This is a genomic window from Paenibacillus sp. FSL H8-0104, assembly GCF_038050215.1.
GTDB lineage: Bacteria > Bacillota > Bacilli > Paenibacillales > Paenibacillaceae > Paenibacillus > Paenibacillus amylolyticus.
Genome location: NZ_JBBOTC010000001.1, coordinates 5,824,828 through 5,882,498 on the forward strand (window position 1 = coordinate 5,824,828; position 57,671 = coordinate 5,882,498).

Below are 57,671 nucleotides of genomic sequence, written 5' to 3' on the forward strand. Positions count from 1 at the left end.
ACTCCAGCTGGCTATTTTTTATCCAATGAGAGTTGAGGAGGACAAATAATATGAGTAAAGTTACAATCAACGGTAATACTCCAATTACGGGAGGAACACCGGCACAGCAGTATGATACAAGCGAGCATCCTTTTGAATTGCGTCATGAGGTAAAGCGATTGAACACCCGTCTGGACCAGATTGCGGACAGTCTGGAGAGAGCACAGATCAAGGATATTATTGAGAATTACAGCAGTCCCAAAAAGCGGATTATTACCAATTTCACAGCGGGCATGGCACGAGGTCTCGGTCTGACTGTAGGTACCTTTGTTGTTCTCGGTTTGCTGGCATTCATTCTCAGCCAATTCGTGAATATGCCGATTGTAGGTCAATATATCGCTGACTTGCTTGGTTATATTGAAGATTACAAAAACTAAGAGGACTAACCAACCGTAGGCTATCCCTTACGTTTTTCCGTTGCTCCTTTTTTCTCTGTCTCTTCAGCTGAAGGCTGTGAGGATTTCACTTTGAGCAGATCTCCTGTCCAGCCTTTCATCATCAGCCATACATACATGCTGATCATGCTCAAGATAATGACAACAAGGACCAGTACAACTCCCCATGATTTGTCGATAAAGGGCAGGTTCTCAAAGTTCATCCCCCATATCGCGCCAGCTGCCGTGGCAGGTATGAACACAGCAGTAACAATGGTCAGCGTCTTCATGATCTCATTGCCACGTACACCTGAGATCGCATTATCAATGGAGATTAACGTATCGATCTCTTTCTCGTAGTGACTAAACAAACGTTCCATTCGCTCTACTCGATGTTGGAGCTGCTGGAAATATCGATTTTCGTTGATTTCACTGAGATAAGCCTCATGGGCAGCAGCCATCAGTTCCGAATAGGGGATAAACAGATTGCTCCAGTATAACAGTTCAAATCGGGCGGCCAGAATCTGGTCCATCAAAGTTCGGGCATTGCGGGATTCCATCTTCCGTTCCAGATCACGCAGGTTCATCTCAAAATGATCCATCCCCACATGGTAGTAATGCAGTATAGCTCGAAAAAGTACAAACATCCCGTCCCTGGCTTCACTACATTGCTGTAACATATGGGCACGTTCATCCGTCTTCATAATACCTCGTGTATTGTCATCCATATTCAAGGTAACCAGGTTATTGCGATCGACATAGAAAAACATCTGATTATCTTGACGTTTGTCATCTCTCTCATTCTTGACCGCATACAACAATGAACCAAATATGACTGGTTCTGTACCATTCACGAAACGGACGGACAAATAATTCGATTCCACTTCCGGAATCTTATGAAGCCAATACCGCATATCCGGAAACGCCTCTGTCAGCTCCCCCAACGCATCGTTCATGCTATCGGTGTCAGGTGCAACCCAATCCCACCATTGCCAATGGTCCGAGCAAGATAACTTGTCACGGCGAGCTTCCAACTTGATTTGGTTCACAATCACTTTATCCACTCCTGCACTCATGTTCTTCATTGCATCCCCAGATCTTTTTGATCCCAAAAAGGACACGTATGCATTTCAGCGCATTGACGTGTCCTTCTTTATGCCGTGCTCAACAACATTAGGGTTCCATTTGTCATAACATTGAAGCATTAGACATGATCTGTTTCAGTTTCTCTGTAGCTCGCTTCTGAATCCGAGAAACACTCATCTGTGAAACACCAAGCTTTTGGGCAATTGCCCGCTGAGATTGGCCATCCTGGAATGCTAGAATAAGTACCTGCTGTTCTTGTTCCTTCAATTGTCCCAATGCCTGTTGCAAGTCCATCCGTTTTTCGACCGAATCATAGTCATTCACATCTGCACTGATCAGTTCTCCCAATGTTGCTGCACTGTCATCCTGAGATAAAGGAGAATCCAGTGATACATAGTGGTAACATTCCCGACCAGCCAGAACTTCAATTGTCTCTTCTGCAGTCAGATCAAGGTATTCAGCAATTTCGTTCACACCGGGTGAGCGCTCCAGCTTAACGGTTAACTCATCGATGGCATGTTGCACAAGGGCTCCCTTTTCCTTAATCCTCCGGGGCACCTGAATATACCAGGATTTATCACGCAAGTAGTTCTTCATATGACCGATCATGCTCTTCATGGCATAAGGTTCAAACGGAATACCTAGGTTGATATCGTATTGCTTAAGCAAACGAATCAAAGCCATCTGCCCGGTCTGATACAAGTCTTCGTATAGATCGGGGCGATTCCGAGCGATTTTGCCTGCTGCCATCTTGACCATTGGTTCATATTTACGGATGAGAACTGTTGCAATTTCATTATCTAGGGTCTGCTGGTATTCCCAGATCAAACCTATAGCTTCAGACATGGACTCTGGGGGAGTCACTTTTTCATTCATACTTTCTCCTCACTTCTTGCAAGACGTTTTACGAGTACTACTTTCGTACCTTTGCCCGTCTCACTTTCCACACTGACATCATCCATCAAGGCTTGCATCAGGTAGAACCCAAGTCCACCAATCTGTGCTTCCGTCAGTTCTTTGTCGTGTAGACCGGCACGTGACACAGCAGGGTTCATGTTCTCGAAGCTGGCACCTTCGTCCTTGACAATAATGGACAATGTTTCGCCATCCACTTCGAATACAACTTCAACCATGCCGCCTTCGTGTGAGTAGGCATACAATACAGAGTTGTTACAGGCCTCGGATACAGCAACTTTCATATCCTCAATGTCTTCGTAGGAAAATCCCATTTTGGATGCTACTCCATAGAGATTGAGTCTTACAATATCAACGTAATCAGCTGTCGCAGGTAAATTAAGGGTGACTCTTTGAACTTCTGCATTCATTCCTTTTTCGATCCTTTCCTATTGGGAATTCTTCTGTGTGACAAAGAATTTGGCGATGCCCGTCATGTCAAAAAGTTTCTGAATCTGCGCAGGAACTTCCTGTACTTCAAAGCGAGCTTCCATTCCATGTCTGGCCTTCAGAACAGATAACAGGATACCAATCCCTGTACTATCGATATACTTCAATTCTTTCATGTTAATCACAAGATCCTGTTCCTTGTTATCCACGAGCGGCTCCATCACCAAGCGGAAGTCAGGAGCAACCGACAAATCCAGTTCGCCAGTCAGATACACCGTGCACACGCCGTCCTGAGTTTCAGTTCTTGCATTGAATTTTTCATTTTTATTTGTATTCATTAGACATCTCTCTCCTGATCAATGGTTTCCTTACCTAATAACCCAACTTCAGCACGAGTGAATCAGAAAGAAGTTTGGAAAATGTTTCAATTGGCCTGATTCATGGCTGAAGGGCCTGGGTCTAACATTTGTCGTTGTTTCTGAAACTGGGCTATTTTCTGTTTTACATTGCCCATTTTCACCGGTTTACTAATATAATCATCCATGCCGGCAGCAATACAGCGCTGCTGAATACCTTCCATCACGTTAGCAGTCATGGCTATAATGATTGGCTGATTAGACTGGGTCAGACTCTCTCGAATCCGCCGTGTACATTCCAAACCGTCCATCACAGGCATCTGCAGATCCATAAACACATAGTCATAGGGATAACGGCTACTGTTTACCATATCGAGTGCGCTCTGCCCATCTTCAGCAATGTCTGAGAGCAACCCCAGCTTACCGAGCATAATCGCCATCAACTTCTGGTTGATCGGATGATCATCCACAATTAATACCGTAGGATATTTATTCTCATTTTTCACATCCGTTGGTTTCTCTTCCCCGTTCCTCTGGACCAGTTCAGTTTCTACATAACGTTTCGCCTGAATTGTAAATACAAACGTCGCTCCCCGTTGCTCTGTTGTATCCAGATAGATCTGTCCACCCATCATTTCCACCAGAGTCTTGCATATTGCCAGTCCTAAGCCAGTTCCACCGTATTTACGTGTCATGGATGTATCCAACTGGGAAAAAGGCTGGAACAGGCGATCCACTTTGTCTGAAGCGATACCTATCCCGGTGTCTTTAACAGCAAACTCCAATGCCATTTGTCCGTCTTTTTCTTCATTCACTGACACAATCAAATATACGCCACCCTGGTCTGTAAATTTGATTGCATTGGCAATAAGATTCAAGAGAACCTGACGTAGCCTTGCCATATCTCCATAGATTAATTCAGGGACAGAATCTTCCAGGAAATAATCCAGTTCCAGATTCTTTTTGCCTGCTTCTGCAGCAAACAATCCCAACACTTCCCGAATACAGGAGACAAGTTCAAAAGGATGCTCTTCCAGTTCCATTTTGCCGGATTCCATCTTGGTAAAATCAAGAATGTCGTTGATGACCGTAACGAGTGCATCTGCACTGCGACGAACGATGTCTGCATATTCCTTCTGATCTTCCCTCAGTTCCGTTTCCATCAGCAGATCAACCATACCGATAACTCCGTTCATCGGTGTACGAATCTCATGACTCATCATTGCCAGGAACTCAGTCTTTGCATTGGCTGCAATTTCTGCTTCTTCCTTGGCCTGAATGAGTTGTTGGTTCATCTTCTCCAGTTCCTGTGTCTTCTGGTGAAGAAGCATGGTCTGTGTCTTCAAACGTTTATTGGTGATAAACATCTCCACAAAGCCCTCGATTTTGGATTTCAAAATCTGAGGAATAAATGGTTTAACCATGTAATCAATGGCCCCGGCTGAATATCCGGCAAACAAGTGCTCCGCTTCTCTGCTATTCGCAGAGATGAATATAATCGGCACATCCTTGGACTTGTCCCGTGCCTTAATTAACTTTGCTGTCTCAATTCCGTCCATTCCAGGCATCTGCACATCGAGAACGATAACCGCAAATTCGTCTTTTAGCAGACAGCGGAGTGCCTCTTCTCCGGAAGTTGCCTTAACGAGTTTATATTGTTCCGATTCCAGAACTGCTTCAAGAGCAAGCAAGTTCTCAGGGCGGTCATCTACCAATAATATGTGGATTGGTTCATTGAGCCCCATGGCTAACCCTAACCCCCTATTTGATCTTCCGGTATATTTTTTCGGTCCGGTCTAACGGCTCATAGGTATCACTGAACTCTGTAAAATGTATCGATTCTTTCGACCCCAGAACCAGAATACCAAAGTGGCTCAAGCTCTCATGAAACAGCCCATGCACATGGTTCCGCAGTTCATCATTAAAATAAATCATGACATTACGGCAAAAGATAACATTAAACTCGTTAAATGACCGGTCTGTTGCCAGGTTGTGCTCGGCGAAAATGATGTTCTTCCTTAGAAAAGGATGAAATATCACCGAATTGTATTTCGCTGTATAGTACTCGGAGAAGGCTCTGGTACCCCCTGCCTCCAAATAATTTGTAGTAAATAGTTTCATTTTCTCAATACCATATACGCCTTCTTTGGCCTGTTGCAAAGAGCGATCATTCATATCCGTTGCGTAGATTCTTGCCTTGTCATACAGTCCTTCCTCATGCAACATGATGGCCATGGAATAAACTTCCTCTCCTGTAGAACATCCCGCATGCCATATTCGGATATACGGGTAGGTTCTCAGGATAGGAATAATCTGTTCCCGAAACATTCGGAAAAGCGAAGGATCTCGAAACATTTCCGTTACAGGGATGGATAAGTTCTGTACAAAACGTTCAAACGCGGAACGGTCATGAAGAACACGCTCCTGCAAGCCGGATATGCTCTTAACACCTTCAGCATGTGCATGATGCCAGATTCTTCGTTTGAGGGATGGCAGTGCATAGTTTCTAAAATCATATCCATATAAACGGTGCATGCCTTCCAACAGCAACTCAATCTCAATCAGCTCGCGTTCTTCATCTTGCGGCATACGGACCAAATCTGCCCCCGTCTCGGTAGGTTCCCACGGTGTCATAAGTTCTCTCCACTTCTTCATTTGTTACTTGCGTATTCGTCGTATTGTCTTTCATTACCCAAACAATGAACATACGAATAATGAACTTACGAATACAGCCATACGCGCATTAAGGATAACAATTGATCTGTCTGGATCGGTTTTTTCACATAATCAGATGCTCCGGCCTCAATACATTTGCCGCGATCCTCTTTCATGGCTTTGGCCGTAAGCGCAATAATCGGCAACTTTTCAAACTGCGGGATCTGTCTGATTCGTGTCATCGCTTCATAACCGTCCATCTCTGGCATCATCATATCCATCAGTACCAGATCAAATTCCGGATTTTTGTCCAAAATCTCCAAAGCCTCTCGGCCGTTCTCAGCAAACGTCACATCCATCCGATAGCCTTCAAGAACACTTGAAAGGGCAAATACGTTACGAATATCGTCATCTACAAGTAATATTTTCTTGCCTTCAAACAACGTTTCTTTGTTGTGTAGTTTCTGTAAGATTCGACGCTTGTCTTCCGGCAAATTGGCTTCTACCCGATGCAGGAACAAAGTGGTCTCATCCAGCAGACGTTCCGGTGACTTCACATCTTTGATAATGATGGATTCCGCATATTTGCGCAGCTTCATTTCTTCCTTGGAATCCAGTTCTTTGCCTGTATAAATTATAATCGGCAGATCGTTCAGATATTCATCATCACGAATCTGGTCGAGCAACTCAAAACCGGTCATATCCGTTAACATCAGATCCAGTACCATGCAGTCATAACGCTGGCTGTGTAATTCATTTAACGCCTCACTACCTGTCGACACAGCAGTGATTGCAACATCATCATGACCAATCAATTCAATAATGGCTTTACGCTGAATTTCGTCATCTTCGACGATCAACAGTCGTTTCAATTGATTCTCAGTATATGATTTGATATGCGAGAATGCTTTATCCAGTGAATCCTTGCTCGAAGGTTTTTTCAGATACGCAATGGCACCCATCATCAGACCTTGCTTCATATCATCAATGACTGAAATCACATGAACCGGAATGTGGCGTGTTGCCGAACTGCTCTTCAGCTCGCCCAGAATGGTCCAACCATCCATCACCGGCAATTGAATATCCAGGATAATGGCATCCGGCAAATATTGACGTGCCATTTCAAGTCCTTTATCACCTTGAAGGGCAACAAGAGCTTTGAATCCTCTTCCTCTCGCCATATCCATCAAAATATGTGCAAAGTTCACGTCATCCTCAATGATGAGGAGGATTTTGTCACCTTCCATCAGATTCTCCCGATCATCTTCGATCTGCGTGACATCTGGAGTATGGGAAGGAGAAAGATCTGTACCCACGCTACGCTCCGGATCAGGAGAGAGAATGGACTGATGACTTGAAAGCATGGTCCGTGCTTCGATGGACTTTTCATAAAGATCCTCTGAGGAAACAGCCGCTTCTCTTGAAGCACCTTCCTCCGCCAAGGCTTCCTCTTCATGATTATCCGGCAGGTATAAGGTAAAGCAGCTACCTTCTCCCTCGGATGATTCCACCTGTATTGCACCACCAAGCAAACGTGCCAGTTCCCTGCTAATGGACAATCCCAGACCAGTTCCACCGTATTTCCGACTTGTGGTCCCGTCTACTTGCTGGAACGCTTCAAAGATCAGATCCGTCTTGTCCGATGGAATACCAATGCCGGTGTCTTTTACACTGAATCCGAGATATTCCTGATTGGTGTTCATATAACCCGGCAGTTCTTCCGGTTTCATCCGTCGTCCAATTAGACTAACCGAACCTCGATTGGTGAACTTAAATGCGTTCGACAACAAATTCCGTAAAATCTGTTTGACGCGATGGCTGTCGGTGTACACCCATTCCGGTAGATCGCTGTCGAAATCAATATTCAAGTTCAGTTCCTTTTTGTTCGCCATCGGTCCAAAGTTCTGCTGAACAAAGCTGGTCAGCTCTTCCATTCGTACGGTCTCATAATTGATATCCATCTTACCTGCGTCCACCTTGGACAGATCCAGAATCTCATCAATCATCTTCAGCAGATCCGCGCCCGACATGTAGATGGTTTGCGCATATTCCTGCTGTTTGTCAGTCAGATTTCCACCTTTGTTCTCCGACAATAACTGGGACAATATGAGCAGACTGTTCAATGGTGTACGGAGTTCATGTGACATATTCGCTAAAAATTCGGACTTGTACTTGCTTGTCATCGACAGCTGTGTAGCTTGCTGTTCCAACTGTGTCTTCGTTTTCTCAATTTCGTCATTTTTCTCTTCAACTTCACGCACCTGCTCTTCAAGCGCCCGCGTCTTGGCAATGAGTTCCGTATTAAAATGTTCCAGTTCTTCCTGCTGACGCTGTAGCAACTCCTCAGATCGTTTAAGCGCCTCTGTCTGCTCCTCCAGATTCTCATTGGAACGACGAAGTTCTTCTTGCTGTGTCTGCAATTCTTCCGATTGAACCTGCAGTTCCTCAGTCAGTGCCTGGGATTCACGTAGCAGCTCCTCCACACGCAAACGACGTCGAACGTTGTTCAAAATTACGCCCAGGTTCATAATCAGTTGTGTGAATAACTGCTTGTGCAGTTCATTGAAACCTTCAAAGGAAGCCACTTCAACTACACCAATCAGTTCATCTTCAAACACGACAGGATAGATCATGATACCCGCAGCACGTGTTGAGCCTGAAGCTGAACCAATATGCACGTAATCTTCGGGCGTATTTTCCAGAATAATCGGTGTCATATCCAGCGCGGCTTGACCAATCAGGCCTTCCCCGATGCGATACATTTCCTTACCAACATCTTCGTTCTCTTCAAATGCGTATGCACCGTAACGTCTCAGTTCGTCGGGATGTTTCTCCTCATCGATCAGATAGACGACACCCAACTGAGCACCAAGCACAGGTGTGAACTCACTGATAAACATCTGTGAAATTTGGCGAATGGAGCCAATCCCCCGAAGCAGCTCCGGGACTCTTGCGATGTTCGAACTCATCCAGTTTTGATCCTGCTGAGCCTGCACATAAGCCCTCTCGATCTCCAGTTTTTCTTCCAGATCACTGGATACATCCTTGAACACACTGGCAATCTGACCAATCTCATCGGTTGATTTGACCTGTATGCGCCGAATGGTTCGGTAACGCCCTTTACCAAAGCTGGTAATCATCATAGATACAGTGTTCAGACCCCGTGTAATACTCGGCAGCACCCACAGAATGACACCCAATGCAAGCAACAACCCGGCAATCATGATACTTATCGTGATCTGTACTGCTCTCGTATACGCTTCGTTAGCGTTCTTGATCTCAGCATCAATCTCTTGGTCCTGATAACGTGAAAGAGCATTCAAACTATCCACAGTTTCTTTTTGCACCGCGAGTCCTGTTGAATTGCGGTAGTTATTCGCATCTTCTACCCGGTTTTGGGACATCAGGTTGATCTGTCTCGTTGCATAAGATGTATAAGCGGTCCACGCCGTATTCACACGATCCACCAGTTGATGTTCAGGTGCACTGTCTGCCCGGTTTCTCACTTCTGCGAGGTAACCATCCCCCCGATCCTTCATCTCCTTCAGGTCACCCTCAGCAGCATTAATCGAATTGTTCGGATTCAATAACAAGTTAGCCAGCACTTTGGCTATATCATTGACCTCTCCACGTGCAGCAGAAGTGAACCTTACTTTGAGATAACGTTCCTGATACATCTGATCAATCTGTTGATTACTGCTGTTTAACCGTTCATAACTCACAAACGTGAGCACGATCAAAATGGCCATCAGAGCGGTAAAACCAATCAGCAGTTTATTCCTGATCTTCATTCAGCCCCCGCCCCTTTATTCAAAGTAATCCAGACCAGACATTTATCATCATCCCGCTCCTGGGGAATTTCGTCGTCAAAAAACATGGCCTGCATAGCAGCTTCATTCCACTGATGTGAGCCGGTCAGTTTTTCGATCAGGAATTCATGTTGTTCTTCCTGCCCGCCCTGAACAGCTTCCAATAATCCATCCGTATAGAGTGCAATATGCCCGTCACCCTCATAATGGATCGTTTGTGGTTCAATATCCATCTTGTCAAATAAACCAACAGGACAGCAGACGCTGTCAAATGTGGTGACACTCCCGTCGTTTCGGAAAAATAAAGCAGGTGGATGCCCCGCATTAACATAATCAATACGTTTCATCCGTGTATCAACGACCAGATAAATTGCCGTGAAATAATACTGCACCAATTGTTTTTCCAGATGGAGCTGGTTAAAACGACGGTTCAACTCTTGAATGACCTTCTCTGGATCCACATAAGTGGTAACCGTATCTTTCAACACAGAAGCGATAAACATGGTAAACAGGGATGAAGATATCCCGTGTCCCATCATGTCGAGCAGCAGTACTCCGTAACGGCCTTCCCCAAGGGGGTACCAAGAATACAGATCACCCGCAAGCTCAAAGGATGGTTTATAGATGGCATGCACTTGGAACAACGGGTCCCTAATTGCCGGACTTAATACAGCATTTTGGACCATCGCTGCCAACTTGAGCTCATCCTGAATACGTTGATCACGCTCTTTATGCCAATCCTTCTCCTGTTTCAAACGAAGTGCGAGTCGAATTCTGGCCATCAGTTCGACTTTATTAATCGGTTTGGTCACATAGTCAGATGCACCTGCATCCAATGCTTCGGCAAGTTTCTTGGAGTCTCCGATGGCAGTCACCATAATAATCGGTATATCCTTCAGATTCTCAAATTTCTGCACAATACTGCAGGCTTCGATACCGTCCATCTCGGGCATCATCATATCTAGCAAAATCAGGTCAATATCCGACGGTCTTGGACGAAGTTCGTTGCTTTCCTCCCCAATTCCCAACACTTCAAACATTTCCATGGCGGAACTCGCCGTTACAATGTCACGATAGTTTTCTTTTTTCAGAATTTCTCGAATGATAATGACATTCGTCGGATTGTCGTCAACAATAAGTATTCTCATTGATATCTCCTTATCTGTGGCGTCCGGGTTTGTCGATTCTTATTAGGTTAAAACAAACGTTGATTATACAAATTTTGCATACAAAACGGCAGTAGACATAATAATTCCTAGTATAACTATAATCGTAAAAACAAAAAACTTCTATCAGTAAATGGCACCATCGTAGGGGAATATCCCCGCGACTCACCCTGTTTTTGCAGCGTCCTGATCCCGCTTCCAAACTTGCAAAAACATAGATAAGGAATGGGAAAAGCCCCATTCCTTATCTATGTTTTTGATTAAGCATTTTACATAAATGATTCAGAAGCTTGTCCATGTTCAGCAAACTTCAACTTATCGGGTTAATCTTTCTTTTTAGCAATAACGAGTACTTTACCTTTGTCGAGTTCACTCTCGTAGAAGTCCGCTTCGGCTTCGGTAAACCCCATCGAAACAATTTTGGCCCGGAGTTCATCACCACGTGAGCGGAACAGATTCGCCAAGGAATCAAATACGCCTTCTTCCTTTATGCCAATTTCTTTGGCATCTGCTGTATCGGCAATTCGATCTGTACGATCCTTCTCATGGGCGAGAACAAAGATTTGATCAGCAAGGTATCCGGTAATCTGCAATTCTTTCACCGCTTCTACCGCCTGGACTCCGTTTTCTACCACTTTTGCATAAGCTTGCTCATTGGTTGAATTCATCGTTTCCACTCTCCTCTGATTTAATCTTCTGTATCAAGCTACTTAGTATATAACCATACTATATGGGTTTGAAACGATTTGGTAATAACCAATCCTAGGAAACTGTGTCATCAAAAAGATCAATGCCTTCAATCTGATGAGATCCTGACTTCATATATACCTTCAGAGCCTGGTCTCCACGGAGAAACACTTCTCCGTCCTCTGCCACATAATAAGGTTTCCCGAGAGCATGATGGATCGCTTCAATATTCATCTCAATTCTCTTTCCGTTTAACATGATGTGATTCTCAGATGCATCGATATGCACATATTGAATGACATCCGTATCTTCACACAAGCCAACCTTCACATCATGAAAGTGATATTCAGGACATCCCAGATAAGGATCTTCCTGCTTATGCCCCGGCTGGCCCTTATTGGCCAACAAATCATCCATGGTGTCATCCAGAGAAATGCCATTCAGAGTCCGAAAATGCTGGAAAGTCTCGGATCGATCAACAGCCAGAGTTACCTCTGACGCCTTCTCTTCCATTGCCGTCCATTGCATATCGTGAGCAGCGGGTACCGCTACCGGTTGAACGGAAAAGGGAGAAATTACGCTAAACATCACAAGCAGTAGTTTCATCATGATTCTCACCCTTTCATCAGGTTCATCACCGCTCTGAAGGCCTCTTCATGGTTATAAAGCGGTCATGTTACTTGCGCATCCGTTGCCATACATTCGCTGCAACATCAACATACTTCATCCAGTTTTTCCCGCCCTTAGCTTCACCATTATATGTAGCTTCATAGGATTGCAGGGTACGATCCGTTGATGTAGCAGGCGGTGCAGTTACATGAACCGCTTCAGCATGCTTGGTCTGTTCAGCGTTGTTACGTTTGGTCTGAAATTTCGCCATCAGCGTTGTGGAAACTTGTTTGGCTGCTGCCGTCACTTCATTCAACACTTCTCCCAGATTCTCAACAGATTCCATAACAGGATCAATTTTTTTCATTTTGTGTTGTACATCCACCGTAATATCATTGGCATGTCTTACCGTCTGCTTCACTTCATAACTAAGTTCGTCAATGGTTTTCTGTACCTCCTGCAATGTCTGTGAGACATTGTCCAAAGAACCCTGAGCGGATTTCAAGGTACGAATTAAAAAGAATACCAGTACTGCAAATGCCACTGCAATCAGGGCCACGCTAATTTGATAGATCATAGAAGAACCTCTCTTTCCATATGTGCATCAGTTTGTTATTGCTATAGTTACCCGGCGATTTCCCGGACGAAACAATATTATATATCCCTTCATATATGCCTTCGCTTGGAAAAAAAACCAATGTTTCAAGCGGTTAGCACTCGGTTAAAGTTAGACTACACAAGGCGGTGAGGTGAACACAACTCACTCCACAATCAATTATACGAAAGGATGAATACTTATGTTGAAATGGTCTGTATTATTTCTAATTATTGCACTGGTAGCAGGTATTTTTGGATTCTTCGGTATTGTTGAAGCAGCTGCTTCAATCGCGAAAGTACTCTTCTTCATCTTTGTTGTACTGTTCGTAATCTCCCTGATTACGGGACGTAGCCGAATGCGATAACCTCAGGCTCTGATATGTCTGAGTGTTTACTAAACGATTACATACAAAAGCCGATCGTGCTCCCAAGCCGATTGGCTTTTGTGCGTTCAGGCATAGGTCAACTTTTCTATATTATGTATTGCACTCCCTTCTGCTTTATTCCAATCCGCTCTCGTATGAATCCCAAAAAAAACAGGACCTTTTTGAGATAGCCAACCCGGTTTTATCCCACTGAAGTATGATATTTACAGGCTTTCTATATACCCACATATGAGCCAGTTGACACTGGAGAATGCAAGAAAATATTGTTATAATTTGTGATTCATAAGGGTGCTTGCTTGGTTACTTGTAATCAGGACAACATTTTACATACCTACCGAGGAGGAAAAACAAAATGAAAAAAATCGTAAGTTTTGCCGCTGCTTTAACGTTGATGGGTTCGATGGCTGCCGCTGCGGGTGCGGAGGAAGCGGTTACTGGAACGGTAAATCCGGAAACAGGAACTGAGGCTACAACAACGACAACGACCACAACAACTCCAGCTGTTGAAGTCAACAAACCTGCTGTAGAAACAGTAGAGGGTACTGCTGAGACGGTAACTGGGGCAACCTACGGCACAGATGACAAAATGTTTGAAGAGCCACTCGTAAAACCAGGTGATGAAGTACTGACACCAACGATGTTGCTGAACCTTCTGGAGCGCACTTGGTTCTATGATGCACCTAACGGTAAACCAATCGGTGCATTAGGTTCCCAAGTCATCGATACAACAGGTGAAGTGGTTGATGGATTCGATGGCGGCGAGTGGGTACAAGTATACACTTGGAAAGGCAAAGCGTGGATCCACGTTGCCATTCAATAACATCGTATAATCGTTCTAACGATAAGTAAAGAGGACAGCACGCACAATCGCGGCTGTCCTCTTTTCATTTTCCAAGATGTTCACTCCCTGTTCAAGGGTTCCTTGTGACTTCTTCCGTCTTTGGTTCCACATGTACATGTACATGCATGATGTTATGCGATCGCTTCAACCGCTCTTCAACACGGTCACAGATCTGATGGCCTTCAATCAAGCTTAGGCCTCCGTCCACTTCAATGACTACATCCACAAGTACATGACTGCCGTGCACACGTGCCTTCACGTCCTTGATCATCTCAACACCGGGAACGCGTGCTACGGAGGATCTGAGATCCGTCAGTTCCTTCTGGTCAAATCCGTCGGTAAGACGATGTGTAGAATCCCGAAAAATCTCCCAAGCCGTTTTGCAGATCAACAGACCTACAGCAATGGCAGCTACTTTATCCAGCCATGGAAGTCCAAACTGCGCACCTATAATTCCAATTGCAGCGCCTATGCTGACCCAGGCATCGGAACGATTATCTTTCGCCGCAGCCATCAGAGCCTGACTATTAATTTGTTTTGCCAGACGGTGATTGTAACGGTACACGCCTAACATCACCACAGCACAGACTACAGCCACCGCTGCCGCCCACAGGTTTGGAGCAACAAAGGCTCCTTCATACCAGGAGCGAACGGCTTCAACCAATACTTGCAGCCCAACCATAGCCATAATAAATGAAGCTACCAAAGCAGCAACCGTCTCCGCTCTAAAATGACCATAGGCATGATCCGAATCAGGTGGTTTCTGGGAGATCCGAAGCCCAATCAATACAGCAATGGATGCTACAATATCTGTAAGGTTATTAAAACCATCGGCCAGCAAGGCGCTGGAAGCAAATAAATATCCACAGATCAGCTTAAAAGCGGACAAGACGAGATAGGCTACGATACTAACCCAAGCCCCTCGCTCCCCTTTTCGAATTTCTTCATAAGCGTTCAAACCGGGCGACACCCCTTTAACGTTTCGTATTACGGTTTTTCCATGTTACCAAATGCGGAGCGTGTGGGTCTACAGAAACAGTGTTGCCAGGTTGCATTGCTGTAGGCAAGCCGAAACAAAGTTGCCAGACGGCAGGGCTGTAGTTATTGAGAAAAAATGTTGGCCTGGGTAAAACCAAAGGTTTTGAGCATTTTATCAGGTTGCCCTTGTGGGGCTTTTATAAAACGTATAAAATAGGTACATCCCGTCCAATCTGGACGGCTCACTGTAAGACCGGGAGGGAAATAACGATGAGCGAAAATAACGAACCGAAAAAGGTCAGTTTGCAGGATGCTATACGCCAAAAACTGGCGCAAAAGAAAGAACAAGCAAATTCTGGTAACCAATCCAGCGCCTACTTTGAAGGCGGACCTAAAGCGATGAAGAGTCAAAACAACAAAAAGCCTAACAACCAACGTCGCCGTACTGGTGGATCTTAGGTCTTAAAGCCGCCGAGAAACCATTGAATTACAAAAAGAACCGCAAGCCCTCTTCACAGAGGCTTGCGGTTCTTTGGTGTTCCTATAATCATGTGCCGCAGATGATGCTTAGATTAAGCTTCTACCGGATACATTTTATTGCGCAGTTCTTTAATTTCATCACTTTCCAGATATTCGTCATAGCTCATTTGGCGATCGATGATGCCTGTTGGCGTAATTTCGATAATCCGGTTAGCAATCGTTTGGATGAACTGATGGTCATGGGATGTAAACAGCATTGTGCCGTCAAAGTCAATCATACCGTTATTCAGTGCTGTGATGGATTCAAGATCCAAGTGGTTCGTTGGCTCATCCAGAATCAGTGCGTTTGCACCTGTCTGCATCATTTTCGCCAGCATACAACGAACCTTCTCCCCCCCGGAGAGTACGCTAGCCTTCTTCTGGGACTCCTCACCGGAGAACAGCATACGGCCCAAGAATCCACGCAGATACGTTTCATCCTGATCTTTCGAATACTGACGGAGCCAATCCACGAGAGTGATGTCTACACCGTCAAAATACTGAGAGTTGTCTTTCGGGAAATAAGCCTGAGTCGTAGTTATACCCCAAGTATATTCGCCGCTATCTGCTTCGGTTTCACCCATGAGAATATCAAATAACAGTGATTTGGCATTTCCGTTCGGGCCAACAAATGCAATTTTGTCACCTTTGTTCACCACAAAGCTCACATCATTCAACATTTTCACACCATCGATGGATTTGTCAATACGATCTACCGTCAGCAATTGTTTACCTGCTTCACGTTCAGGCTTGAAGTTGATAAACGGGTATTTACGGTTGGATGGACGAAGGTCATCCAATGTGATTTTGTCGAGTGTTTTCTTCCGGGAAGTCGCCTGTTTGGACTTCGAAGCGTTCGCAGAGAAACGTTGAATAAAGGCTTGCAGCTCTTTAATCTTCTCTTCTTTTTTCTTGTTGGCATCCCGCTGCAGAGCAAGTGCCAATTGGCTGGACTCATACCAGAAGTCATAGTTACCTACGTACATCTGGATTTTACCGAAGTCAATATCTGCGATATGCGTACATACCTTGTTCAGGAAGTGACGGTCATGGGATACCACAATAACGGTACCTTCATAATCCATCAGGAAGTTCTCCAGCCATTGAATGGATTCGAGATCCAAGTGGTTGGTAGGCTCATCGAGCAACAGGTTGTTTGGACGGCCAAACAACGCTTGTGCCAGCAATACACGGACTTTTTCGTTTCCGCTCAGCTCTATCATTTTTTTGTCATGCATGTCACGAACAATGCCAAGACCGATCAGGAGCGCCGCTGCATCTGGTTCAGCATCCCAGCCGTTTTGCTCAGCGAATTCCCCTTCAAGCTCACCTGCACGCAAACCGTCTTCTTCTGTGAAGTCTGCCTTCGCATACAAAGCATCCTTCTCTTTCATGATGGAATACAGACGACTATGACCCATAATTACCGTTTCGAGAACCGGATACTCATCATATTCAAAGTGGTTTTGCTTCAAAACGGCCATACGTTCGCCCGGGGTGATGTGCACCTCTCCCGAGTTGGCTTCAATCTCACCAGACAAAATTTTCAAGAATGTTGATTTGCCGGCTCCGTTGGCGCCGATCAGGCCGTAACAGTTCCCTGGCGTGAATTTGATATTTACATCTTCAAAAAGTGCACGTTTTCCGTAGCGGAGCGTGATGCCGCTTGTACTGATCATTAAGCATACCATCCTTTATTGGTTAATCTGCATACTGCATGAATAGCAAGTTGCGTAAATCATGGATTCAATATCCCGATGCCTATTCTGGCACCATATTATAACACAAAAAAGCGGCAAATTCGAAAATTGGCCGCTTTTTACTTATTAAAGATTTGGTAAATGTACTGTTCATGCAGGCATACCCCTACATTAACATATTTGGCTCACTTTTGTTAGCCCTGTTTACCTTCCTCGTGGTGAATGCGGAGTGTTTCGCCATGACCAAGCACCCGAATCCGCTCTTTACCAATGCCTAAACGTTCACGTTCAACTTCCAGCCGATCCAGCGCTTCCTTGGGCGTATCATCCGCCAGCTTGAATGTGCCGTAATGCATTGGCACCATGAGCTGTGAGCCGGATTCAACGAACCCCTGCAGCGCTTCTTCGGGTGTCACATGCTGAGAAGTCATGAACCATTCCGGATCGTAGGCACCGATGGGCATCAGGGTAACACCAATGTCAAAGCGTTCTCCAATCGTTTTGAAACCCTGGAAGTAACCTGTATCACCCACAAAATACAACACAGGCGGACCGCCTGATGTTTTGAATGTTTCGTTCTTCCCTGATTCCGTGGATGATTCATCCTGATTGCTCGTTGTTGCAACACTTTCCGTTGCTGAAGTCGTTGCCGAATGATTCGATTCCAATACATAACCGCCCCAATGGGACGTATTGGTGTCAAACAACGTTCGGCGCGTCCAGTGCTGTGCAGGAACAAAAGTTATTTTGACTCCGCCAAGTGTCATATGATCCCACCATTTCATCTCCTGGCATCGATGAAATCCTTTGCGAATCATCTTGCGCTTCAGACCATCGGGTACGATGAGCAACGTCTTGGCTGTAATCAGCTTACGCAAGGAAGCCAGATGCAGATGATCATAGTGGGAATGGGATATCAGAATCACATCCAACGGTGGAATATCCTGAATCGGAATGCCGGGGGCACCGAGCCTGCGTTGAAATCCCATTTTTTCGGCCCACACCGGGTCAGTCACGATGTTTAATCCATAATATTGAATGAAAAACGTGGAGTGACCAATCCAGGTAATACTTGTGTCATCCCGGTTGGCATGCAGATAATCCAGTTCAGGCGGGTGTTTGGGCACGGTGTAGGAGTAGTCCTTCACTTTGCTCCGCCGTTGCTCCCTCCATTGTTTGAATTCCTTCAGCGTTTTGTCCGTACTTACATTATCGATATTGTTATAACGGATTTTCGGCATGAAAGGGCCCTCCTCCCTTCCTCATTTCTTAACAACAGATTACCCCAAACGGGAATGGACGTACCAACCAATCAATCCTTTGGGTTCTTATATACGGCCAGATATACAAACAGAAAGACAATAGCAGCCGCAATGATCAGTGGAGGGGCGTACATAATGGTGAATGTCTCAAAAAAGCTCAATCCGGTTATACCGGGTATCCCCGTGACTCCCTCAGTAGTGACCATGAACAGACTCATCCTTTCTTTTTACCAGAATTACCGCGCACATAATTGGCATCAAACAGGAACAGCTTCATAATCAGCACAAGCGAAGGAATGAGCACGAGTAACCCCAGACTAAACGCTGTAATGAGCGCAATCCCCATCGTGCGATTCGTAAAGCCGTCGTAAATATTGATGTAAGGATACAGAATGTACGGAAGGTGGGATCGCCCGTAACCATACCAGGCAAAGGCAAACTGAAGCATGACAGCAACAAAACACCAACCCAGATATTTACTTTTCCACACCAGCGACACGGCAATGACAAAACAAATAAACGAAGCGATGAACATCCACGAAATATTCACCATCTGCTCAAAGTGTGCGGGATTCTGTTTGTTAATCTGCAGAAAAGCCAGAAAGCTTGCAAAAATGGTAGGCAAACTCCAGAGCAGCGCGTACTCTCGAAGCACCTCATATGCTGGCTCATCCCCCGCCCGTTTTGCATAATAGGAAAGAAACATCGCCGAGATGTACAGCACACTAACCAGTGCAAGCAAAACAACCGACCAGGTATAGGGATTCGTCAAAAATTCACGCCAGCGAAAAAACACCTGATCGCCCACCTCTTCAATGATCCCGCCTTCGGATATTGCCAAAATGGTGGAGAACACGGCTGGAATCAGCAATCCCGTCGCCCCGTACAATGCCATATAGATCCGGCTGTTCTGCCCATGATTGCCATAGGTATTGTAGGCGTAATACACGCCCCGGATCGCAAGCAGTACAATGGCCAGGGAACCCGGAACCAGCAAAGCCGTCCCGTAATAAAAGGCGCTGTCCGGATAAAACCCGACCAGTCCGACCACAAAAAAGATCAAAAACACATTCGTCACTTCCCACACGGGAGACAGGTAGCGCTGAATGATGTTATGAATTTTGTTCTCATGCCCGGTCAAAATGCTATAAAAGCTGAAGAACCCGGCGCCAAAATCAATCGACGCAACGATCAAGTAACCGAACAAAAACGTCCACAATATTGCGATGCCTGCAATTTCGAAACTCAATGCACGATCCCTCCTTCAAGCCCCAGAGACTCTAGTTCCTTCTCTGCTTCCTTGTTGCGGAACAGCTTGCTGAGTACCCGAATGCACGAGAAACACAGGATCAGATACAGCAAGATGAACAACACTAACATCCATCCTACCGAAGTTGACGTCGTGGCCGCTTCCGCCACCTTCATATATCCGCGTAAGATCCAAGGCTGCCTGCCCACTTCAGCGAACATCCACCCCAACTCGATCGCAATCATGGCCAGAGGCCCCAGCAAGACGATGCCAAGCAACAGCCATTTGGGGTATGGCTTACGCCCTGGCAACCAGCGCCGCAATACATATAACACAGGAATCATCAGGATGATTACTCCCGTTGTGACCTTCAGGTCGAACATATAATGAATGGACAGTGGTGGCCTCAGATCCGCCGGAAATTCTTCGAGACCTTTCACTTCCGTATCGGGACGATTCCCCGCCAAAATGCTAAGTGCATAGGGAATCTCAATCGCGTATTTCACTTCATTGTTCTCATCCAAAATCCCCCCATAAACGAGCGGTGCCTCTTTCATCGTCTTGAAATGCCATTCTGCGGCAGCCAACTTCTCCGGCTGATATTTCGCAAGAAATTTACCGGAGGAATCGCCGATCATGACGGTACTAATGGCAAATACGAGCGCAGATACCGTCGTGAGTTTCAGTGCTTTTTTGTAATACACATGATCCCGTCCCCGAAGCAAACTGAAGGCGGCTATCCCCGCCAGGATACCTGCACTCAAGGTGTAGGATGAGGCGAGTACATGGGACACTTTGGTTGGCGTTGCCGGATTCAACATGGCAGCAATCGGATGAATGTCTTTCATGATGCCATTAATCAGGGTAAATCCCTGAGGCTGGTTCATGAAGGAGTTCACCGTTGTAATAAAAATCGCAGATGCAGATGAGCCGAGAGCTACCGGAATCAACAGCAGCATATGCGTATATTTCTTTTTGAAACGATCCCACGTATAGAGGTAAATTCCAAGAAAGATCGCCTCTATAAAAAAGGCAAACGTCTCCATGAACAGCGGCAGGGCGATTGCCTGCCCCGCTACCCGCATAAACATCGGCCACAGCAGACTGAGCTGTAATCCGATCGAGGTGCCTGTAACAACGCCCACGGCAACGGTGATGACAAAACCTCGTGCCCACCGGCGTGCCAGCAAGGTGTAATGCATATCATTGGTTCGGAGTCCTCGCCACTCGGCCAAGGCAATCATAAGTGGAACACCTACACCAATAGAGGCAAAAATAATGTGTACAAACAGGGTAAGGCCGGTTAGTATCCGGCTGAGCAAAACAGGGTCCAGGGATGACATGGTTACACTCCTCTTTCACATAATCGTTATGTACGACAGCAGTTACTCTGCTTGAACGTGTATCTCAATAACTCATGATTCGGATGATGCTCTTCACAACGGCATACAGCACAACCACAGCTGCAACCAGACAGACGATAATGAGTGTTTTCTCTTGTTTACGGAACATATACCTGCCGTCCTCCTTTTGCATGGGATGCAAATTATGGCTCTATAGACAGTTTGCAAAAGAAGTTGTTTTTTTATCCGGGGAAATTGAAAAACAAAAAAAGCCTTTCCCCTTATCACGCTCACGCGCTGAAGGGCAAAGGCTCTATTCGTAGGTCTCGTACATAAACTTGGTTCATAAAAAAAGTGAAATACATTTCTTCATCCAATCTTAAATTCACACCAATACGTCCTGCTTGGGCAGTCTGACCTTGAACGTACTTCCTTTGTCCGGTGCAGATATAAAAGTCAGCGTACCCTTGTGATCCTCTACAATTTTACGGGAAATGTACAACCCAATTCCTGTTCCACCAATCTGCCGATGATCCGAATTATCGACCCGATAGAATTTATTAAACAGCATGTCCTTCTCTTGCTCCGCAATACCTATTCCGTAATCACGCACATCAAGACATAACCATTCCTCTTCTTCCCATAACGTAATATCAATACGATCGGCTCCCGGAGAATACTTAACTGCATTGCCCACCAGATTATGCAGAACCTGAACCATCCTGTTCTGGTCCGCATAAGCAAAGAAGTCTCCATTAAACGTATGCACGTAGATACGTTGGGCAGACTTCATATTCCACTGTTCGGCAACCCCTTCTACCAACTCCACCAGCGGTACATACGTCATGTGATAAGTCATACCTTCGTTGTCGAGGCGCTGAATATCGAGTACATCATCGAGCAAACTGCTCAGCCGCTTGCCCTCCGAAGAGATGGTCTGCATGAATTCCCGCTGTTGAGCTGCCGGAAGGTCATACATCATCATAAGTTCCACATATCCCATAATGGTGGCTACAGGCGTTCGAAGCTCATGAGATACCACACTGATCAGCTCATTTTTCATCCGATCCAGCCGTTCTTCTCCTGTTCGGTCACGGAACACCAGCAGAAACCCATGGTTTTTACCGGGGACATCCATCTGCTTCATGTACAAGGAAAATACACTTTTATCCACATTATTGAATATAAATTCGGTCTCGATAAACGCCGTTTCTCCATTCAGGAATGCTCTCGTCTGTTCCATCAGATTGAAGTTGTCCGTTAATACCATCGTATCAATCGCCTGCGCCAAATCCTCAATGGATCTGCCCATAAAATCACCCAAACCAAACATCTCTTCTATCCTTCGATTGACGATGGTTATGGTACCTGATCGATCAGACATCACGAGCCCTTCTCGTACGGATTCAATAAATTGCTCACTGATATCTCGCTGTTCCTGGATGGCAATCTTCTCATTGAACAACTCCGAGTTCAGCTTCTCCAGCGCAAGGGCATGACGTACACGATCTTCTTCTGCTCTGGTCCGCTCCGTAATATCCTTAATAAACAGGTTATATAATGTCTCATTTTTGCCCAACTGGATCTCAACAATTTTGTACTCAATCGGAAATACGGAACCATCCCGTCGGATACCTGAAATTTCTTCAACGATGGTGTATCTTTTACCTTCAACATATTCAAATCGCTCCAGCAAATTCTTGATCTCCTTGCAGCTGGCCCCTTGAAAAAGAGATGGCGCTTCCTTGTGCAGGATCACTTCTTCCCGACGCAATCCAAACATTCTTTCAGCCTCCGGATTAAACTCAACGATCAGCCCATTGGAGTCCACAGCGATAATCGCATCAATAGAGGATTCAATAATGGCACGTTTGACCTCTTCACTATTCTTGAGTTCCTTGGTACGCTCGATAACCCTGTCCTCCAGCGTTAACTTGTCGTGACGAATCTGTTCGAATTGTTCCAGCAGCACATCGGCCATTTTGCGCAAATTACCAATCAGGATCTGTACTTCGGTTACATGGCTGGTTGGCCACTCCATCTTCCCATTTCGAAACAGCAGTCTCGGAAGAGAGCCTGTCATTCGGGTCAGTCTTAACAGCGGGCTAACAACCTTACTGCTGAGAGGAGCCGCTACGATCATGGAAGCCACGATGATGATGAACAGGGATTGCAGCGTGGTCAGATAAATGGATTCGATTCGGGGGTAATACTCGGACGAGTCAGTCACAATGAATACCCGATAAGGTGTTAACCTTGTCATTTCTGCTTCATAGATAAAAGAGGCTTGTTTCCAATGATTCAATACATCGCTGTAATGGATATTTGCGGAACTTAACAGAATGAGGTTATCCCTCGACTTCAGAAGACGGAATCTGTCCATGTCCAGATACTCGCCCACCTGTAGTGTATTCAAACCAGAAGCGACGACTGTATCATTGCGATTCAGCAGAATCACATTCACACCCAGTAGATGATGATAACGCGCCATATTCTGATCCATATTCTCAGAGGTAACGTACTCTTCATCAAGATCCTGAACAACCGCAGTTGCTGCATATTTCATATCACGTAATATGGCATCATTCATTTGCCCCAATTGTCTGCGGCTATCTGCGGATAACAGTACGAGAGAAACAAATACCACAAAGGCGACTACGTATTTAAACGCAATTCTTGTTAGTGGAATGGTTCCCATGCGTTTTGATTTGTGTTCACCCGTGGTGATCCAAAAATCAACTACAATTCCCGCAATCAGCGCATTCACCATACCAATCACAGCAATATACATATACTCATACTTCAAATCGTCTATATTTAGACCCAACATAAAATGCCCGCCATAGATAACAGGAAGTAACATCACTACCCAAAAGACAGCATCAGCCTTGATTAAGCTGCCATTCTTCCAGCGGATCTGCCAACCGAGCATCCAAATTAATTCCATGAAGTGGGCAAGCATGACAGTTAAATTGTGCGGCACAAAGCCGACAAAGACGGTATTCAGGAGATAGATAACTGTAAGGGTGACAAATCCATAGATGGCCCCATGCAAACGAAGAGCAATGAGTGCTGCCGCGCTACCAATCATAAACTGTACACCATAGAATAAAGTAAACGGAAAAATAGTGCTTAATGAGCCCAGAATGATCAGAATGCTGGTCCCAATCCAGGGTATTCTCAGCTTCAACACGACCCAATCTAGCATAAGTCTTACCTTTATACGATCCATAAGCAATTGCCCTCATGGACCATTTTTTCTTCTGTTTTCAACAACAACGTTGGTTCCCCCTATAAACTTAAGCGGATACAATATTACTTTTTTCCCCTTAACTCGTTCTGATCCATTATACTGTAATTAGTACTTGGTGTAGCTTTGGGAAATTCTGATTGATCGGCAACCAAACTACATTCATGCTAGAATATTGAAGTTCATTCAAAAAGCGTATTCTTTCTCTACATATACATCCTATATTTTGGGATAGAAACATTAAAAAATTTGCGGTATTTATTCGCAATTCACCTTGTTTTTTTAGCATTTTCTTAACATATTATTTTCACCAGGAGTGTGACCCTATGACTATCAAAGTACTTCTTATAGAAGATGAGAAAAATCTGGCCGACATGATTGCTTTCTTTCTTGAGGAGGAAGGATACATCACTGAACGGGTTCATCATGCCCGCGAGGCACTTCAACTGTTTCCACAATTCCAGCCGGATATTGTTGTAACGGATCTCATGCTTCCTGAAATGGATGGAAATGATCTCGTAGAAGCCTTTCGCCAGCACTCCACTGTGCCCATTCTGATGATCTCGGCAAGCACCATGCTGAATGATCGACTTCGTGCATTGCATAACGGTGCGGATGACTTTCTGTGCAAACCATTTAGTTTGAAAGAGTTGGATGCCCGGATTAAAGCACTCCTGCGAAGATCAATCATTTCCTATAAGGATAAACCGGTAAAAGAAGATAAGCAGGCAGAGGTTACTGGACATGTGAATGTGAATGAATACAGGAGAACTCTGTTTGTGGATGGCGTTGAAATCGAGGTCACTCATATTGAATTTGAGATTATGAAGGAATTGTACCGAAATCCGGGCAAAGTGTTCACCCGCAATGAATTGATGGATCGGATCAAAGGCTCCGAACGCGCCTATCTGGATCGTACTATTGATGTTCATATCTCAAGTCTGCGTAAAAAAATTGAGCCTGACCCCAAGAACCCACGTTATATTAAGACGGTTTGGGGAACAGGCTATAAATATGTGATCTAATACGATCGTAACGATTAAACAGTTAAACACTTTTGGCCATATCCCTCTTTTATCTCATGGATAAGATGGGTGGTATGGCTATTTTTGAGTTATGGATAGACGAAGAATGAAACCAATTTTCCATATCCTTGATTAGTTGATTCGGGTCTTGCTCATTCCAGAGAACCATCTTCATCTCACCCGTACCTGTAATTTCTTGCAGGTGACGCTTACGAATAAGGGATTGGAAATCCGTAATGACTAGTAACGGAAGTTGTGGCATAAAAGCCCGAATGGCATTTGCTGCTGACACCGCTTCTTCGGCAACCTGATAATCAACAATACAATAACGGGCATTTTCCCAACTTCCCCGATGTGTTTCTATCGCAGAACCAGATGTTGAGTCCTCAATCCAGTTCGTGAACAATTGAATAATATTCTCATATGCAATACGACGTTTTCCATCCGAGAGCACGGTAATGGGTTCCATAGGTATACCTCCAGTTGATTCTTATCTTTATTGTGCCAATTTTCGTTTAAAAATGTTTGTGCGTGAACATGAAAGAAGTGTTAACAAATTTCGCACTTCTTCACATTAAGTGTTAGACACGTCCACTTCACTTCTGGATGATTTCGCAGATTCCACACATTGATGTAAAATAGAGAAATACCCGTGTGATTTAATTTACGGGAAGTTAAAGATGAATCTGGTACTATAGGAGGTTACATTGATGAATATTGTTTCCATTGAACCAACACCGAGTCCAAATACGATGATGTTACATCTCGATGAACGTCTGGAGGACGGAATTCGCAAAACATATACACTGGACAACGAACGATCTGCTCCGGCGTTCATTCGCCAGATGCTTCATATTCCCGGTGTAAAGAGTGTGTTCCACACAACAGACTTTGTCGCACTTGATCGTAAAGGGAATGCCGACTGGTCCGTTATCTTGGGTGAAGTCCAAAATCGCCTTGGACAGCACGGCATCGATCTGGACTGGATTGAATCCGAAGATGGTTCAGGCGAGCACTTCGGAGAAGCACAGGTATTTGTACAATTCTTCCGAGGTGTACCGATGCAAATTAGGGTCAAGGCCGGGGTCAAGGAAGAACGAATTTCGTTGTCAGACCGCTTTGTCAAAGCCGTAACAGAAGTCGCCAGTGCAACGATGATCAAAGAACGTAAACTGAGTGATTACGGTGTTCGATATGGTGAATTGCCTGATATTGCACGTGAAGTCGAGCAGGAATTGGAAGCAGCTTACCCGCCGGAACGGCTGGAGCAAGTCATTAAACAGGCCATTGAACATGGTACCAAATCCGAAGAGTTCGTCGAGCGCCGCCGTGAATTGGATGGAGCCGAACTTGAAGAGGCTCTGCGAAACGAAGACTGGAATGTTCGCTATGCGGCATTTGACAGCATGGAGCCTACGGCAGAAAGACTGTCTCTCGTAGCCCATGCCTTGCATGACAACAAAATGCAGATACGTCGCTTGGCTGTCGTATACCTGGGTGACATTCGTACACCGGAAGCGATGGAATTGCTGTATGAAGCACTTCAGGACAGTTCTCCTGCGGTACGCCGGACTGCCGGGGATACCTTGTCGGATATCGGTGATCCTGCCGCCACTCCAGCCATGACAGCTACGTTATCCGATAAAAGTAAACTTGTACGCTGGCGTGCAGCACGTTTTCTCTATGAGGTCGGAACTGAAGAAGCAGAGCAAGCGTTGCGCGTTGCAGCCGATGATCCTGAATTTGAAGTCAGCCTGCAGGCCAAGATGGCTCTGGAGCGGATCGAATCGGGCGAACAGGCTGCTGGAACGGTATGGCAGCAGATGGCTGGCCGTAACAAAAAAGAGGAATAGTCGTCTCTCAGACCTCACATCCAACAATTGTTATTGCACTGGAAAACCATGCGCGTTATACTGATTGTCTGTTTACTAAACAGGACACACGGTGTTAAGTTGTGTTGTTCATAATTTCATAGACAATAGATACACCTCATCCATTGATGGTGAGGTAGAGGTCGCGGGTGCGATCAGTACGCTGATGGAGGCGCTAAGGAGCCGCTTATGAGATCAGCCGAAAGGTGTACCCGCCGAAGCTCGCTGGACGTTCCTTATACGGTCCAGCGAGCTGGGGCTGCTGTCGAAAGGCGCAGAACTGTCACGGAAGTACATTTCCTTTATATAAAGGTATGAATTCTTCTGTGTTGAGCTATCTTAATCATCTGGGACATGGTGCGGACATTGAAATATTAAAGACCGCAGGCTGATGCCTGTGGTCTTTTTGTTTATGAATTCAGGTATCGCAAACATCAGTATATCGAATGAAGGAGTGTTTCCATGCAAGACCGCAGTAACCCAACAACAACTGGACCTTCCCTGAAAAAAGGATTACGCGCACGCCATATGACGATGATCGCCCTCGGTGGCTCAATTGGTACCGGGCTGTTTCTCGCAAGTGGTACCGCCATCTCAACCGCAGGCCCTGGTGGAGCATTAATTGCCTATGTGGCCGTTGGCATCATGGTTTATTTCCTAATGACCAGCCTTGGTGAGCTTGCTACCTTTATGCCGGACTCCGGTTCATTTAATACGTATGCCGCACGTTTTGTCGATCCTGCTCTCGGGTTCGCCATGGGCTGGAACTTTTGGTACAACTGGGCGGTAACCATTGCAGCAGAGCTTGCTGCCGCTACTGTACTCATTAAATACTGGTTCCCCGACAGTTCATCCATGTTATGGAGCTTATTGTTCCTCGTGCTGATCTTTTCCTTGAACGTGTTGTCTGTTAAAGGCTATGGAGAGTCCGAGTACTGGTTCGCCATTATCAAAGTCGCTACTGTGATCATCTTCCTGGCCGTTGGTGTGCTCATGATCTTTGGTATTATGGGCGGAGAAGCGGTTGGTTTCAGTAACTTCACCATCGGTGATGCGCCCATCCATGGCGGATTCTTCGCTGTACTTGGTGTGTTCATGGCTGCTGGATTCTCATTCCAAGGTACCGAGCTTATCGGGGTAGCCGCCGGTGAAAGTGAAAACCCGCGCGAAAATGTACCTCGTGCAATTCGTCAGGTATTCTGGCGCATTCTGATTTTTTACATCTTGGCGATTACCGTGATCAGTCTGATCATCCCGTATACGCATCCGAATCTGCTCAAAGGTAACCTGGAAAATATCGGTGTCAGCCCGTTCACACTGGTGTTTGAGAAAGCTGGCCTCGCCATTGCGGCTTCCGTCATGAATGCCGTTATTTTAACCTCTGTACTCTCTGCCGGTAACTCAGGCATGTACGCTTCGAGCCGTGTTCTCTATGCCCTTGCCCGTGACGGTAAAGCCCCTCGTTTCCTCGGCAAGCTGAATAAAAAAGGAATTCCAATGAATGCACTTTTGCTTACAACAGCCGTTGGTATGTTGGCATTCCTTGCCTCCCTGTTCGGTGATGGGATTGTGTACACCTGGTTGCTGAATGCATCCGGGATGTGCGGATTTATCACTTGGCTGGGTATCGCTATCAGTCATTATCGCTTCCGTCGTGCATACGTTGCACAAGGCAGGGATCTGAGCGATCTGCCATACCGTGCACGCTGGTTCCCGTTTGGGCCGATCTTTGCTTTTGTCCTGTGTATCATCGTGATCATCGGACAGAACTACCAGGCATTCACGGGTGATCAGATCGACTGGAGTGGAGCCATCGTTGCCTACTTGAGCGTACCCCTGTTCCTGGTGTTGTGGCTCGGTTACAAATGGATCAAAAAGACCAAAGTGGTGCCGCTGCAGGAATGTGATTTCACACCTACCGATTCACCAACTGGTAAGCACTAACGAAGCAATATTTACACTTGCCACTTCGATGACAGAATAACCTTCCGATCGCTGTTATCCCCAGATTTTTTGATTCACTTTTACAAAGGTGAAAATCTGGTGATAAAGGCGCAGCGTATGCTTACGAAGTAGCTTTCTTGCAGAAAGCTTTTAGCTTCGCTTCTTCACGTTATTTCTGTCCTCTACGTTCTCATGTAAATGGTTAGTTCAGCTTATACAGCTGATACGATTTAACTTCATATTAAAAAAACCTCCCCTTGGCGTTGCAGTTTTCCTACTGTAGTGAAACGGGGAGGTTTTGTTTTGGGTCTACTCTTTCCCTGATCAATTCCTGTACGTCCTTTCGTCCTGTCCATATTTTGTATAGGTCGGTAAGTAAAATAGAGAAAGGTATACTATTTTTCTTGGACAATGGGAGTTGGTGTATAATGAAAAAATTCTCTATTCTGCTCGTTCTATTGGGCATCCTGATCATCAGCTTTCCTTTCCTGCGGGAAACGTATTATGACTGGCAGCAAACCCGTGTCATGAACGATCTGGAGCAATTGCAAAACGGCTTGTCTAAGCTTAATCACTCCTTCGAACAAGGCATACAGGATGCAGTTTCTGCCGAGCCGACTACTGACAATACAGGTACAGTGCAAGAGGTCTCATCGGATACGTTGGGGGTGTTATCGATTGACAAGATTGATGTCCGCTTACCGATTCTAGAGGGTGCAACGGAAGCCAACATGAAGGTAGCTGCAACCCATCTTGTTGAAACCACCCGTATCGGGAACAAAGGTAATGCTGCCATAGCGGCTCATCGCGCCTACAAAAAAGGACGGCTGTTCAATCGTCTGGGAGAACTCCAGATTGGTGATTCTATGGAAGTCACCCTGGCAGATCGAACGATTATCCAATACAAGGTAGATCAGATATCCGTTGTGGAGCCAACTGACTTATCTGTGCTGGAGGATCCCGGGCTTGGACAGGTCCTTACCTTGATTACCTGTGATCCACTCGTCAATCCAACACATCGCCTAATTGTAAGAGCTATTGCAGTGTAACCAAATGTTACGGGGACCTGATCCTCCCTAAAAATCACCAAAAAATACCCTCTAGCATATTCACACGTCGACGCTAAGTCTTCGTAGTGATTGCTAGAGGGTATTTCTATCTACACACGATGAATTTTAGATACTGCGTGTTTCGATCTAGCGATGAAGCTGTTGTCTGCGGCGGAAGTACATGAATCCCGCGCTACCTAGCGCCATCAGCATCATGCCCACAGCAGTGTAAGCCATTGTGCTCTCTTCACCTGTTTGTGGCAGCATTCCCTGAGATCCAGAATTTCCGTTTGGCTGTGATGCGGAATTTCCATTGCCCTGTGATCCATCTGTATCCGTTCCAGCAGGAGGTGCAAGTGCACCATCCCCATCAGGTGCATCTGTATCCCCAACTGGAGGTGCAGTATCGTCACCGTTGGAATCGCCTGGTGTCGGTGTCACTACCCCGGAATCTTCATCTGTCGGACTTTCGCTTCCTCCCCCAGACTCTGTAGGTTCAGTTACAACCGTGCCTGGAACCGACGGATTTGGTTTTCCTGGTTCCGGAGTTACTGGTTTCTCTGGATCTGGTGTTACACCCGTAGTAGGTGTTCCCGGATTATAAGGTCCACTAGACCCACCACCCGATACCGGGATAGCCTGATTCGTTTTTTCCACAACTACAGCTTCGGTTTGTATGTTCGTAATTTCGAATGGTACTGGTGTTGTTTCCAACATGTACCCGTTAGGCGCTTTTATTTCAACCAACTGATATTTATTGATATCCAAGCCTTCAAGTACAATTTCACCTTGTTGATTGGTTGTCAGTGAAGCTTCATCTAGACCTGTTACCTTGTGGAATTCCCAATTCCCATTTGCATCCATCAATGCAGTTTGAGCTCGTAATTCAAATACAGCTCCTTGAAGGTGCTGAGTTCGGCCCGCATTGGTTTTAATCAATTTAACAGAACGATCATTTTTTTTATTTTCAATGGTTATTTGAGTTTCCGGTTTGATAATAGATACAAGGGTCTCCGGCTGTTCAATAACAAAGCCTTCTGCCTTGGTCTCTACCAATGTATATGAACCATAGTCCAAACCATCGAATTCAATGACCCCATTTAGGTCGGTTACTTTTGTATCGATGACAATGTTGGAACGATCACGCAATTCGAATTCAATTCCGCTTAATACGGACTTATCCTTGGCATTTACTTTGGTAACGACAAGTTTACCACCTGCACCCATTGCATTAGACTTCGTCAATGTAATACTCTCCGTCTGATTCTCTACAATCGTAAACGGAATTGGTGTAGCATCCAATTGATAAAACTCAGGTGCCACGACTTCTACCAGCTCATAATCCCCTGGCGACAGTCCACCTTTGGCGATCTTTCCATCTTCCCCTGTCGTTAACTCATCGATTTTCTCTCGCGTTGCGCCGTCCTTGGAGTACAATTCGAAAGTTGCACCCTTAAGTGTCTTGGAGGAGTCCACCGCATCTACCTTGGTTAATTCAAACCCTTGACGAATCTTTTTATTTTCAATTTCAAAAGCGATATCCGCATCCTTGAATTCAATCGTTTTACCTGAGGCAGAGCCATATTCAGGATCAACCAAATATCCTGCCGGTGCAGATAATTCTTTTAACTTATAAGGTACACCGTTGGTTAGATTGTTTAATCGATAGTTTCTGGAGCTTTCAACCACACCATTCTCGTCCGTTGGTTTCAATGTTTCCAGAAGCGTAGTTCCAGAAGCATTATAGATTGCAAATATTGCCCCCTCCAGCGGAACTCCTGTATCACTGACTTTGTGAATTCTGATTTTGCCCAGACCTGTAGAGGCTCCTCCACCAGCTCCAGCTAAGGAAACTTTGATTCCCGACTGATTACCTTCTCCGATTACCGAGGAAGATTGGCCTGCAAATTCAACCTTATTCTCAATTCGGGCGCCATGATCGGCATTAATATAAGACTGATATTCCAAAATGAATGCGGTATGGATATCTTTCTTGAAGGTGAAGGTAAATGTATTGCCCTCTGCATTCAATTCATAATCAGCCGGATCAACAAGTCCAGCTTTGGTGGATACATTGCCTGAATTGTTGGCAGGTAAATTGGTTGCATATAATTTCAATGAATCAGCCAATAAAATCTGGTTCTCTGACAAGGTATCTGTTAATTGATTACCCGCAGGAATGAAAGATTGACTTGGATTGATATTTACCGTCCATGATGCTTTATCCGTTGTACCTTCTTGCTTGCCTGCTTTGCGCACGTATACACCACCGTTGGCAGGTGTAACACTGGCTGATCTATTAAATCGTATTGCACCACCCTCACCATCCGTCAGAACAGCCTGGTTGGCATATGCGCCTGCGACAGAATATGGTCCATCCAGACTTGTTTGGTACTGAATGCGATAAGCCATTTTGCCCATGTTACCCAGATCCAACACAAAACTTTTACCGTCCGGGTTCAGCTGGAATTGACCAGGTGTGAGCGGAACCTCGCTACCTACAGCAGTAACATTATTGGCTCCCTGCAACTCTAACTCATGAACTTTCAATGAGCTGTCTACGAAAGATTGGTCTCCAGTGTAAGCATCCTTAAGGATTGCGTCCTGAATATCAAACAAATTGTAGTTTACATCGATTGTCCAGGTGATCTTTTTATCTTTGGCGCTATATTCACCCTTTTTGTTACCATTTTGAATCGTGTAGTCCTGCGGTTTGACCGCAGCAGATTTTGTAATCGAAGTCTGTTTTACATCAGACTCTTCCCAATCGATCTTGGCTGAGTTGCGATATTCATCATTCGTTGGCATACCCGCTGTGGGATCAAAGCTTGTCTTATAAGTAATAACATGCTCCGTACTGAGCGTTACGCCGTCTTTCAAGCGAAGTGAGAATCCTTTTTCATACGTTGGATCAGCCGGGTCTGGAGTCAGTTCAAAGTCCTCTTTGTTAACACCACTCACTTGAAGACTACCCGGAATCAGTTTCATATGTCTGCCTTCGTAATTGTCGGTGATGACGATATCCGTCATGTCCTGCAAATCACGGTTCAAAACAATCTGCCATTCGATTTCTTTTGTGTTGAAGTTTTCACTTTTTACACTCTTTGCAAAAATGACTTCCTGAATATCTCTTCGGCCTGTTTTGGAAGTACCATCATACATGTTCACTGTGTTCGTAATGGTGTCGTTTGTATACACACGATGAATAGATTGAGTATCATATTCGATCTCATAGGCCTTTGTAATATCATTCTTAAAATGTAATTTGAAGCCATTATCGAACCCTGTACCCATCGCTTCGAGTGTGTATTCATTTGGATTGATCAGTGTTCTGTTGGAAGCCGCTCCACTTGCATTAATGTCCACTTGATACACTTTGACGGAATTGTTGATCAGTTGCTGTTTTGCCGTATCAAAGCGGTCTTCAATCCATGCATTCGTTTGCATAATTTCTTGCTGATTGTAGTTATATTGTACTTTCCATGTGACCGTCTGTGTCACCGGATCATACGCACTATCTTGCCCTGATTTGTTCAAAGGCTCATTAAAACTCACACGAACTCGGCCAATATCTGTTTCGTTGTGCTCGCTCTGATCTGTTGTAAGCGCAACCTGGTTTTGATACTCCACGTTAGTGAACGGAGCAGTGGTTGGTGCTTTAACACTTGTCGTATAGGTTACACGATAGGCCTTATCTGTATCTCCCAATTGAATTGGAAACTGAGGTTCCGTTTGAACTACTGGGCCTTCTTTAACAGATCCATTCAATTGCACTTCCAATTCGCGAATTTCGATATCGCCCTTGAGCTCTAGCCCTGTTGGGAACGTGTCTGCAAGAACAGCATTTTTCATAGCCTTCTCACCTTGGTTAAAATCTACAGTCCATTTAATTTCATCCGAGTTGAAGTTCTCTTTGTTTGCGCTTCCCGATTTCTTCAACTTATCTACGGCTGTGTTGGCAAAATGTACATCAATGATGCCCTGCCCTACGGAACTAAAGTCTATCTGTTGTTTCAAGCCATCTTCCATCTTGCTCTCATCGAACTTGATCCACACGTAGAAGTTACCTTCCAGCTTCGCATGCTCGATCAGTTCATTAAAGGTAAAGATGATTGTGCCATCTGGATTCACCACATACTCTCCAACACCGCCATCCAGATTACCCTTAAGCTGCGATCCGATGATGAATTTATCGGGCAAGTTAAAGGTGAACGTAGAGCCATCGCTGTAGTTGTGGTTGTCATCTGCAAGTCCCCATGTAAAGACTACAGCCACCTCATCCTGAATGCGTGGTCGAATATCCCCGATTTTATCTCCTTTGACTTCAATCGTGCCATTCCCGTTGTCTTCTGGTGCCTGATTGTACATCTGCACACTGGTAATCAATTGATCTGTAATTACCGGACCTGCAGCTGCCATTGCTAAACTGCTCTGGTTGAGGTTTCCCTCCCCCTCTTCTTCCGGAGTGGCAGCAACGTCAACGTTGTCCACCTCTTCCGAATCTGCCAAACCTTCTTCTGACGCTGTATCGCTGATTGCACTGGCTGGCAAATTAGTTAATTCATCCTGAGCATGCATTGTTGGTGTAAATATCCAACCCTGCATCATTTGCGTGACCAGTAACAGAGCAATGATCACTATGCTCACTTTTTTCCTCATTGTTTGCATATCCTCCTCGTACATAGTGTTGGCATACGCCGAAGATTAGAATAGCAAAGCGACATATACAAAAAATAGACAACACTAAAATCCTCGTTTTTGAACACAAAATTGAACACAAAAAAGGATACTCCTCAATCGGAGCATCCTGTTCAAATGGTTGTTATAGTGTCCAGTTAATTTTGACGCGCAGATCCGTAGTACCTTCCATTTTGGATACATAATAAGATATCGATTTCATGCCAAGTTGGTACAAATCCTGCAAATCTTCAATCAGCCCAGCCTCCGTACCCTTGTACCTGAACGTCAGCGAGGTTCCGCCTTCCTTCAGCTTACTCTGAACCTTGGTCTTCAGCGCAGCATGGCCTTTAACCGCATCCTGTTCATCATACAGGGAATAGTCCAGAGCGTGGTACAGCTTCTGATAAGCGGCTTTTTTGCTATCTCCAGCCTTCACCAGCTTTAATAAAGCTTCTCGATATGGGGCTGGCGCAGCGGGGTACTTGCTTTTGCCTGTCCAGATATGGTCACGTGCCATCTCATCATCACTCAGCAAATAGTAGCTGTGGCTAACCTTACCTTTGCGGTCAGGGGTAGGATCATCCCAGGTGGTGTCCATGTGATACCACTTGCCGTCCAGGCTCACGATATTCCAGGCATGAAGCTGCCCGCCCGCTGTACCTTCCACAATCCGGTTATCGATACCTACTCGCTCCAGCATCCGATATGCCAACAGTGAATATCCCTGACAGACGGTACTGCCTGTAACAAGCCCGTCGTAGGCCGTATATTTCTTCAACGAAGTATCGTAGGAAAGGTTAAGTACAATCCAGTCATGGATGACCTTGACCTTCTCATGATCCGTCATGCTTGGTTTGACGATCTCTTTCAACACGTTTGTGACTTTACGATTCACATAATCGGTCTGCTCCTTGGTCTCCCGGTAGGAGAGAGTCACATGCACCTCGGCCGACACATTGGAGCCTTTATAATTAAATGCATAACTTTTAACGGTGTATTGGATATAGGGGTCACTCTTCATTGCCTCATCGATGGAGGTTTGTAATTGTTTTTTGAGGCCTTTCACATTGCCTTTGTATGTAAAAACAAGTTCCTCCGTTCGCTGTGACATTGCGGTAAGCAAGGTCTGGCGCAAATCTGTTGCCGTGGATATATCTGATGTCCCTGATGCAGCATACAGTTGATCCAGATCAACCGTACGTGGTAATGCTACAGCAATCAGACAGCCTGCCAGCAGTATGGTGATAATTCGTTTCCCGTTCTTACCCATGAAAGGAACCCACCCTTCTTTGCAAAGTTCTCACGCCCTATTGTATCACAAAAGGCTCTGTCGTCATTGTAGTTTTGTCAAAGCAAATCAAAAGAGACCTTCTATGGAAGGTCCCTTTGATCTTTAGTTCATTGAATCACGATTACCCGTTATCTTCATCCTATGTTTCGTTTGGTCACGATATGAGTGATTCCTCGTCTAATACAGGCGATTACCACTCATAAACGTATCTGTCTTACCTTGAAGCTTCGCCAGCCGTTCCAATACCTGTGACGCTTCAGCTACCGTCACTTTACGTGCAGGCATGAATCGTCCTTCAATCGAAGGAAGCAATCCCAGCTTCAGACTCAGGGAGACCGCTCCCTTACTCGTAATGGCACTTGCATCCGCAATGTTGGGAAGATCCGATGGCAACGAATAGAATCCGGCCAGCTTCTCATAGCGTAAAATACGTACGAGCAGCACTGCCAATTCTTCACGTGTCATCTCTTCCTGCGGATTCAAATTCTGTTCAGGGTCCGCTCCGGCAAGCCAGCGCTGATCGATTAATGCCCGAACTGCCTTATAATACGGGCTGTCAGGTGTCACATCAGCGTATAACTTGTCATCTCCGTCCCCACTGTAGTACAGATCCATATTTGGATTAATCGCTCTTGCCAGATAGTTAAACCAATCTCCTCGGGTGATCACACGATCCGGGAATACGCGTCCCTGTTCATCAGCAAGCAATACGCCATGCTGGGTCATATTGCGTAGAGCTGCTTCGGCCACATGACCCAAGATATCCGTAGGTTCAGCCTTGGTTGCAGAGCTTGTGTCCCCGTATAAAAGCTTCCACTCCCCTGTGTTCGCATCCAGCGCTTCATAGTTGCCATAGATCGAATTCTCATCACGTGTAGGCATATAAGCAAGGTTCACCCCCGCTGGGATGACTTGACCACCGTTCATACCATATCCGCCATAACGGGAATATGCGAGGATCAGCTTGAATTCCTCCAGATAGAGTGCCTTGGCCTCTTCATAACTGATGGCTGGCTTAACATCTGCTGGCAGTTGTTCAGGCGTTGCCGCAATACGTGTATAGAACTCGTTAATCGTCCCGTTGTTTAACACCTGTACTTGTGCCGTATCTTCCTTAACCGGAATTCCGTTCAGATAACGCTGGAACAAAAATGTGCGAGCATCATCCACCTCAATCACGTTAGCCAGTCGGAACTGCTCCGTTGCGTCTGGAACTAGCGCAATCACCGTGTCCATCGCCAGTTTCTCAGCCTGCTTCCGGGTTACCAATTTGCCTGCCTTCTCCTCAGCCGGCTTCTCCTGTTCCATCTCCGGTCCCATTCGTTGCATCATCGTATAACTGTAGATCTGCCCGGTAACTGCATCTACCTGTGCTGAGATATCCCGCATGAACATATAGGACATATTGGCACTTCGATCGCTCCAGCTCAGACTCCACACCTGATTGTTCGGACTTGAGTAATATCCCTTGCCCAGCTGGTTATGCTCCAGCTTATATCCCTTGGGAATATCAAAGTTTGTTGCGACGCGATTGGCGGCCTGCTGAACATTTAACCTCGTACCATTGGCCGGGACAAAAGGCGTTACATCACCTTTTAACTTCGTATCCTGCTGCAAAGAATCTTCATCTACAGCTTTACCTGTTAATGTATTAATCCGTTCCAACGTATTGGCTTCAATCGGAATGATACTGATATTTTTTGGTGTATATGCAAGGTAATACTGCTGACCCTGTTTGGAAGATAGACGATCTTTGGCGATATAAGCCAGCTCCACATCGAACTGTTCTTCAAACTGCTGTCTGGCCTTCTCTTCTGAAGCTGCCGGTTTCGATGAGGGATACTTGGCTTCAATAGTACCCCGTGAGTAACCTGTCACCAAACCACTTTCATCCACATTAATGTAGACTGTCTCTGCGTCAGATAACAATCCATCATGTTTTAACTGGTACCCGTATCGATACTCTGTTCTGCCAAACAATGACTCTTGTTCGATGGAAGAATACAGATCTCCAAGCGGAGCATATTCATTGTCCTTAAGACCCGGAATCGCTTGGTACAACAGTGTCACGGCCTTTTCTTCAGCTTGAGCTTTGGTTAACTTCACATCTGATTCCGAGACATGTTTATCCAGGATATCCGACGGCAAATGTACACTTAACACTTCCCCTGTGCCTGCATGTACAGTTCCACTGAATCCCGACGTATGATTACCTTGTGTAATCTGGAACCCGATCTCCCACGCCTTGTAGTCTGGCGGTGGATAGGAATTAGGTGAATCGAATCGTGCAGATGAGATCGTTGCTTTTTTTAATAATGGAAATAATTTCAGTATATTTTCACTGGCTTGCCTGGATGAGATTTTCGCTCCCTCAGGCACGTCATTGCTCGTTGCGTCTAGTTGTTCATTTTCCCCCGTTGTCGCTGCGGTCAACTGCTCTGCTTGCGCGGCTGATGCACTGCCTGCAAAACCTGGTGTTTGCGAAGCAAGCAGCAGTGTTGCCATCGCTGCGGTTGTTGCTTTGGTTGCGAACATTTTCAAACGTAGATTAAACTTCCAATTCAAACTCAAATCTGGACCTCTCCCTTCAATTTCATACAAAGAAGCATAACAAATAACCTCGCATGAATATTGCCAGTCTATTCTATGATACCATAAGCTTCCTTTTTAATCGTCGTTTTCCGGGCAATTTTACAAATGTGAATTTCTGCATATTGCTAGTAACAGCAAAAAAAACGCCAATTACGTTGGCGTTTTATCTGTTAGCCTGCACTCTTATGTAGGCTGAATCTACCTTGTCAACTACTCGCTTTAGACGAATCGTTCAACTTCGCCTGACCTTGGACATGGGTTTTCAAAAATGGAATAACGGTGTCCCAGAAGGTGGGATCTTCCTCAGAACAACTGTGTCCTCCGCTGTTGACCCATAGATGTTCAACAGGCGGATCGGCTTTGGACATAAAATATTCAAGCTCACTCGGGGGAATGAAATTATCTCCCTTGGAGTGCACCATAAGCATCGGCAGTTGCATCCCCCTGCGCCGTTCATTCAGCATCATCACCGGATCACGCTGACGATAAGATTTCAGAGATTCACCCAGTCGCCAGAACCAGATTCTCGGAATTAACTGGGCCAGTGGAAACAAGGGCAGACGCCGGCGTCTCAGCTCTGCACTGACGATTACTTCAAATTGCGATGGCATCGAGTCCGTAATCACTGCTGATACAGGAATTCCCTCCGTCACTGCAAGAATCGTACCCAATCCCCCCAAAGAATGACCAAGCACTCCGATGGCATCCGCATCAATCTCTGGTCGTGCAGTCGTATACTGCAATGCCGCGAGCAGATCATCCCGGAACAGGTAGGCAGATGCAGCACGAACCGGATCACTGGCCCCATGACTACGCACATCATACATAAATAAGGCATATCCAGCTTCCCAGATCGGACGTGCGTAACGAAGAACACGGGAGCGATTGGAGCCCCAGCCATGTGCAATAATAACGAGCGGCCATGGTTTCGGAATGTCGGCACTGGCCGGGATGAACCAGCCATGCACCCGACCTCCCCCACTGTCAAAGGTCACATCCTCAAATGGCATTGGGGGTGTGAGTGTGATTGGAATCTTCTTGGGGGTTTGGCTCTTTACCGCTGCCTTCCATAATCCACCTGCCGTTACTGCGGCCACGGCGAGCATGCCGCCTATCATTGTTTTAGCTTTCACAGGGCATCTCTCCTCTCCGAATTCTGGCATACATCCATCATAAAACAATAGAATGAACGGCACGTTAAGCGACATGGGTTTTTATGATAAAGATTAATCCAACAATTAATCTAAAGGCACCTTCATATATATACCCAAATATACATATCCCTCATCTGACGTTGGAAACCTAGGCTTCAGCTGCTTCCACAAATCTCCGTGCACATGCTGCAATCTGCTCATGATCTCCTGCCACAAGAGCTTCTCGTGGTAAAAGTGCACTTCCCAGACCCACTGCAGCAGCGCCTGCTGCGTAATAATCAGCAATATTCTCCAGTGTGGCACCACCTGTTGCCAGCAGTGGAATATGATTCAGTGGAGCTTTGATCTCCCGCAGATACGGTATACCCAGACTCGCCATCGGAAACAACTTCACAACTCGAGCTCCCGCTTCATGGGCAGCGACAATCTCCGTAGGTGTCATGGCTCCAGGCCAGATCTCGACACCATGTTCTACAGCATATTCAATGACAGACAGATCGACATTGGGAGATACCAGAAATTGTGCTCCTGCAGCGACTGCTTCCTTCGCCATCTGCACATTCAGTACCGTACCCGCTCCAACATAAGCCTTTCCTTCATGCCGCTCACGCCAGTCTGCAATAATATCATGTGCTCCAGGTGTGTTCAGTGTGACTTCCATTAGTCGGATGCCGCCACCTGTCATACCTTGTCCAGCTGTTACTGCCGCTTCGCGGCTTATACCGCGCACAATCGCAACTAGCCTTGACTCCAATAGTACTTCCGTCAAATTCATATCCAGTTCCCCTTGCTTCATCAATTCGGCAGCCGAAGACAGGCAATCATGGTCACCGCTTTTCCGTTATTCATTATTGTAAGGCATATCCTCTCCTGGATGAAATCATTTGATCCAATATTCACTTCTTGCTTTTAAAAAGACATTGAATTCAACTTGGTTTTGTAGTCAACCTGAAGGAAACAAGGGCAATCGCCAACGCCAACAGCAGGACCATACCACCAATCCACCCCAAATTTTGAACGGAATTGTATTTCACAACTACACCTCCCAATCCGGCACCGAAAGTCATACCTATGTTCATTACTGCCGTATTGTAACTCAGGACTGTTTCAGAAGACTGTGGTCTCAATGTTATCAAATAGAACTGATTCGCGGGCGTTGTTATCCAGGCAGCTGTGCCCCAAATCATGATGGTCAGAAGAATACCTATTGTGGAACCTGCTGTGATTGGCAAAATAAAGAGGGCACCAGCATGAATAATCAAACTGATTGGAATCGTGCGAACAGGTCCCCATCGATCTACCGCATAGCCACCAAGACGGGAACCTATGAATGCAAATATACCCAATACAAGTAACGCCGTACTAATCATTTCTATTGAAAAATCGGCTACAGAACTTAAAAGTGGAGCGATATAAGCAAATACCATGGTGTAACCCAGAATCCAGAAAACAGTCGTTAATAATCCGGTGATAACCTTTTTATCTTTGATAATCAATAATTGTTGCTTCAGGGAGAGAGACGGGTTACCCTCCATTCGAGGAATAAATCTGTACAACAGCATGAAATTAATAAATGCGATAATTGCAATCATGATATAAACGTAGTGCCAATCCATGTAGGCAGCAATGAAGGTACCAATCGGCACTCCTAATACCAATGAAACGGTGAATCCTGTGATGACAGTTGCAATGGCACTACCCTGTTTGCCAGAAGGAGCTAGTCTTGCAGCATAGTTCGTGGCTAGGACAAAATATAGACCACCACTCATGGCCAATACGATGCGTGAGAACATAAGCATGCCAAAGTTCAAACTGAAGAATGCAATGATATTTCCCAAGATAAAAATAAGCATGGAATACAGAAGTACTTTTTTACGTTGTAACTTGGAAGTCAGCATGACCAGAGCCCAGGCACCCAATGCATGAGATAGTGCATATACGGTGACCAATTGTCCCGCTAATGAGATCGAAACCTGTAAATCGCGGGCAATGATATCTAAAACGCCAGATACGACAAATTCGGCTGTTCCCACAACAAAGGCTCCTAAAGCCAATAAATAGATAATAAATGAATTCATTTCAGTCTCCTTTATTCAAAAGAATAGTGTGTGAAATCTTCTGGATATATTCGTTTGTTGAAATTTATAATAGATATAAAAGACAAATTATATCTATTATAAACACAAAAAAATACTTAATACATCATTGATATTTTACCGGCAATCGAAGATAATTTTCGATTTTTAAACACTTCTTCCATCTGTCCTTCGGCAGTGATCATGGTTTCTTGAATTAAGCATCCCTGTTTATGATTAGAACAATTAAACAGAGAGGTTGTACCCTCAATGGCCTGTATGATATCCAAAAACGTAAGATCCTCCCACTTCTCCTGAAGTGTATACCCGCCATGGGCACCAGATGAAGAATGAATCATCCCCTCTTTCGTCAATTTGGTTAAAATCTTGGACAGATATGTGGGTGAAACATTCTGCCACTTTGAAAGCTGCTGCACACCCACAGGTTTATCTGAATTGGATGCCGCAAGAAAAAGCATCGTGTGCAGGGCGTAATTGGTAGCTTTGGAATACTTCATCATCTCATTCCTCCCTAATAAAAGACTTAATATATCTACAATAACTCCTTTAATACAATTACGTCAATAACCCCCTCTCATAAAAGTGGCACATTGCGTCCACTCTTTCATCAGAGGAGGCTCTTGTTACAAACAACTGTTCCAGCAATATCTATACCTACAGTTCCAATCTATATGCATGCTTTAGGCATTTTCCAATACGTTATCCTTCTCCAAATCTTTAAAGTATCGATCGTTATATAACATGCTTGGATGTGTTGGATGATAGGCGAGTGCGATATCATTATGTTCCCGGGCCTTGGCACGGTTACCCATCCGGTCATAACACACACATAGTTGCAGATGCGGCATCCAGGTCCAAGCTGCTTCATTCAGCACTACCATAGGGTCATCAGGACGTACAGCACGAGTCGCCTGTTCGTACCAGAACAGGGCCTTGCGATAATCTTCACGGTCGGCAAAATAACCACCCAATCGACAGCAAATCTCGGCTCTTGGCAAATCATAGGCAAATGATCGGAACAACGCCGTGACTTCCTGTTCCGGATGTTCAAGTGCAGCTTCACAATCCGCAATTTTCTGGCAAGCAGCGATCTGATCTTCCACCCAGCCCAGTCCGGTATCCAGAAACTTCTCATAGTACTTCACCGCATCCTCATGCTGTCCATGGTCCTTCAGTTCATTACCGAAATAGTACAAGTCACGCGGCCCAAATTCCTCTCCGGCCTGTTCCCTTTTACGATAGATCCGCAGATTCCGATCGGTATACTCCTTATCTTTCTTGTGGGTAACCGCTATATCACTATGCAGCAGATTGCCCGCTACAGCCAGATATTCATGCACCGCGCCAATCCAGCGAAATTGCCAATCCCGACGCACCAGACGATTCCGGCGCAGGCTGTAGGCTACCTTGCCATCTGCTGTGAATGACAGATTGTAATCCATCGTCACACTATCAACATCCGGGTCCAGCGAACGTTTCAAGGCGATCAGTTTCGCCCGATCTTCCGGTTCGAACACATCGTCTGCATCCAGCCACAGAATATATTCACTCTTTGCCTGATCGAAGGCATAGTTGCGTGCTGCTGCAAAGTCATCCACCCATTCAAAATCAACGATACGATCCGTATATCTGGAAGCAATCTGACGGGTACGATCCGTTGATCCGGTATCCACGATTACAATCTCATCGGCAATACCGTTGACCGAGTCCAGACATCTCGCAAGGGAAGCTTCTTCATTTTTCACAATCATACACAGGGTAATACTGATCGTCTCCTCACCTCTTCTCGCCCTGCGATTAAAGGCGGAAACCCCCGGCAGTTCGGACAATCGATAGATGTGGTACGCAGGGAAATGAGTATCAACGAACAAACGAAAACCCAGTGCTTGAGCACGGATGCAGAAATGACGATCTTCGCCCCAGAAGGATACATTGGGAATCTGGTCATATGAAGCTCCTGCTGCCAGAACATTTTTGCGAATAAGAGTACATGCCCCTAGCCCTCCAACTTCATAACAACCCGGGATCCGTAGCTGATTTAGAAAAGCAGTCGTTTGCGTGCCCTCGTCCTCCGTCTCGGTTCCGTCTAATGTTTTGCCACCGCGGCGAAACAAAGCATACTCATCTTGCAGCCATACCTGCGGCATTTCCCTGGCATCCGGCTGCCAGCGGGTCCAAAAGATATTGGATACAATGTCTTTGCCACTCGATACAAGTTGTTCCAGCGTCCGCGGATGCAGCACCAAGTCAGAATCAATCAGGAAAACCGCATCGTAGTGATTGTCGCGTGCATATTGCAATATGCGATTTTTCAAACCGGCTACACGCCAAATCTGTTCATCCTGCCAATAATGTCCTCCCTCATCCTTGCTGTACACCCCTTTGTTGTCAGGACTACCGCTACCATGTTCATCTGCTTGAATAACCGTCCCTTCATGCTGAAGCACAAATTCATGCAATATATTCGATGCGGATTCTTCCACGTTATCGTCTACAAACAGATAGTCCGTCTTCACTGTTGTTCGTTCCAGTGCATGCAGAGAATCCAGAAATTCACGGAGCACCGGAGTTGTCTGGCGAACCGGGCTGGCGATCAGTATTCTTTCCTGGCCAGGCGCTTCAAGCGTTTCCGATTGGCGGGTTTCCAGCGATTTATCAGAAAGTCTGGGCGGTCGATGATTACTCTGGCTCTCTTTCTGGCTCTCATGTTGCTTCTCTTTTTGATTCTCTTTCTCATGTGTATTCAACTCTATTTGAGGTTGGGATTCTTCTTCCGATTTGCGTAAAGGGTCTTTCTTCAATGTGCTCACTCCCCCTCTCCTTATTCGAACCATGCCAACAGTCGTGGCTCCTGATCCAATATCGATTCGTACTGTTCCTTCCAACCGTATCTTGCTTCAGGGTCCAGTGCTTGATAGCGTTCATATTTGCGGATACGGTCTTCTTCCCGCGCCCAACCATAGTGCTTCACCCGGGGAGCATGACATCCATAGGACCAATGTTGGATCGTTAACGGAAAACGACCACAATGCTGGGGTGTCTCCTTCCATTCATAGTTCATCCCCGGGTGATAACGAATCAGAAATGGCCGATAATAGGCATGCGCCTGCCAGAACTCATCTTCCCGGTAATGCGTCTCACTCCACATATCAAACAATCTGAAATAGATCGCATCTTCATTGCCACTGAGCAACAGATCCCGTACCAACCCAAAGTCACTGGTTAGAATCTCATCCGCATCCAGATTCAAAATCCACTCCGGATTGGTCGCCACCGTCTCTTCCCATTGTTGTTTTCTCAGGCTTACCTCGTCTGCAAAACGTGAAGCAGCGTTCTCCACTAATACGAGTGGAATACCGTCCAGAAGTTCCCTGCACAGCCCGACCGTTCCATCCGTGCTTCCGTCATCAATGATTACTGCGCGATCAATCCAGGGACGATGTCTCTCCAGTGCCTGCCTGAGATAACGATTCTCTTCATTACGAACGATCATCGACAAGGTAATATGTGGTCTTCCATGTTCCTCATGTCCATCCAAAGCTTCACCCCCTTGCTCAAACTTCTACCTATTAAAATTTCGGGCACACGATGCCTGGACGAATCACAATCCTCTATTTCCAATCTATGCAGAGCCTGAATGCGGATATGCAGGCCGAGTAAACCTTTCATGGGGTTAATCTTGATGAACGACAAAAAAGCACCCGCCTTCGCGGATGCTTTTAAATGTAATCATAAGATTAATGTAGTGAAATAAATGAATTAACGGTATTCAGCCAAACAATCATTGAGACTACGCGTCTGTCCATAGACTTCCTGATACAGTGCGAACAGTCCATCATAGACGGCAACCGTTTCCGGGTTCGGCTCATAGGACTTCGCTGGACGAATAAACGCTGTTGCACATTCTTGCAAAGACGGGAACCAGCCACAGCCATAGGCAGCCAGCATCGCTGCACCCATCGCTGGACCCTGTTCGCTCTCCAGCTTCACAATCGTGGCGTTAAAGACATCAGCCTGCATTTGCAACCAAGCTTCGTTCTTGGCGCCGCCACCAATGGAGATGACTTCATTGACGGTTTTGCCTGCACCACGCAGAATATCAATGGACTCGCGTAGCGAGAAGGTAATACCCTCCATCACCGCACGTCCAAAGTGCTCCAGCTTGTGCCCTGCATCCATACCGATGAAACTGCCACGGATATTCGCATCCGGATGAGGTGTACGCTCCCCAACGATATATGGTGTGAACAACAATCCGTTGCTGCCCGCCGGAATCTGATCGATGCCCTGCAAGAGCACATCAAACGATTTATCCGCTGCAAACGTATCCTTGAACCAGGACAGGCTATATCCTGCGGCAAGCGTTACACCCATAATATAGAAGGCATCTTTCTCTCCGTGGTTAAAAAAGTGTACTTTGCCTTCGAAGTCGAGATCTTTACGCTCTTCGTAGGAAAGCACAACCCCGGACGTTCCGATGCTGCACATCGTCTGTCCTTCACTCAGAATGCCTGCGCCAATGGCACCACACGCATTATCCGCACCACCTGCGTATACTTTTGTTGCAGCCGCTAGACCCGTTTGATCCGCAATCTCAGGCAGCAACGTGCCCACTTCCTCAAATGATTCCACAAGACGTGGACAAAGAGAGATTGGCAGTTCGAAAGCTTCTGCAATCTCGTCGCTCCACTGTTTGCCTGCAACGTCCAGCAACAAAGTTCCCGCTGCATCAGAATAATCCATAGCGTAATCCCCGGTCAGGCGATAACGCACATAGTCTTTAGGCAACAGGAACAAGGATGCTTGCTGTAACAATTCAGGCTCGTTCTCCTGAACCCACAGAATTTTTGGCAAGGTAAAGCCTTCCAGTGCACGGTTCCGGGCAATACTTAACAGCTTGCCATCCAGCACTTTTTCGATGCGACGGCACTGAGCCGTTGTGCGTGTATCGTTCCACAGGATTGCGTTACGCAGCGGTTTACCTTCTGCATCCACCAAGACCAGTCCATGCATCTGACCGGAGAAGCTCAATCCCTCGATTTCCGAAGGCTGCACGCCAGATACTTCAAGCAATTTACGCAAGGAAACAATGGTCTGCTCTACCCAATCTTCGGGATTTTGTTCACTGTATCCAGCCTTGGGCTGGTACAACGGGTATGCCTCGGATGCTTCAAATGCCACTTTTCCTTCACGATTGACCAACACGGTTTTGACCGCACTGGTTCCAAGATCGACGCCAATTACGTAACTCATAGGTTAACTCCTCTCGTTTGTAACAGGATTGTATAAATGAAACCCTTGATGCTCATATGGTCACTTCGTGATCAGAAAACCCTTGGATCGCCGTTACCCCCGGATTTCCTTTATACCCTCTAGCAAGGGTGAAATCCGGGGATAAATGCGACCGCTTCGCTTCCTTGGGTCCTTTCTGCTCACTTCGTTTTGTATGCACCATCTTAGACAACCATTTATATCAAAACAGTAAAAACATACTCGTTTTTGTAGCGAAAAGATTGATCCAATGACCTTGATTCGTCATTGGTTATAAATGAATCCTTGATGCTCATGTGGTCACTCCGTGATCAGAAAACCCTTGGATCGCCGTTACCCCCAGATTTCCTTTATACCCCTTAGCAAGGGTGAAATCCGGGGATAAATGCGACCGCTTTGCTTCCTCGGGTCCTTTCTGCTCACTCCGTTTTGCATGCATGATATTGGACACACATGGATATGAAACGTGTAAAACATACTCGTTCTTATAACAGAAAGATTGATCCAATGACCTTGATTCGTCATTGGTTATAAATGAAATCCTTGATGCTCATGCGGTCACTTCGTGATCAGAAAACCATCTTAGACAACCATTTATATCAAAAATCTTAAAAAATCGCGTTATTTAACCAAAAAACCGCCCCCGTCTTCCCAAGGGAAAGTCGGGGACGGTCCGAATGTCATGCTTGTTCAGGCGTTCCATGGTACAAGCTAATCTTGTGCATAGGCAAGCTTGGATACTAATGTCCAACACATATGAGTTGAGTAACCATCGGTGGTCGACGTGCGCCAACCCTGCCTAATGCGCTATTAGTCAGCCAAGATGTACTGGTTGAGTTGTGCTCTCAGCAATTCCTGACGTCCGGATTGGTTTTTGCGTGGGCTTTCATTGTTGAGCGCGTACTCAGCAAGGGAAGCCAATGTTGCTTTACCTGCAACCACATCTGCACCAATACCTTCGCTGAAGCTGCTGTAACGTTTTTCGATGAAGTCATCGAATACGCGATCTTCAATCAACTTCGCTGCTACTTTCAGACCTTTTGCATACGTGTCCATACCTGCGATGTGTGCCAGGAACAGATCGTCAGCTTCGAAGGAACCACGACGTACTTTCGCGTCAAAGTTCACACCACCACGGCCGATACCGCCGTTTTTCAATACTTCATACATTGTCAATGTAGCATCGTACATATCAACCGGGAACTCATCCGTATCCCAACCGATCAACATGTCGCCTTGGTTCGCATCGAGGGAACCGAGCATACCGTTTGTACGAGCAACGCGGATTTCGTGATCAAATGTATGACCAGCCAGTGTAGCATGGTTTGCTTCCAGGTTAAGTTTGAAGTGTTTATCCAAACCGTATTTTTGCAAGAAAGCAATCGAAGTTGCTGCATCATAATCATATTGGTGTTTCGTTGGCTCTTTTGGTTTAGGCTCGATCAGGAATTGTGCATCAAAGCCAATTTCCTTCGCGTAGTCTACAGCCATGTGGAACATGCGAGCAATGTTGTCTTGCTCCAGTTGCATGTCTGTGTTCAGCAATGTGTCGTAACCTTCACGACCGCCCCAGAAGACATAGTTTTCAGCGCCCAGGCGTTTACCAACTTCCAGACCTTTCTTGATCTGTGCTGCAGCGTGAGCATACACGTCTGCGTTGCAAGTGGAAGCTGCACCAAACATGAAGCGTGGGTTCGAGAACATGTTCGCCGTGTTCCAGAGCAGTTTTTTGCCGCTGGATTTCATATGATCTTCAATCAGATCAACGATTGTATCAATGTTGCTGTAGAACTCACGCAGGTTGTTGCCTTCTGGTGCAATGTCCACATCGTGGAAACAGAAGAACGGGAGATTCATTTTTTCCAAAAATTCAAATGCTGCTTCCACGCGTACTTTCGCGAGGTCCAGACCCGAGTATTTATCCCACGAACGAACAGCTGTCTCCGCACCAAACGGGTCACTGCCGCCTGCAGTTAATGTATGCCAGTAAGCCATGCCAAAACGGAAATGTTCTTCCATCGATTTGCCGGCTACCACTTCTTCCGGATTATAATGTTTAAAAGCAAAAGGATTCTTGGAATCTTTACCTTCAAATGCAATTTTATTAACGGATTCAAAATAGGCCATGTGTAAAATGCCTCCTCAATAGTTTTAAGAAATCGTTTACACCGTTATCCTATCACATCGAATTTACTTTGTCTATTGGTTAAACAAAGTAAAATAAAATTGTTTTTTACATGGTTGTTTACGCTATAATAGTCGAATAACTTGTTTCGGATGTGGGTCAGAACCCTTTTATCAGAAGAATAGGAGTGCCTTAACCATATGAAAATTACCGGAGACCAGATGCTGGTCAAAAAAATAAACAAGTCGATCGTTCTGGATACGATCCGGCGCCGTGCCCCTCTTTCTCGCGCACGAGTGTCCGAGGTTACGGGGCTGAACAAAGCAACGGTATCCAACCTGGTTGCTGATCTGATCAGTGATGACCTGGTGCAGGAGATTGGCCCTGGGGAATCCAGCGGCGGACGTAAACCACTCATGCTGCTGTTTCGAGGGACATCAGGCTATGCAGTCGGTCTGGAACTCAGTGTGACCCACTTGAAAGGCGTGCTTACAGATCTGGAAGGACACATCATTACAGAGTACGCAGTGACCTTGGAACATCATGACGTGTCCTCTGTACTGGAGCAATTGAAATTGGCAGCAAAACAGCTCATTGAGGCAGCTCCTGCTTCCCCTCATGGAGTCATTGGTATTGGCATCGGGGTGCCCGGCATGGTGGATGAGGCAGGAACGGTCCTGTTTGCACCCAACTTGGGGTGGGAGAAGGTAACTCTGCGCTCGATGCTTGAAGAAGAATTTCAACTGCCTGTAACGATCGATAATGAAGCCAATGCTGGTGCCCATGGAGAGTTGAATTTTGGGGCAGGTATCGGTGTACGTCACATGATCTACATCAGTGCAGGCATGGGGATTGGTTCAGGCATCATGGTAGATGGTGAATTATACAAAGGCGCGTGGGGCTACGCAGGGGAAACAGGCCATATGTCCATTGAAGCGGAAGGTCTTCCCTGCTCCTGTGGTAATCGTGGTTGCTGGGAGTTATACGCATCTGAAAAAGCCTACGAGCACCCGGATCATCAGCTAAAATTACCTGCTCATACCACACGGGAACTAATTCATTATGCGGAGCAAGGCCACGAGGCTGTTCAAGAATTATACAACACGATTGGGCGCAAACTGGGGATTGGCATTACCAATATCGTTAACAGTTTCAACCCGGAACGTATTATCATTGGCGGTCCGCTCTCTGAAGCAGGTCCCTGGATTGAAACAGCGTTAAAACAAGTTGTAGAGGAACGTACATTACCTTATCACCGCCGCAGTTTGCAGATTGAATGGGCAGCTCTGGGCAGCCGTTCCACCCGCGTTGGTGCCGCTTACTCTGCGATATCCCAGTTTTTAGGTAAAATTAGGGTGTCTGTCTAATAACAGATGAAAATTGACATCATTTCGCCCCATTTCCTCCCTTTTTGTTAAAGAAATCCAGATGTATAATGGGGTTATGTGATTTTTGTCATGGCTGTGTGAATCAAGCTGTGTTAATTCCGATAACGAAACGGAGTGAAAAAAAGCGTGACCTACGTGGATACTTCAGATATCTCGGCGCAAATGTTTGTCACCGTCCTCCTGTTCCTGATTGTGCTTGCGCCCCTGTTCAGCCTTGGCATACTCCGATTGTTCCAGAGCAAAAAGAAGGCTGGTTTCATGTACATGCTGTCAGGATTGCTGGTGTATGTTGTATTTCAGACTTTCATGAGTATTTTTTTCTAGATCATATTCTGCGTTTGCACAAAAAACCGTACCCTTCCGGGTACGGTTCTTTCTATATCCTAACGGCTCGCGAAAACCGGAATTGCATATGAATCGAAAATTTCTTTCAACACATGATGATTCAGATAATCAGCCTGATTTAAGCGTCCAATGCTTTGGCAAATTGAGTTTTGTTCATACCCAGAATGCGGTGTTCACCAATGACAGTCAATGGCACGGCACGTACACCCATGTCCCATACTTGTTGTGCAAATTCATCGCTAGTTTCGATGTTGCGCTCTTCATAAGAGATACCTTTGTCAGCCAGGAACGTTTTTACGGATTTGCAGTTCGGGCAGTTCGTTGATGTATATACAATTACGTTTTCCATGTTTAATTCACCTCATATGGTTTTATATTAATCTATAGTTTGGTTGGAATCAGCTCATTCTATTACAGAACAACTGCGCTGTGCTCCAAGCTTTCAATGTATTTCTCTGTGTCCATAGCAGCCATACATCCGCTACCTGCAGCTGTAATCGCTTGTTTGTAACGTGTATCCTGTACGTCACCACATGCAAATACGCCTGGGATGTTTGTCTCGGATGTACCTGGTGTAGTCAGGATATATCCATGTTCGTCCGTAGTGATCTGTCCGCCAAGGAAACCAGTGTTTGGTGTGTGACCGATCGCTACGAATACGCCACTTGCCGGAATCACTTCTTCTTCACCTGTTTCGTTGTTTAACACTTTCAGTCCGGTTACGCCGTTGTCGCCAGCAAGTACTTCGAGTGGTGTACGGTTCAAAGCCATTTCTACTTTTTCGTTGCTCCGTGCACGATCCTGCATGATTTTGGAGCCACGCAGTTCTTCACGACGGTGTACCAACGTTACTTTGGAACCGAAACGGGACAGAAAGCTTGCTTCCTCAAGAGCAGAGTCGCCACCGCCGATAACGATGATTTCTTTGTTACGGAAGAAGAATCCATCACATGTTGCACATGTGCTGACACCGCGGCCTACATTCGTTTCTTCGCCAGGGATACCCAGGTATTTAGCAGTTGCGCCTGTGGACAGGATCAATGTTTCCGATACGAGTTCACCCATACCTTCAACTTGAATCTTGAATGGACGCTCGCTCATGTCGATGTTGTTAACCCAGCCTGTACGGAATTCAGCACCGAAGCGCTCAGCTTGTTTACGCATGTTATCCATCAGTTCAGGACCCATAATTCCATCAGGGAAACCTGGGAAGTTCTCCACTTCAGTCGTTGTTGTCAGTTGGCCACCAGGTTGTGGTCCTTCAATAACGAGTGGGTTCAAGTTGGCACGTGCCAGATAGATTGCTGCTGTCAGCCCTGCAGGGCCTGTTCCAATAATAATTGATTTATACATGTATAGTTCCTCCCCCGGGTTCTGCAAAAAGGTTAGACCCTCCGGCATCAAAAGCTTAGGCTTTTGCATACACTAGAACGAAAAGCCCACATCATGTCCACAAGACCTGCCTGTGATATGACAATGGCCCTATGCAGAAACGGAATTCTAATTTATAATCATTCTAATCTGTTGTTCATTATGATCTCTTTTATGTACGGTGTCAATGCTCGGCAGCGATTATGAAGAAGTCTTCATCAGGAGGGAAAATGGAAGCATGAACGATGCACTCATTGGCAGTTTTATATCAGCCATGTCTACCGGCCTAGGGGCCGTACCGATTCTATTTATGCGCAAAATATCGCACCGTCTGCGTGATATCTTGCTGGCATACGCCGCAGGTATTATGACCTCGGCCTCGGTGTATAATCTCATTCCGGAAGCGCTTGGCCAATCGAATCTCTTTGTACTTGCATTTGGTATTATGCTTGGTAGCCTGGTTCTACTGGTGCTGGAGATGAAGATTCCACACGTCGATCTGGAGAATCCCGAGAAAATGCCTTTTAAAATTGAAACCAAAGCCTTCATGATTATTGCAGCCATCACCATGCATAACCTGCCGGAAGGGTTATCCGTTGGAGTCAGCTATGCAAGCTCGGATGAGAACCTCGGCAATCTCATTGCCTTTTCCATCGGATTGCAGAATGCGCCGGAAGGATTTCTGGTGGCCCTTTTCCTAGTAAACCAGAACATTGGCCGCTTCAAAGCGCTGGGTATTGCCACCCTGACCGGAGCGGTAGAGATTATTACAGCTATGATTGGTTACACATTAAGCAGTCTCGTAGCTGGTCTAGTCCCTTATGGTCTGGCCTTTGCAGCCGGTGCGATGATGTTCATTGTTTATAAGGAACTTATTCCCGAGAGTCACGGCGATGGCAATGCACGTGTGGCGACGATGTCCTTTTTGCTCGGACTCATCACGATGATTGGTCTGACCGAACTGTTTTAATTGAAGACTAAAGAACCCGAGCGAACAGTCCAAGACTGTCGACCGGGTTCTTTGTTTAGCCACAAATGAAGATTCCATGAAATTAATGGGATCGCCTGTCAGAGGTATTACGCCCTCTCATGATCAGGATTGGATGAAACGAATCAGTTCCGAATTGAATTTTTCCAATTCATCATAGAATGCACCATGACCACTCTCTTCAAAAGCAATCAGTTGAGACGAAGCGATGCCCTTGTGCATCTGCTCGGCGAACTCAAACGGACAGATCTCATCTTTTTTCCCGTGTAAAATGGCTGTTGGCACCTGAATGGAACTCAGGTCACCTCGCAAGTCCTCATCCCGCAACGCAATTGCACTGCGAATGGTACCATAAGATGAAGCTTCCATGCCGAGGGCGTGGAACCAATCCATGAATGGCTGGCTGTGTTTCTTCGCGAAGAACATGCCGCCAAACGTCTCCAGTAACTTCGGACGATCTGCAAAAATCGGCTCAATGATCTGCTCGTTCAGCTGCTCTGGAGTCAATCCATACGGATAACCTTCACGCTGTGTGAACACAGGTGCTGCCGCAGATAACAAGGCCAGCTTGGAGACACCATGTCCCTTATGGCGAGCCATGTAATGTACTGCGATCGCTCCACCCATAGAGAATCCTGCGAGTACCGCGTCTTTCAGCTCCAAATCATCAATAACGGCACGAACATCGTCTGCCATGCGATCATAATCATATCCTATGGAAGGTTTATCCGATAAGCCATATCCTCTAAAATCTATCGCAATGGCACGAATGCCATGGTTCGGCAGTACGTTCAATTGGTATTCAAACATTTTATAATTAACAGGCCAGCCGTGCAAAAAGACAACCGGGGTTCCTTCGCCAATATCTTCAACATATACTTTTACATTTGGTTCCACTTGTACATAACGTCCCATATTTCACAGCTCCCTTATTATCGAATCGTCTCTTCGAATCATTACCCGCTGACCCAAGGTTCAAACGTAAGCTGTTCAACCAGCCGCATACTACTAGCGAGACCAATTAGCCATTTTCCTCTTCTAATCTGATTACCGTAGCAGTCTAAGCCCATTCAGAATAACCAGAATTGTACTGCCTTCATGACCTACCACACCCAGAGGCAATGCAACGTCTTGGAGGAAGTTACCAGCAATCAAAGCCAGAATAACGGTAATGGCAAAAAACATATTCTGTTTCACCGTGCGCTGTGCTCGACGAGCCTGCCCAATCACCCAAGCGATCTCTTCAATGTTATCGTTCATAAGTACCGCATCAGCGACCTCCAGTGCAGTCCCGCTGCCGGACAATCCCATCCCCATACCCACAGTAGCTGCTGCAAGTGCCGGTGCATCATTGACACCATCCCCTACCATCAGCACAGGACCATACTGTTTGCGGAGTGCTTGTACCTGCTTCACCTTATCTCCAGGCAGCAAGTCTGCATAGACCATGTTTACTCCAGTTTCACACGCAATTACAGAAGCTGATCTGGCCCGATCACCTGTTAACATGGCAACTTTTACACCCATCGCTTCAAGCTTTTTCACTGCAGCGGCTGCCTGTGGCCGTACCGTATCCCGCATCGCGATCAGCCCGACCAATTCACCATCAGCCATAACAACGGATACAGTTTTCCCCTCCCCCTCAAGACGGGAGCATACATCACCCCACTCAGAAGATACTTTCACAGGGTTAACATCATGTTCATCTGAATCATCAACGTTGCTGTCTTTCATCTCCTCTGACTGCATTGATCCCAGTACATCTGTTTTGCCAATGCTCCAGATCACATCGTTCACCGTTCCTTCGATGCCCCAGCCTGTTAGAGCCTGTACGTGCTCTGCTTCCTGAAGTGTAATGTTTTCCTTGTTCGCCTGATCTACGATGGCACGAGCTAAAGGATGCATGGACAGGTTCTCAATCGCCGCTACTGCAGCTAACAGCTGGGCACGATCTACATGTTCAGCCGTAATAATATCGGTCACTTGTGGGGTGCCCATGGTCAATGTACCTGTTTTGTCAAAAGCCACAACCCGCGTGCGAGCCATATTCTCCATATGGGCACCTCCCTTAAAGAGAATGCCCCGGCGGGCGCTGCTGGACATCGCGGACAACATGACAGGCATGATGGAAGACACCAATGCACAAGGTGAAGCAACAACCAGAAACACCATCGCTTTATAAAATGCCTCATTCCATGTCCAGCCAAGCAGTAGTGGAGTTCCTGCAATCACAAGTAAAGTCACCCCTACAACAATGCGTGCGTAAATTCCTTCAAACCGCTCCATAAAACGCTGGGAATCCGGCACTTCTGCCTGCGCTTCTTCCACCATTTTAATGATTTTGCCGAATAGTGACCCTTCAGCCGATTTTGTAACTTCTACGTATAGGGCACCCTCACCGTTTACCGTACCTGCATAGACTTCATCCCCCGCAACTTTGTCCACAGGCAGGGATTCTCCGGTGATGGACGACTGATTGATAAAAGAACTCCCACGGTACACGACACCATCTGCTGGGATGAGTTCTCCCGGTTTGACCAACAGCAGATCACCCGGCTCCAGATCATCAATAGCCACGAGGTTCATCTGTCCGTCCTCAATACGTAGTGCAGTCTCCGGCTTCAGCGCCAGTAAAGATGAGATATCCTTATGACTGCGCTCTGTCGCATAACTTTCCAACGCACCACTGAGTGCAAAAATAAAGATCAGCATCGCACCTTCATTCCAGTAACCAATGGCTGCTGCCCCGAGGGATGCGGCAATCATCAGAAGGTTTACATCCAGATCACGTTCCTTGACCAGTGTCTCGATACCTTCCTTCGCTTTGGTCCAACCGCCAACGGCATACGCCACAATGTAGAGCATGATGGACAAAGTCCCGAAATACGGTGCAGTTCCCCAGGCAATCAGCATCAACAGCCCGCTGCCCAATGCAGATTGCATCTCTTTATTCTGCAACATGGCTCGAAAATCTGGCTTACGTCCCCGGTTTGGGCCTGGTGTTTGGGATAAGCGCTGTCCCGCTTGTTTCTGTCTGTGTAGTGGTTGATGTATCGCTTGCATATGAATCACGTTCCTTTCGAATGGTAGGTTTGCGGATGACGAGTCTGCTAAATTCCGCTCCCAAAAATGAAGTTGTATTGAGAATGAGAGCCATTGTTAATGCCCTAAAAATGACACATGCTGCTGCGGGAATCCCGCAGCAGCATGGTTTTGTGAATGATTTTAAATAATCTCGAATGAGAATGATAATCATTTTTGCGCTTGTGCAATTGTGTTTACTCAATACAACTTTTAATCAGTATATGCCCGCGGTCCTCATTTGTAAATGGCCTTTTTTTCGATGCTTACTCATAAATACGTGTTCAAAAAGACAAAAAGCCGCTGTCCCGGAGGACAACGGCTTTAACCATCTATTGATACTCATATGACCTGTTTATGGCATATCACTTAAGTGATTGTTTACACATTCACCCAATGCCATTTACGCGCCTACACTTGCTCCCTGACTTGCTTTGATGGCTTGCTCCAGATCATAGATAATGTCTTGAATGTTCTCCGTACCCACAGACAGACGAATCAACTCCGGATTAACCCCTGCTGCGGTTTGTTCATCTTCGGTCAACTGCGCGTGAGTTGTACTTGCCGGGTGAATAATCAGTGACTTGGAATCGCCCACGTTTGCAAGGTGAGAGAACAGTTTGACACTTTCAATCAACTTGCGACCCGCATCCGCACCACCTTTGATTCCAAAGGTTAGAATCGCACCCTGCCCTCTTGGCAGATATTTCTGTGCAAGCTCATAAGAACCATGGCTCGGCAGACCAGCATAACTTACCCAAGACACATCCTCATGTTTCTCAAGGAATTCCGCAACCGCAAGGGCATTGCTACTATGACGCTCCACGCGCAGATGTAATGTCTCCAGTCCTTGCAGCAGCAACCATGAGTTGAATGGAGAGATCGTTGCACCCAAGTCACGCAGAAGTTGTACACGAGCTTTGATAATATAAGCAATCGGTCCAACCGCTTCCGTATATACCACACCGTTATAACTGGAGTCCGGCTCCGTCAATCCAGGGAACTTGCCACTTGCTTTCCAGTCAAATTTCCCGCTATCCACGATAACGCCACCAATGGATGTACCATGACCCCCAATAAATTTCGTTGCAGAGTGGACGACAATATCTGCGCCATGTTCGATTGGACGAAGCAGATACGGACTTGGGAA

The 57,671-nt window shown here is 45.9% G+C and carries 46 protein-coding genes and 1 riboswitch (1 of these 47 running past the window's edge); of the genes, 11 read left to right on the plus strand and 35 right to left on the minus strand.

Annotated features, from left to right (window positions below; translation table 11 throughout):
* Window positions 1-50 precede the first annotated feature (50 nt).
* Window positions 51-416: a DUF5665 domain-containing protein gene (locus NST38_RS25790; protein WP_017692276.1), complete on the plus strand. Its 366-nt coding sequence runs from the start codon at window positions 51-53 to the stop codon at window positions 414-416.
* A 20-nt stretch (window positions 417-436) separates the two neighbouring features.
* Here the strand turns inward: NST38_RS25790 and NST38_RS25795 are convergent, their stop codons facing one another.
* From NST38_RS25795 to NST38_RS25845, 11 genes are all read right to left on the minus strand, one after another.
* The gene (locus NST38_RS25795; RefSeq protein WP_340937790.1) at window positions 437-1,489 is read right to left on the minus strand and encodes a magnesium transporter CorA family protein; all 1,053 of its coding nucleotides are present in this window, start codon (window positions 1,487-1,489) and stop codon (window positions 437-439) included.
* A gap of 112 nt (window positions 1,490-1,601) precedes the next feature.
* Window positions 1,602-2,375: a sigma-70 family RNA polymerase sigma factor gene (locus NST38_RS25800; protein ID WP_036606995.1), complete on the minus strand. Its 774-nt coding sequence runs from the start codon at window positions 2,373-2,375 to the stop codon at window positions 1,602-1,604.
* Window positions 2,372-2,824: an anti-sigma B factor RsbW gene (gene rsbW, locus NST38_RS25805; protein WP_036606993.1), complete on the minus strand. Its 453-nt coding sequence runs from the start codon at window positions 2,822-2,824 to the stop codon at window positions 2,372-2,374. Before rsbW ends, NST38_RS25800 begins: the two co-directional genes overlap by 4 nt.
* An 18-nt stretch (window positions 2,825-2,842) precedes the next feature.
* Window positions 2,843-3,181 (minus strand): STAS domain-containing protein, encoded by a 339-nt coding sequence (locus NST38_RS25810; RefSeq protein ID WP_036606989.1) that lies wholly within the window; start codon window positions 3,179-3,181, stop codon window positions 2,843-2,845.
* An 86-nt stretch (window positions 3,182-3,267) separates the two neighbouring features.
* A complete protein-coding gene (locus NST38_RS25815; protein WP_076253595.1) occupies window positions 3,268-4,944 on the minus strand; it encodes a response regulator in 1,677 nt (558 codons plus the stop codon).
* Window positions 4,945-4,960: 16 nt separating this feature from the next.
* Window positions 4,961-5,833, minus strand: a complete 873-nt coding sequence (locus NST38_RS25820) for a CheR family methyltransferase (protein WP_036606984.1) — start codon at window positions 5,831-5,833, stop codon at window positions 4,961-4,963.
* Between the two features lie 86 nt (window positions 5,834-5,919).
* The gene (locus tag NST38_RS25825) at window positions 5,920-9,645 is read right to left on the minus strand and encodes a response regulator (protein ID WP_076253594.1); all 3,726 of its coding nucleotides are present in this window, start codon (window positions 9,643-9,645) and stop codon (window positions 5,920-5,922) included.
* The gene (locus NST38_RS25830; RefSeq protein WP_339185727.1) at window positions 9,642-10,811 is read right to left on the minus strand and encodes a PP2C family protein-serine/threonine phosphatase; all 1,170 of its coding nucleotides are present in this window, start codon (window positions 10,809-10,811) and stop codon (window positions 9,642-9,644) included. The genes NST38_RS25825 and NST38_RS25830 overlap by 4 nt, the downstream gene beginning before the upstream one ends.
* Window positions 10,812-11,152: 341 nt before the next feature.
* Complete coding sequence (locus NST38_RS25835; protein WP_017692267.1) at window positions 11,153-11,497, minus strand: general stress protein; 345 nt, start codon at window positions 11,495-11,497, stop codon at window positions 11,153-11,155.
* A gap of 94 nt (window positions 11,498-11,591) precedes the next feature.
* Window positions 11,592-12,125: a hypothetical protein gene (locus NST38_RS25840; protein ID WP_341344134.1), complete on the minus strand. Its 534-nt coding sequence runs from the start codon at window positions 12,123-12,125 to the stop codon at window positions 11,592-11,594.
* A 67-nt stretch (window positions 12,126-12,192) separates the two neighbouring features.
* Entirely contained in the window at window positions 12,193-12,702 is a 510-nt protein-coding gene (locus tag NST38_RS25845; RefSeq protein ID WP_036606976.1) for a DUF948 domain-containing protein, read from the minus strand.
* Between the two features lie 220 nt (window positions 12,703-12,922).
* Here NST38_RS25845 and NST38_RS25850 point away from each other — a divergent pair, with 220 nt between their 5' ends.
* Both NST38_RS25850 and NST38_RS25855 read left to right on the plus strand, forming a co-directional pair.
* Entirely contained in the window at window positions 12,923-13,087 is a 165-nt protein-coding gene (locus NST38_RS25850) for a DUF1328 domain-containing protein (RefSeq protein ID WP_017692264.1), read from the plus strand.
* Between the two features lie 373 nt (window positions 13,088-13,460).
* On the plus strand, window positions 13,461-13,928 hold the full coding sequence (locus NST38_RS25855; RefSeq protein ID WP_339185723.1) for a hypothetical protein: 468 nt from the start codon (window positions 13,461-13,463) through the stop codon (window positions 13,926-13,928).
* Between the two features lie 91 nt (window positions 13,929-14,019).
* On the opposite strand, the gene NST38_RS25860 is transcribed toward NST38_RS25855, so the two are convergent.
* Window positions 14,020-14,907 carry a cation diffusion facilitator family transporter gene (locus tag NST38_RS25860; RefSeq protein ID WP_036606974.1) on the minus strand — a complete coding sequence of 296 codons (888 nt, stop codon included), beginning with the start codon at window positions 14,905-14,907 and terminating at the stop codon, window positions 14,020-14,022.
* Window positions 14,908-15,197: 290 nt separating this feature from the next.
* Here NST38_RS25860 and NST38_RS25865 point away from each other — a divergent pair, with 290 nt between their 5' ends.
* Window positions 15,198-15,386: a hypothetical protein gene (locus NST38_RS25865; protein ID WP_017692261.1), complete on the plus strand. Its 189-nt coding sequence runs from the start codon at window positions 15,198-15,200 to the stop codon at window positions 15,384-15,386.
* A 113-nt stretch (window positions 15,387-15,499) separates the two neighbouring features.
* Here the strand turns inward: NST38_RS25865 and NST38_RS25870 are convergent, their stop codons facing one another.
* The 6 genes from NST38_RS25870 to NST38_RS25895 form a co-directional block, all read right to left on the minus strand.
* The gene (locus tag NST38_RS25870) at window positions 15,500-17,125 is read right to left on the minus strand and encodes an ABC-F family ATP-binding cassette domain-containing protein (RefSeq protein WP_076253592.1); all 1,626 of its coding nucleotides are present in this window, start codon (window positions 17,123-17,125) and stop codon (window positions 15,500-15,502) included.
* A gap of 215 nt (window positions 17,126-17,340) precedes the next feature.
* Window positions 17,341-18,387, minus strand: coding sequence for an MBL fold metallo-hydrolase (locus NST38_RS25875; RefSeq protein ID WP_339185720.1), 1,047 nt, complete (start codon window positions 18,385-18,387; stop codon window positions 17,341-17,343).
* A gap of 71 nt (window positions 18,388-18,458) precedes the next feature.
* Window positions 18,459-18,614, minus strand: a complete 156-nt coding sequence (gene cydS / locus NST38_RS25880) for a cytochrome bd oxidase small subunit CydS (RefSeq protein WP_155985027.1) — start codon at window positions 18,612-18,614, stop codon at window positions 18,459-18,461.
* A gap of 8 nt (window positions 18,615-18,622) precedes the next feature.
* A complete protein-coding gene (locus NST38_RS25885) occupies window positions 18,623-19,657 on the minus strand; it encodes a cytochrome d ubiquinol oxidase subunit II (RefSeq protein ID WP_076328904.1) in 1,035 nt (344 codons plus the stop codon).
* Window positions 19,654-21,000 carry a cytochrome ubiquinol oxidase subunit I gene (locus tag NST38_RS25890; RefSeq protein WP_036606964.1) on the minus strand — a complete coding sequence of 449 codons (1,347 nt, stop codon included), beginning with the start codon at window positions 20,998-21,000 and terminating at the stop codon, window positions 19,654-19,656. The genes NST38_RS25885 and NST38_RS25890 overlap by 4 nt, the downstream gene beginning before the upstream one ends.
* A gap of 385 nt (window positions 21,001-21,385) precedes the next feature.
* The gene (locus NST38_RS25895) at window positions 21,386-24,232 is read right to left on the minus strand and encodes a PAS domain-containing sensor histidine kinase (RefSeq protein WP_341344135.1); all 2,847 of its coding nucleotides are present in this window, start codon (window positions 24,230-24,232) and stop codon (window positions 21,386-21,388) included.
* 344 nt (window positions 24,233-24,576) lie between these two features.
* Here NST38_RS25895 and NST38_RS25900 point away from each other — a divergent pair, with 344 nt between their 5' ends.
* Window positions 24,577-25,275 (plus strand): response regulator transcription factor, encoded by a 699-nt coding sequence (locus NST38_RS25900; RefSeq protein ID WP_036668013.1) that lies wholly within the window; start codon window positions 24,577-24,579, stop codon window positions 25,273-25,275.
* A gap of 49 nt (window positions 25,276-25,324) precedes the next feature.
* Here NST38_RS25900 and NST38_RS25905 read toward each other — a convergent pair whose 3' ends face one another.
* A complete protein-coding gene (locus NST38_RS25905; protein WP_036668014.1) occupies window positions 25,325-25,744 on the minus strand; it encodes a hypothetical protein in 420 nt (139 codons plus the stop codon).
* 241 nt (window positions 25,745-25,985) lie between these two features.
* Between NST38_RS25905 and NST38_RS25910 the strand changes: the two genes are divergently transcribed.
* The 3 genes from NST38_RS25910 (at window position 25,986) to NST38_RS25920 (ending at window position 30,139) form a co-directional block, all read left to right on the plus strand.
* Window positions 25,986-27,128, plus strand: coding sequence for a virulence factor (locus NST38_RS25910; RefSeq protein WP_036668016.1), 1,143 nt, complete (start codon window positions 25,986-25,988; stop codon window positions 27,126-27,128).
* Between the two features lie 147 nt (window positions 27,129-27,275).
* A riboswitch (Lysine riboswitch) is annotated at window positions 27,276-27,491 on the plus strand.
* Between the two features lie 117 nt (window positions 27,492-27,608).
* A complete protein-coding gene (locus NST38_RS25915) occupies window positions 27,609-29,090 on the plus strand; it encodes an amino acid permease (RefSeq protein ID WP_341344136.1) in 1,482 nt (493 codons plus the stop codon).
* Window positions 29,091-29,518: 428 nt separating this feature from the next.
* Window positions 29,519-30,139: a class D sortase gene (locus tag NST38_RS25920; protein WP_341344137.1), complete on the plus strand. Its 621-nt coding sequence runs from the start codon at window positions 29,519-29,521 to the stop codon at window positions 30,137-30,139.
* A gap of 147 nt (window positions 30,140-30,286) precedes the next feature.
* Here the strand turns inward: NST38_RS25920 and NST38_RS25925 are convergent, their stop codons facing one another.
* From NST38_RS25925 to xylA, 11 genes are all read right to left on the minus strand, one after another.
* Window positions 30,287-34,798: a collagen binding domain-containing protein gene (locus NST38_RS25925; RefSeq protein ID WP_341344138.1), complete on the minus strand. Its 4,512-nt coding sequence runs from the start codon at window positions 34,796-34,798 to the stop codon at window positions 30,287-30,289.
* A 163-nt stretch (window positions 34,799-34,961) separates the two neighbouring features.
* Window positions 34,962-36,089, minus strand: a complete 1,128-nt coding sequence (locus NST38_RS25930) for a transglutaminase domain-containing protein (protein ID WP_340387583.1) — start codon at window positions 36,087-36,089, stop codon at window positions 34,962-34,964.
* Window positions 36,090-36,287: 198 nt separating this feature from the next.
* Window positions 36,288-38,681, minus strand: a complete 2,394-nt coding sequence (locus NST38_RS25935) for an S-layer homology domain-containing protein (protein WP_340387585.1) — start codon at window positions 38,679-38,681, stop codon at window positions 36,288-36,290.
* Window positions 38,682-38,908: 227 nt separating this feature from the next.
* Entirely contained in the window at window positions 38,909-39,835 is a 927-nt protein-coding gene (locus tag NST38_RS25940) for an alpha/beta hydrolase (protein WP_340387587.1), read from the minus strand.
* Between the two features lie 169 nt (window positions 39,836-40,004).
* Window positions 40,005-40,631: a bifunctional 4-hydroxy-2-oxoglutarate aldolase/2-dehydro-3-deoxy-phosphogluconate aldolase gene (locus tag NST38_RS25945; protein WP_047841586.1), complete on the minus strand. Its 627-nt coding sequence runs from the start codon at window positions 40,629-40,631 to the stop codon at window positions 40,005-40,007.
* A gap of 151 nt (window positions 40,632-40,782) precedes the next feature.
* Complete coding sequence (locus NST38_RS25950) at window positions 40,783-41,934, minus strand: MFS transporter (protein WP_341344139.1); 1,152 nt, start codon at window positions 41,932-41,934, stop codon at window positions 40,783-40,785.
* Between the two features lie 116 nt (window positions 41,935-42,050).
* The gene (locus NST38_RS25955) at window positions 42,051-42,449 is read right to left on the minus strand and encodes an Rrf2 family transcriptional regulator (protein ID WP_341344140.1); all 399 of its coding nucleotides are present in this window, start codon (window positions 42,447-42,449) and stop codon (window positions 42,051-42,053) included.
* A 183-nt stretch (window positions 42,450-42,632) separates the two neighbouring features.
* Window positions 42,633-43,703, minus strand: coding sequence for a glycosyltransferase (locus tag NST38_RS31690; RefSeq protein ID WP_445933728.1), 1,071 nt, complete (start codon window positions 43,701-43,703; stop codon window positions 42,633-42,635).
* Window positions 43,704-44,773: 1,070 nt separating this feature from the next.
* Window positions 44,774-45,490 (minus strand): glycosyltransferase family 2 protein, encoded by a 717-nt coding sequence (locus NST38_RS25965; RefSeq protein ID WP_256720160.1) that lies wholly within the window; start codon window positions 45,488-45,490, stop codon window positions 44,774-44,776.
* A 221-nt stretch (window positions 45,491-45,711) separates the two neighbouring features.
* Window positions 45,712-47,205 (minus strand): xylulokinase, encoded by a 1,494-nt coding sequence (xylB, locus tag NST38_RS25970; RefSeq protein ID WP_341344142.1) that lies wholly within the window; start codon window positions 47,203-47,205, stop codon window positions 45,712-45,714.
* A gap of 828 nt (window positions 47,206-48,033) precedes the next feature.
* On the minus strand, window positions 48,034-49,350 hold the full coding sequence (gene xylA, locus NST38_RS25975) for a xylose isomerase (RefSeq protein WP_036606941.1): 1,317 nt from the start codon (window positions 49,348-49,350) through the stop codon (window positions 48,034-48,036).
* Between the two features lie 198 nt (window positions 49,351-49,548).
* On the opposite strand from xylA, the gene NST38_RS25980 reads away from it, so the two are divergent.
* Window positions 49,549-50,715 (plus strand): ROK family transcriptional regulator, encoded by a 1,167-nt coding sequence (locus NST38_RS25980; RefSeq protein WP_341344143.1) that lies wholly within the window; start codon window positions 49,549-49,551, stop codon window positions 50,713-50,715.
* A 147-nt stretch (window positions 50,716-50,862) separates the two neighbouring features.
* The gene (locus tag NST38_RS25985; protein WP_017692236.1) at window positions 50,863-51,060 is read left to right on the plus strand and encodes a hypothetical protein; all 198 of its coding nucleotides are present in this window, start codon (window positions 50,863-50,865) and stop codon (window positions 51,058-51,060) included.
* A 139-nt stretch (window positions 51,061-51,199) separates the two neighbouring features.
* Here NST38_RS25985 and NST38_RS25990 read toward each other — a convergent pair whose 3' ends face one another.
* Complete coding sequence (locus tag NST38_RS25990; protein ID WP_036668031.1) at window positions 51,200-51,430, minus strand: glutaredoxin family protein; 231 nt, start codon at window positions 51,428-51,430, stop codon at window positions 51,200-51,202.
* 62 nt (window positions 51,431-51,492) lie between these two features.
* Entirely contained in the window at window positions 51,493-52,434 is a 942-nt protein-coding gene (trxB, locus tag NST38_RS25995; RefSeq protein ID WP_047841589.1) for a thioredoxin-disulfide reductase, read from the minus strand.
* 256 nt (window positions 52,435-52,690) lie between these two features.
* Between trxB and NST38_RS26000 the strand changes: the two genes are divergently transcribed.
* Window positions 52,691-53,422 (plus strand): ZIP family metal transporter, encoded by a 732-nt coding sequence (locus NST38_RS26000; RefSeq protein WP_036606933.1) that lies wholly within the window; start codon window positions 52,691-52,693, stop codon window positions 53,420-53,422.
* Between the two features lie 123 nt (window positions 53,423-53,545).
* On the opposite strand, the gene NST38_RS26005 is transcribed toward NST38_RS26000, so the two are convergent.
* From NST38_RS26005 to NST38_RS26015, 3 genes are all read right to left on the minus strand, one after another.
* On the minus strand, window positions 53,546-54,355 hold the full coding sequence (locus NST38_RS26005; protein ID WP_341344144.1) for an alpha/beta fold hydrolase: 810 nt from the start codon (window positions 54,353-54,355) through the stop codon (window positions 53,546-53,548).
* Window positions 54,356-54,487: 132 nt separating this feature from the next.
* On the minus strand, window positions 54,488-56,503 hold the full coding sequence (locus NST38_RS26010) for a heavy metal translocating P-type ATPase (protein WP_341344145.1): 2,016 nt from the start codon (window positions 56,501-56,503) through the stop codon (window positions 54,488-54,490).
* Between the two features lie 421 nt (window positions 56,504-56,924).
* Window positions 56,925-57,671, minus strand: the 3' portion of a protein-coding gene (locus NST38_RS26015; RefSeq protein WP_036606925.1) for a homocysteine synthase. Its footprint extends 561 nt past the window's final position; 747 of the gene's 1,308 nt are visible here — the last part of the coding sequence; the start codon falls outside the window, past its right edge; the stop codon is at window positions 56,925-56,927.

Excerpts from the sequence above, each read along its gene's own strand:
- NST38_RS25790 (WP_017692276.1), top strand. The coding sequence starts at position 51 with ATGAGTAAAGTTACAATCAACGGTAATACTCCAATTACGGGAGGAACA.
- NST38_RS25795 (WP_340937790.1), bottom strand. The coding sequence starts at position 1,489 with ATGAGTGCAGGAGTGGATAAAGTGATTGTGAACCAAATCAAGTTGGAA.
- NST38_RS25800 (WP_036606995.1), bottom strand. The coding sequence starts at position 2,375 with ATGAATGAAAAAGTGACTCCCCCAGAGTCCATGTCTGAAGCTATAGGT.
- rsbW (WP_036606993.1), bottom strand. The coding sequence starts at position 2,824 with ATGAATGCAGAAGTTCAAAGAGTCACCCTTAATTTACCTGCGACAGCT.
- NST38_RS25810 (WP_036606989.1), bottom strand. The coding sequence starts at position 3,181 with ATGAATACAAATAAAAATGAAAAATTCAATGCAAGAACTGAAACTCAG.
- NST38_RS25815 (WP_076253595.1), bottom strand. The coding sequence starts at position 4,944 with ATGGGGCTCAATGAACCAATCCACATATTATTGGTAGATGACCGCCCT.
- NST38_RS25820 (WP_036606984.1), bottom strand. The coding sequence starts at position 5,833 with ATGACACCGTGGGAACCTACCGAGACGGGGGCAGATTTGGTCCGTATG.
- NST38_RS25825 (WP_076253594.1), bottom strand. The coding sequence starts at position 9,645 with ATGAAGATCAGGAATAAACTGCTGATTGGTTTTACCGCTCTGATGGCC.
- NST38_RS25830 (WP_339185727.1), bottom strand. The coding sequence starts at position 10,811 with ATGAGAATACTTATTGTTGACGACAATCCGACGAATGTCATTATCATT.
- NST38_RS25835 (WP_017692267.1), bottom strand. The coding sequence starts at position 11,497 with ATGAATTCAACCAATGAGCAAGCTTATGCAAAAGTGGTAGAAAACGGA.
- NST38_RS25840 (WP_341344134.1), bottom strand. The coding sequence starts at position 12,125 with ATGATGAAACTACTGCTTGTGATGTTTAGCGTAATTTCTCCCTTTTCC.
- NST38_RS25845 (WP_036606976.1), bottom strand. The coding sequence starts at position 12,702 with ATGATCTATCAAATTAGCGTGGCCCTGATTGCAGTGGCATTTGCAGTA.
- NST38_RS25850 (WP_017692264.1), top strand. The coding sequence starts at position 12,923 with ATGTTGAAATGGTCTGTATTATTTCTAATTATTGCACTGGTAGCAGGT.
- NST38_RS25855 (WP_339185723.1), top strand. The coding sequence starts at position 13,461 with ATGAAAAAAATCGTAAGTTTTGCCGCTGCTTTAACGTTGATGGGTTCG.
- NST38_RS25865 (WP_017692261.1), top strand. The coding sequence starts at position 15,198 with ATGAGCGAAAATAACGAACCGAAAAAGGTCAGTTTGCAGGATGCTATA.
- NST38_RS25870 (WP_076253592.1), bottom strand. The coding sequence starts at position 17,125 with ATGATCAGTACAAGCGGCATCACGCTCCGCTACGGAAAACGTGCACTT.
- NST38_RS25875 (WP_339185720.1), bottom strand. The coding sequence starts at position 18,387 with ATGCCGAAAATCCGTTATAACAATATCGATAATGTAAGTACGGACAAA.
- cydS (WP_155985027.1), bottom strand. The coding sequence starts at position 18,614 with ATGGTCACTACTGAGGGAGTCACGGGGATACCCGGTATAACCGGATTG.
- NST38_RS25890 (WP_036606964.1), bottom strand. The coding sequence starts at position 21,000 with ATGTCATCCCTGGACCCTGTTTTGCTCAGCCGGATACTAACCGGCCTT.
- NST38_RS25895 (WP_341344135.1), bottom strand. The coding sequence starts at position 24,232 with ATGGATCGTATAAAGGTAAGACTTATGCTAGATTGGGTCGTGTTGAAG.
- NST38_RS25900 (WP_036668013.1), top strand. The coding sequence starts at position 24,577 with ATGACTATCAAAGTACTTCTTATAGAAGATGAGAAAAATCTGGCCGAC.
- NST38_RS25905 (WP_036668014.1), bottom strand. The coding sequence starts at position 25,744 with ATGGAACCCATTACCGTGCTCTCGGATGGAAAACGTCGTATTGCATAT.
- NST38_RS25910 (WP_036668016.1), top strand. The coding sequence starts at position 25,986 with ATGAATATTGTTTCCATTGAACCAACACCGAGTCCAAATACGATGATG.
- NST38_RS25915 (WP_341344136.1), top strand. The coding sequence starts at position 27,609 with ATGCAAGACCGCAGTAACCCAACAACAACTGGACCTTCCCTGAAAAAA.
- NST38_RS25920 (WP_341344137.1), top strand. The coding sequence starts at position 29,519 with ATGAAAAAATTCTCTATTCTGCTCGTTCTATTGGGCATCCTGATCATC.
- NST38_RS25925 (WP_341344138.1), bottom strand. The coding sequence starts at position 34,798 with ATGAGGAAAAAAGTGAGCATAGTGATCATTGCTCTGTTACTGGTCACG.
- NST38_RS25930 (WP_340387583.1), bottom strand. The coding sequence starts at position 36,089 with ATGGGTAAGAACGGGAAACGAATTATCACCATACTGCTGGCAGGCTGT.
- NST38_RS25945 (WP_047841586.1), bottom strand. The coding sequence starts at position 40,631 with ATGAATTTGACGGAAGTACTATTGGAGTCAAGGCTAGTTGCGATTGTG.
- NST38_RS25950 (WP_341344139.1), bottom strand. The coding sequence starts at position 41,934 with ATGAATTCATTTATTATCTATTTATTGGCTTTAGGAGCCTTTGTTGTG.
- NST38_RS25955 (WP_341344140.1), bottom strand. The coding sequence starts at position 42,449 with ATGAAGTATTCCAAAGCTACCAATTACGCCCTGCACACGATGCTTTTT.
- NST38_RS31690 (WP_445933728.1), bottom strand. The coding sequence starts at position 43,703 with ATGATTGTGAAAAATGAAGAAGCTTCCCTTGCGAGATGTCTGGACTCG.
- xylB (WP_341344142.1), bottom strand. The coding sequence starts at position 47,205 with ATGAGTTACGTAATTGGCGTCGATCTTGGAACCAGTGCGGTCAAAACC.
- xylA (WP_036606941.1), bottom strand. The coding sequence starts at position 49,350 with ATGGCCTATTTTGAATCCGTTAATAAAATTGCATTTGAAGGTAAAGAT.
- NST38_RS25980 (WP_341344143.1), top strand. The coding sequence starts at position 49,549 with ATGAAAATTACCGGAGACCAGATGCTGGTCAAAAAAATAAACAAGTCG.
- NST38_RS25990 (WP_036668031.1), bottom strand. The coding sequence starts at position 51,430 with ATGGAAAACGTAATTGTATATACATCAACGAACTGCCCGAACTGCAAA.
- trxB (WP_047841589.1), bottom strand. The coding sequence starts at position 52,434 with ATGTATAAATCAATTATTATTGGAACAGGCCCTGCAGGGCTGACAGCA.
- NST38_RS26000 (WP_036606933.1), top strand. The coding sequence starts at position 52,691 with ATGAACGATGCACTCATTGGCAGTTTTATATCAGCCATGTCTACCGGC.
- NST38_RS26005 (WP_341344144.1), bottom strand. The coding sequence starts at position 54,355 with ATGGGACGTTATGTACAAGTGGAACCAAATGTAAAAGTATATGTTGAA.
- NST38_RS26010 (WP_341344145.1), bottom strand. The coding sequence starts at position 56,503 with ATGCAAGCGATACATCAACCACTACACAGACAGAAACAAGCGGGACAG.